Source organism: Altererythrobacter sp. CAU 1644, from assembly GCF_029623755.1.
GTDB lineage: Bacteria > Pseudomonadota > Alphaproteobacteria > Sphingomonadales > Sphingomonadaceae > Erythrobacter > Erythrobacter arenosus.
Genome location: NZ_CP121106.1, coordinates 2,450,410 through 2,504,062, shown reverse-complemented (window position 1 = coordinate 2,504,062; position 53,653 = coordinate 2,450,410). Strand labels below are relative to the sequence as shown.

General features: G+C 62.9%; 63 protein-coding genes and 1 tRNA gene (2 of these 64 running past the window's edge). 28 read left to right on the top strand and 36 right to left on the bottom strand.

Annotation, left to right across the window (positions count from 1 at the left end):
• On the top strand, window positions 1-257 hold the end of the coding sequence (locus tag P7228_RS12475; RefSeq protein ID WP_278015563.1) for an SDR family NAD(P)-dependent oxidoreductase. The gene continues 514 nt to the left of window position 1, outside the view; 257 of the gene's 771 nt are visible here — the last part of the coding sequence; its start codon lies off the left edge, out of view; its stop codon occupies window positions 255-257.
• Here the strand turns inward: P7228_RS12475 and P7228_RS12470 are convergent.
• From P7228_RS12470 to P7228_RS12435, 8 genes are all read right to left on the bottom strand, one after another.
• Window positions 205-1,023, bottom strand: a complete 819-nt coding sequence (locus tag P7228_RS12470) for an SIMPL domain-containing protein (RefSeq protein WP_278015562.1) — start codon at window positions 1,021-1,023, stop codon at window positions 205-207. The genes P7228_RS12475 and P7228_RS12470 overlap by 53 nt on opposite strands.
• Window positions 1,024-1,094: 71 nt before the next feature.
• On the bottom strand, window positions 1,095-2,000 hold the full coding sequence (rimK, locus tag P7228_RS12465) for a 30S ribosomal protein S6--L-glutamate ligase (RefSeq protein WP_278015561.1): 906 nt from the start codon (window positions 1,998-2,000) through the stop codon (window positions 1,095-1,097).
• Window positions 1,997-2,458 (bottom strand): ATP-dependent zinc protease family protein, encoded by a 462-nt coding sequence (locus P7228_RS12460; RefSeq protein WP_278015560.1) that lies wholly within the window; start codon window positions 2,456-2,458, stop codon window positions 1,997-1,999. The genes rimK and P7228_RS12460 overlap by 4 nt, the downstream gene beginning before the upstream one ends.
• Window positions 2,455-3,468 (bottom strand): YncE family protein, encoded by a 1,014-nt coding sequence (locus P7228_RS12455; RefSeq protein WP_278015559.1) that lies wholly within the window; start codon window positions 3,466-3,468, stop codon window positions 2,455-2,457. The genes P7228_RS12460 and P7228_RS12455 overlap by 4 nt, the downstream gene beginning before the upstream one ends.
• A gap of 4 nt (window positions 3,469-3,472) precedes the next feature.
• Complete coding sequence (locus P7228_RS12450) at window positions 3,473-5,347, bottom strand: M2 family metallopeptidase (RefSeq protein ID WP_278015558.1); 1,875 nt, start codon at window positions 5,345-5,347, stop codon at window positions 3,473-3,475.
• 139 nt (window positions 5,348-5,486) lie between these two features.
• The gene (locus tag P7228_RS12445; RefSeq protein ID WP_430732473.1) at window positions 5,487-6,251 is read right to left on the bottom strand and encodes an alpha/beta fold hydrolase; all 765 of its coding nucleotides are present in this window, start codon (window positions 6,249-6,251) and stop codon (window positions 5,487-5,489) included.
• Window positions 6,248-6,697 (bottom strand): GFA family protein, encoded by a 450-nt coding sequence (locus P7228_RS12440; RefSeq protein WP_278015557.1) that lies wholly within the window; start codon window positions 6,695-6,697, stop codon window positions 6,248-6,250. The genes P7228_RS12445 and P7228_RS12440 overlap by 4 nt, the downstream gene beginning before the upstream one ends.
• On the bottom strand, window positions 6,694-7,341 hold the full coding sequence (locus tag P7228_RS12435) for a 2-hydroxychromene-2-carboxylate isomerase (protein ID WP_278015556.1): 648 nt from the start codon (window positions 7,339-7,341) through the stop codon (window positions 6,694-6,696). Before P7228_RS12435 ends, P7228_RS12440 begins: the two co-directional genes overlap by 4 nt.
• 62 nt (window positions 7,342-7,403) lie before the next feature.
• Between P7228_RS12435 and P7228_RS12430 the strand changes: the two genes are divergently transcribed.
• Entirely contained in the window at window positions 7,404-7,853 is a 450-nt protein-coding gene (locus P7228_RS12430) for a GFA family protein (protein ID WP_488350063.1), read from the top strand.
• A 27-nt stretch (window positions 7,854-7,880) separates the two neighbouring features.
• Here the strand turns inward: P7228_RS12430 and P7228_RS12425 are convergent, their stop codons facing one another.
• A complete protein-coding gene (locus tag P7228_RS12425) occupies window positions 7,881-8,663 on the bottom strand; it encodes an arginine deiminase family protein (RefSeq protein ID WP_278015554.1) in 783 nt (260 codons plus the stop codon).
• Between the two features lie 2 nt (window positions 8,664-8,665).
• Complete coding sequence (locus P7228_RS12420) at window positions 8,666-9,691, bottom strand: aspartate-semialdehyde dehydrogenase (RefSeq protein ID WP_278015553.1); 1,026 nt, start codon at window positions 9,689-9,691, stop codon at window positions 8,666-8,668.
• A 91-nt stretch (window positions 9,692-9,782) separates the two neighbouring features.
• Between P7228_RS12420 and P7228_RS12415 the strand changes: the two genes are divergently transcribed.
• On the top strand, window positions 9,783-10,676 hold the full coding sequence (locus tag P7228_RS12415; protein WP_278015552.1) for an alpha/beta fold hydrolase: 894 nt from the start codon (window positions 9,783-9,785) through the stop codon (window positions 10,674-10,676).
• Window positions 10,677-10,740: 64 nt separating this feature from the next.
• Here P7228_RS12415 and rplS read toward each other — a convergent pair whose 3' ends face one another.
• The 6 genes from rplS to P7228_RS12385 are packed head-to-tail and all read right to left on the bottom strand — an operon-like array spanning window position 10,741 to window position 14,005.
• Complete coding sequence (gene rplS, locus P7228_RS12410; RefSeq protein ID WP_061924589.1) at window positions 10,741-11,112, bottom strand: 50S ribosomal protein L19; 372 nt, start codon at window positions 11,110-11,112, stop codon at window positions 10,741-10,743.
• Window positions 11,113-11,117: 5 nt separating this feature from the next.
• Window positions 11,118-11,858, bottom strand: coding sequence for a tRNA (guanosine(37)-N1)-methyltransferase TrmD (gene trmD, locus P7228_RS12405; RefSeq protein ID WP_278015551.1), 741 nt, complete (start codon window positions 11,856-11,858; stop codon window positions 11,118-11,120).
• A 39-nt stretch (window positions 11,859-11,897) separates the two neighbouring features.
• Window positions 11,898-12,188, bottom strand: coding sequence for a hypothetical protein (locus P7228_RS12400; RefSeq protein ID WP_278015550.1), 291 nt, complete (start codon window positions 12,186-12,188; stop codon window positions 11,898-11,900).
• Window positions 12,178-13,134 (bottom strand): carbon-nitrogen hydrolase family protein, encoded by a 957-nt coding sequence (locus P7228_RS12395; RefSeq protein WP_278015549.1) that lies wholly within the window; start codon window positions 13,132-13,134, stop codon window positions 12,178-12,180. The genes P7228_RS12400 and P7228_RS12395 overlap by 11 nt, the downstream gene beginning before the upstream one ends.
• A gap of 53 nt (window positions 13,135-13,187) precedes the next feature.
• The gene (locus P7228_RS12390) at window positions 13,188-13,679 is read right to left on the bottom strand and encodes an SRPBCC family protein (RefSeq protein ID WP_278015548.1); all 492 of its coding nucleotides are present in this window, start codon (window positions 13,677-13,679) and stop codon (window positions 13,188-13,190) included.
• Window positions 13,676-14,005 (bottom strand): ArsR/SmtB family transcription factor, encoded by a 330-nt coding sequence (locus P7228_RS12385; protein ID WP_278015547.1) that lies wholly within the window; start codon window positions 14,003-14,005, stop codon window positions 13,676-13,678. The genes P7228_RS12390 and P7228_RS12385 overlap by 4 nt, the downstream gene beginning before the upstream one ends.
• A 79-nt stretch (window positions 14,006-14,084) precedes the next feature.
• On the opposite strand from P7228_RS12385, the gene P7228_RS12380 reads away from it, so the two are divergent.
• Window positions 14,085-15,005 carry an NAD(P)/FAD-dependent oxidoreductase gene (locus tag P7228_RS12380; RefSeq protein ID WP_278015546.1) on the top strand — a complete coding sequence of 307 codons (921 nt, stop codon included), beginning with the start codon at window positions 14,085-14,087 and terminating at the stop codon, window positions 15,003-15,005.
• On the opposite strand, the gene P7228_RS12375 is transcribed toward P7228_RS12380, so the two are convergent.
• Window positions 15,002-15,919, bottom strand: coding sequence for a LysR substrate-binding domain-containing protein (locus P7228_RS12375; protein ID WP_278015545.1), 918 nt, complete (start codon window positions 15,917-15,919; stop codon window positions 15,002-15,004). The two genes, P7228_RS12380 and P7228_RS12375, sit on opposite strands and share 4 nt — an antisense overlap.
• A 103-nt stretch (window positions 15,920-16,022) precedes the next feature.
• Between P7228_RS12375 and P7228_RS12370 the strand changes: the two genes are divergently transcribed.
• A complete protein-coding gene (locus P7228_RS12370; RefSeq protein ID WP_278015544.1) occupies window positions 16,023-16,235 on the top strand; it encodes a hypothetical protein in 213 nt (70 codons plus the stop codon).
• Window positions 16,236-16,353: 118 nt separating this feature from the next.
• On the opposite strand, the gene P7228_RS12365 is transcribed toward P7228_RS12370, so the two are convergent.
• From P7228_RS12365 to P7228_RS12335, 7 genes are all read right to left on the bottom strand, one after another.
• Window positions 16,354-16,632: a hypothetical protein gene (locus tag P7228_RS12365; RefSeq protein ID WP_278015543.1), complete on the bottom strand. Its 279-nt coding sequence runs from the start codon at window positions 16,630-16,632 to the stop codon at window positions 16,354-16,356.
• Between the two features lie 4 nt (window positions 16,633-16,636).
• On the bottom strand, window positions 16,637-16,966 hold the full coding sequence (locus tag P7228_RS12360) for a hypothetical protein (protein WP_278015542.1): 330 nt from the start codon (window positions 16,964-16,966) through the stop codon (window positions 16,637-16,639).
• 3 nt (window positions 16,967-16,969) lie between these two features.
• Window positions 16,970-17,473 carry a ribosome maturation factor RimM gene (rimM, locus tag P7228_RS12355; protein WP_278015541.1) on the bottom strand — a complete coding sequence of 168 codons (504 nt, stop codon included), beginning with the start codon at window positions 17,471-17,473 and terminating at the stop codon, window positions 16,970-16,972.
• 8 nt (window positions 17,474-17,481) lie between these two features.
• Complete coding sequence (gene rpsP / locus P7228_RS12350) at window positions 17,482-18,042, bottom strand: 30S ribosomal protein S16 (RefSeq protein WP_278015540.1); 561 nt, start codon at window positions 18,040-18,042, stop codon at window positions 17,482-17,484.
• Window positions 18,043-18,075: 33 nt separating this feature from the next.
• Complete coding sequence (gene ffh / locus P7228_RS12345) at window positions 18,076-19,557, bottom strand: signal recognition particle protein (RefSeq protein ID WP_278015539.1); 1,482 nt, start codon at window positions 19,555-19,557, stop codon at window positions 18,076-18,078.
• Between the two features lie 119 nt (window positions 19,558-19,676).
• Window positions 19,677-19,752, bottom strand: a tRNA-Ala gene (locus tag P7228_RS12340).
• 91 nt (window positions 19,753-19,843) lie between these two features.
• Window positions 19,844-20,173: a TIGR02300 family protein gene (locus tag P7228_RS12335; RefSeq protein ID WP_278017764.1), complete on the bottom strand. Its 330-nt coding sequence runs from the start codon at window positions 20,171-20,173 to the stop codon at window positions 19,844-19,846.
• Window positions 20,174-20,371: 198 nt separating this feature from the next.
• Here P7228_RS12335 and aroA point away from each other — a divergent pair, with 198 nt between their 5' ends.
• From aroA to P7228_RS12300, 7 genes are all read left to right on the top strand, one after another.
• Window positions 20,372-21,667, top strand: coding sequence for a 3-phosphoshikimate 1-carboxyvinyltransferase (gene aroA, locus P7228_RS12330; RefSeq protein WP_278015538.1), 1,296 nt, complete (start codon window positions 20,372-20,374; stop codon window positions 21,665-21,667).
• Window positions 21,664-21,921 carry a CBU_0592 family membrane protein gene (locus P7228_RS12325; RefSeq protein ID WP_278015537.1) on the top strand — a complete coding sequence of 86 codons (258 nt, stop codon included), beginning with the start codon at window positions 21,664-21,666 and terminating at the stop codon, window positions 21,919-21,921. The genes aroA and P7228_RS12325 overlap by 4 nt, the downstream gene beginning before the upstream one ends.
• Window positions 21,918-22,547 (top strand): (d)CMP kinase, encoded by a 630-nt coding sequence (locus P7228_RS12320; protein ID WP_278015536.1) that lies wholly within the window; start codon window positions 21,918-21,920, stop codon window positions 22,545-22,547. Before P7228_RS12325 ends, P7228_RS12320 begins: the two co-directional genes overlap by 4 nt.
• Window positions 22,544-23,164 (top strand): DUF2238 domain-containing protein, encoded by a 621-nt coding sequence (locus tag P7228_RS12315; protein ID WP_278015535.1) that lies wholly within the window; start codon window positions 22,544-22,546, stop codon window positions 23,162-23,164. The genes P7228_RS12320 and P7228_RS12315 overlap by 4 nt, the downstream gene beginning before the upstream one ends.
• Before the next feature lie 344 nt (window positions 23,165-23,508).
• Window positions 23,509-25,215: a 30S ribosomal protein S1 gene (rpsA, locus tag P7228_RS12310; RefSeq protein WP_278015534.1), complete on the top strand. Its 1,707-nt coding sequence runs from the start codon at window positions 23,509-23,511 to the stop codon at window positions 25,213-25,215.
• Window positions 25,216-25,353: 138 nt separating this feature from the next.
• Window positions 25,354-26,109, top strand: a complete 756-nt coding sequence (gloB, locus tag P7228_RS12305) for a hydroxyacylglutathione hydrolase (protein WP_278015533.1) — start codon at window positions 25,354-25,356, stop codon at window positions 26,107-26,109.
• Between the two features lie 4 nt (window positions 26,110-26,113).
• The gene (locus tag P7228_RS12300; RefSeq protein WP_278015532.1) at window positions 26,114-27,088 is read left to right on the top strand and encodes an NADPH:quinone oxidoreductase family protein; all 975 of its coding nucleotides are present in this window, start codon (window positions 26,114-26,116) and stop codon (window positions 27,086-27,088) included.
• Between the two features lie 55 nt (window positions 27,089-27,143).
• Here P7228_RS12300 and P7228_RS12295 read toward each other — a convergent pair whose 3' ends face one another.
• From P7228_RS12295 to P7228_RS12260, 8 genes are all read right to left on the bottom strand, one after another.
• Window positions 27,144-27,680, bottom strand: coding sequence for a F0F1 ATP synthase subunit B family protein (locus P7228_RS12295; protein ID WP_278015531.1), 537 nt, complete (start codon window positions 27,678-27,680; stop codon window positions 27,144-27,146).
• Window positions 27,673-28,167 (bottom strand): F0F1 ATP synthase subunit B family protein, encoded by a 495-nt coding sequence (locus tag P7228_RS12290; RefSeq protein ID WP_278015530.1) that lies wholly within the window; start codon window positions 28,165-28,167, stop codon window positions 27,673-27,675. Before P7228_RS12290 ends, P7228_RS12295 begins: the two co-directional genes overlap by 8 nt.
• Before the next feature lie 82 nt (window positions 28,168-28,249).
• Entirely contained in the window at window positions 28,250-28,477 is a 228-nt protein-coding gene (locus P7228_RS12285; protein ID WP_011414432.1) for a F0F1 ATP synthase subunit C, read from the bottom strand.
• Window positions 28,478-28,520: 43 nt separating this feature from the next.
• Window positions 28,521-29,309 carry a F0F1 ATP synthase subunit A gene (locus tag P7228_RS12280; RefSeq protein WP_488350062.1) on the bottom strand — a complete coding sequence of 263 codons (789 nt, stop codon included), beginning with the start codon at window positions 29,307-29,309 and terminating at the stop codon, window positions 28,521-28,523.
• A 46-nt stretch (window positions 29,310-29,355) separates the two neighbouring features.
• On the bottom strand, window positions 29,356-29,682 hold the full coding sequence (locus tag P7228_RS12275) for an AtpZ/AtpI family protein (protein ID WP_278015529.1): 327 nt from the start codon (window positions 29,680-29,682) through the stop codon (window positions 29,356-29,358).
• 176 nt (window positions 29,683-29,858) lie between these two features.
• The gene (locus tag P7228_RS12270; protein WP_278015528.1) at window positions 29,859-30,248 is read right to left on the bottom strand and encodes a YdbL family probable chaperone protein; all 390 of its coding nucleotides are present in this window, start codon (window positions 30,246-30,248) and stop codon (window positions 29,859-29,861) included.
• Between the two features lie 17 nt (window positions 30,249-30,265).
• Window positions 30,266-30,523 (bottom strand): YnbE family lipoprotein, encoded by a 258-nt coding sequence (locus P7228_RS12265; protein WP_278015527.1) that lies wholly within the window; start codon window positions 30,521-30,523, stop codon window positions 30,266-30,268.
• The gene (locus P7228_RS12260) at window positions 30,520-33,735 is read right to left on the bottom strand and encodes an intermembrane phospholipid transport protein YdbH family protein (protein WP_278015526.1); all 3,216 of its coding nucleotides are present in this window, start codon (window positions 33,733-33,735) and stop codon (window positions 30,520-30,522) included. The genes P7228_RS12265 and P7228_RS12260 overlap by 4 nt, the downstream gene beginning before the upstream one ends.
• Window positions 33,736-33,806: 71 nt before the next feature.
• Between P7228_RS12260 and radC the strand changes: the two genes are divergently transcribed.
• Together radC and P7228_RS12250 are read left to right on the top strand one after the other, a co-directional pair.
• On the top strand, window positions 33,807-34,517 hold the full coding sequence (radC, locus tag P7228_RS12255; protein ID WP_278015525.1) for a RadC family protein: 711 nt from the start codon (window positions 33,807-33,809) through the stop codon (window positions 34,515-34,517).
• A gap of 3 nt (window positions 34,518-34,520) precedes the next feature.
• Window positions 34,521-35,282, top strand: a complete 762-nt coding sequence (locus P7228_RS12250; protein ID WP_278015524.1) for an NRDE family protein — start codon at window positions 34,521-34,523, stop codon at window positions 35,280-35,282.
• Here P7228_RS12250 and P7228_RS12245 read toward each other — a convergent pair.
• Window positions 35,260-36,249 (bottom strand): DoxX family membrane protein, encoded by a 990-nt coding sequence (locus P7228_RS12245; RefSeq protein ID WP_278015523.1) that lies wholly within the window; start codon window positions 36,247-36,249, stop codon window positions 35,260-35,262. The two genes, P7228_RS12250 and P7228_RS12245, sit on opposite strands and share 23 nt — an antisense overlap.
• Window positions 36,250-36,422: 173 nt before the next feature.
• Between P7228_RS12245 and purB the strand changes: the two genes are divergently transcribed.
• The 8 genes from purB (at window position 36,423) to P7228_RS12205 (ending at window position 44,131) form a co-directional block, all read left to right on the top strand.
• Window positions 36,423-37,733, top strand: coding sequence for an adenylosuccinate lyase (gene purB, locus P7228_RS12240; protein ID WP_278015522.1), 1,311 nt, complete (start codon window positions 36,423-36,425; stop codon window positions 37,731-37,733).
• 86 nt (window positions 37,734-37,819) lie between these two features.
• Complete coding sequence (locus P7228_RS12235) at window positions 37,820-38,203, top strand: hypothetical protein (RefSeq protein ID WP_278015521.1); 384 nt, start codon at window positions 37,820-37,822, stop codon at window positions 38,201-38,203.
• Window positions 38,200-38,874, top strand: coding sequence for an orotidine-5'-phosphate decarboxylase (gene pyrF, locus P7228_RS12230; protein ID WP_278015520.1), 675 nt, complete (start codon window positions 38,200-38,202; stop codon window positions 38,872-38,874). Before P7228_RS12235 ends, pyrF begins: the two co-directional genes overlap by 4 nt.
• Window positions 38,875-38,882: 8 nt before the next feature.
• Window positions 38,883-39,515 (top strand): phosphoribosylanthranilate isomerase, encoded by a 633-nt coding sequence (locus P7228_RS12225; RefSeq protein WP_278015519.1) that lies wholly within the window; start codon window positions 38,883-38,885, stop codon window positions 39,513-39,515.
• A gap of 7 nt (window positions 39,516-39,522) precedes the next feature.
• Window positions 39,523-40,737, top strand: coding sequence for a tryptophan synthase subunit beta (gene trpB / locus P7228_RS12220; RefSeq protein WP_278015518.1), 1,215 nt, complete (start codon window positions 39,523-39,525; stop codon window positions 40,735-40,737).
• 430 nt (window positions 40,738-41,167) lie between these two features.
• A complete protein-coding gene (trpA, locus tag P7228_RS12215; RefSeq protein ID WP_278015517.1) occupies window positions 41,168-41,983 on the top strand; it encodes a tryptophan synthase subunit alpha in 816 nt (271 codons plus the stop codon).
• Window positions 41,980-42,828 carry an acetyl-CoA carboxylase, carboxyltransferase subunit beta gene (gene accD, locus P7228_RS12210; protein WP_278015516.1) on the top strand — a complete coding sequence of 283 codons (849 nt, stop codon included), beginning with the start codon at window positions 41,980-41,982 and terminating at the stop codon, window positions 42,826-42,828. Before trpA ends, accD begins: the two co-directional genes overlap by 4 nt.
• A 7-nt stretch (window positions 42,829-42,835) precedes the next feature.
• Window positions 42,836-44,131, top strand: coding sequence for a bifunctional folylpolyglutamate synthase/dihydrofolate synthase (locus P7228_RS12205; protein WP_278015515.1), 1,296 nt, complete (start codon window positions 42,836-42,838; stop codon window positions 44,129-44,131).
• Window position 44,132: 1 nt separating this feature from the next.
• Here P7228_RS12205 and P7228_RS12200 read toward each other — a convergent pair whose 3' ends face one another.
• Complete coding sequence (locus P7228_RS12200) at window positions 44,133-45,863, bottom strand: AmpG family muropeptide MFS transporter (protein ID WP_278015514.1); 1,731 nt, start codon at window positions 45,861-45,863, stop codon at window positions 44,133-44,135.
• A 72-nt stretch (window positions 45,864-45,935) separates the two neighbouring features.
• Here P7228_RS12200 and P7228_RS12195 point away from each other — a divergent pair, with 72 nt between their 5' ends.
• The 3 genes from P7228_RS12195 to rsmD are packed head-to-tail and all read left to right on the top strand — an operon-like array spanning window position 45,936 to window position 48,436.
• On the top strand, window positions 45,936-47,096 hold the full coding sequence (locus P7228_RS12195; RefSeq protein WP_278015513.1) for an aromatic ring-hydroxylating oxygenase subunit alpha: 1,161 nt from the start codon (window positions 45,936-45,938) through the stop codon (window positions 47,094-47,096).
• Window positions 47,097-47,114: 18 nt separating this feature from the next.
• Entirely contained in the window at window positions 47,115-47,894 is a 780-nt protein-coding gene (locus P7228_RS12190) for a pseudouridine synthase (protein WP_278015512.1), read from the top strand.
• Complete coding sequence (gene rsmD, locus P7228_RS12185) at window positions 47,891-48,436, top strand: 16S rRNA (guanine(966)-N(2))-methyltransferase RsmD (RefSeq protein WP_278015511.1); 546 nt, start codon at window positions 47,891-47,893, stop codon at window positions 48,434-48,436. The genes P7228_RS12190 and rsmD overlap by 4 nt, the downstream gene beginning before the upstream one ends.
• Window positions 48,437-48,772: 336 nt before the next feature.
• Here the strand turns inward: rsmD and P7228_RS12180 are convergent, their stop codons facing one another.
• Window positions 48,773-49,075 (bottom strand): hypothetical protein, encoded by a 303-nt coding sequence (locus tag P7228_RS12180; RefSeq protein ID WP_278015510.1) that lies wholly within the window; start codon window positions 49,073-49,075, stop codon window positions 48,773-48,775.
• 137 nt (window positions 49,076-49,212) lie between these two features.
• On the opposite strand from P7228_RS12180, the gene P7228_RS12175 reads away from it, so the two are divergent.
• From P7228_RS12175 to P7228_RS12165, 3 genes are all read left to right on the top strand, one after another.
• The gene (locus P7228_RS12175; RefSeq protein WP_278015509.1) at window positions 49,213-51,519 is read left to right on the top strand and encodes an ATP-dependent helicase; all 2,307 of its coding nucleotides are present in this window, start codon (window positions 49,213-49,215) and stop codon (window positions 51,517-51,519) included.
• The gene (locus P7228_RS12170; protein WP_278015508.1) at window positions 51,516-52,436 is read left to right on the top strand and encodes an enoyl-CoA hydratase/isomerase family protein; all 921 of its coding nucleotides are present in this window, start codon (window positions 51,516-51,518) and stop codon (window positions 52,434-52,436) included. The genes P7228_RS12175 and P7228_RS12170 overlap by 4 nt, the downstream gene beginning before the upstream one ends.
• A 128-nt stretch (window positions 52,437-52,564) precedes the next feature.
• The gene (locus tag P7228_RS12165) at window positions 52,565-52,804 is read left to right on the top strand and encodes a hypothetical protein (RefSeq protein ID WP_278015507.1); all 240 of its coding nucleotides are present in this window, start codon (window positions 52,565-52,567) and stop codon (window positions 52,802-52,804) included.
• Window positions 52,805-52,846: 42 nt separating this feature from the next.
• Here P7228_RS12165 and P7228_RS12160 read toward each other — a convergent pair whose 3' ends face one another.
• Window positions 52,847-53,653 carry the 3' portion of a DEAD/DEAH box helicase gene (locus P7228_RS12160; RefSeq protein WP_278015506.1) on the bottom strand. Its footprint extends 552 nt past the window's final position, so 807 of the gene's 1,359 nt are visible here — the last part of the coding sequence; its start codon lies beyond the right edge, outside the window; it ends in the stop codon at window positions 52,847-52,849.

The following is a 53,653-nucleotide window of genomic DNA, read 5'->3' as shown; positions in this document are numbered from 1 at the left end:
GCGGGCTCGCGGTCGATCTCGGACCGGAGGGCATCACGGTGAACTGCATCTGCCCCGGCCCGATCCGCACCGCGATGACCGACAAAGTCCCCGAAGAACACAAGACAGTATTCGCCAAGCGTCGCACGGCGCTGAAGCGCTATGGCGAGCCGGAAGAGGTCGCGCACATCACTCTGTCATTGGTGCTTCCCGCCGCGAGTTACATCACCGGCGCGGTAATCCCAGTGGACGGCGGGCTGATGGCGCGGAATGCGTGAGCCGACCTCCACGTGGCTCGAGAATATAGTCCACGAATAGCGTGACGTTCTGCTGCATCTCGCCCACCTCGACTGCTGAGAGGGCAGAAACATTCATGACCGCCGCCGGCGATGGCGGAGGAGGCGGTGGGGGCGCCATACGATTGGCCCGGGTTATGATCGGCTGGTAGTAAGATCCACCTGCGCGCTCGCTGATGCGGTGGACCTTGACGATCTTCATGCCGAATGCATCCGCATAGGCCTTAGCCTGCTCGCCAGCCTTTTTGACTGCGTCCGCGCGTGCTTCGACAGTCGCGGCGTCATAATCGGCCAGCGAAAAATTCGGGCCGAAAGCATTGTTGGCGCCCGCGTCGAACATGACCGTCAGCAACTCGGCCGATTTGCGTACATCTCTGACGGTAACCGACATCGAGTTGGTAGCCTGATAACCGGTGATTTCCGGCGGCTGGCCGTCACGTCCACTGTAGTTGAATTGGGGATTGAGCGAGAGGTTCTGGGTCTGGATGTCACGCGGGTCGACCCCGGCCTTGCGTAGGGCGTCGACGACCTTGTTCATTGCTACCGCATTGGCATTCACCGCTTCACGCGAACTGGTCGCGAAAGTGATGACCCCGCCATTCAGAATCGCGCGGTCGGGCGATACAAAGGCTTCCCCGGTCGCCTGCACTTCCAGCAAAGTCTGGTTTGGGGCGAGTTCGAGCTGCTGGGCCGCGGCAAGGCCGGGCGCAGTCAAGGTGAAAAGCGAAGCAGCAAGGATTAGGCGCATAGTGAAGGTCCTGCATTGATAATGCAAAACCAATGCCGTTACAGAGCTTTAGCTCCCGTGAACGGCAAATTTTACCCCTTGCCCTTAGTCTTGGTCTTCCCGGCCTTGGCGTTGTCCTCGATGAACTTGATGATCATTCCGGCGACGTCCTTGCCGGTGGCCTTTTCGATCCCCTCAAGACCAGGTGAGGAATTGACCTCCATAATCACCGGCCCGTGGTTCGATCGCAGCATGTCGACACCGCACACGTTGAGGCCCATGCGGTTGGCCGCGCGAACGGCGGTCGAGCGTTCTTCCGGGGTGATCTTGATCACCTGAGCGCTGCCGCCGCGGTGGAGGTTCGAACGGAAGTCGTCCGCCGCACCGGTACGCTGCATGGCGGCGACCACCTTGCCGCCGACCACCAGCGCACGGATATCGGTGCCGCCCGCTTCCTTGATGAATTCCTGCACCAGGATGTTGACGTTGGCGCCGCGGAACGCCTCGATCACCGACTTGGCGGAGGACATGGTTTCGGCCAGCACCACGCCGATGCCCTGCGTCCCCTCGAGCAGCTTGATCACGACCGGCGGGCCTTTTACCGCCTTGATGATTTCTTCCGCCTGCTTCGGGTCGTTGGCATAGGCGGTGAGCGGCAGGCCCAGCCCGTGCTTGGCCAGGATCTGCATGCTGCGCAGCTTGTCGCGGCTGCGGCCGATCGCGACGCTTTCGTTGAGCGGCCACACCCCGCCCATCTCGAACTGGCGTAATACCGCGAGGCCGTAGTTGGTGATCGACGCACCGATACGCGGGATCACAGCGTCATATCCGGCCAATGTCGCACCATTGTAGGTCAGCGTCGGCCGGTGGCTGGCGATGTTCACCGTGCAGCGCAGCGTGTTGAGGATATCGAGCGTATGGCCCCGCGCCTCCGCTGCCTCGACCATGCGCCGGTGCGAATACAGATTCGGATTTCGCGCCAACATGGCGATTTTCATGTCTTGTGTCCTTTGACGGGGTCGCGGCCGGGGCTCTGCAACCAGGAATGGCCGGAATCGACAACAAATCGGCGCCTTAGCGACGATCGGCCAATTAGCATCGGAAATTTCATGTCGCTACGGTCGGCAAGGCTGATTTCCGCACGGAAACTGAGGCTGCCGATCTTGAGTGGGGTCTTGATGACGTAGCGTCTTTGCGTTTCCCCGTTAGAGCTCGTTATCCCGCGCATGTCGACATGCACCGCCTCGCACAATTGGCGAACCTTCTGCTGGGGGAAGTCGACCGCAAACCGGATGTATTTCTGTCCTTCGCGTTCGAACTCCTCGATCACCGATCCATGCAGCGAAGAAGTGCGCGCGCCGGTGTCGATCTTGGCCGGGATGTTGGCAAGGCCGAGTTGGGGCAGATGGACGATCTCGCGCCAGCCGACGATCGCGAGCGGCTTCGTTTCGCTCATTCGAGGATGGCCATGCCGTCGCCGCCCTCGCCGGTCTTGAGCCGGCGCAGGACCTTGCCACTGACGTAGTCGATCTCGGCCACCGTATCGCTTTGCGTCTCGGCAGCATAGATCCGCTCGCCATCGTCGGACCACAGGATCGTCACCTGGATGCGCGCCTCGGCCTGTTCCGGACTCGAAACCGCAATGGTGCGAATGGCTCCCGCAGTGGCGAGGTCGATCACCGTCAATGATCCGTCGGCCAGGTTTGAGGTGACAGCCACATCTCCCTGCGGGCGGATCGCCAGCCGAAGCGGAAACCGGCCGGTCGGGATTTCGCCTTGCACTTCGAGCGTTTCCGGATCGAGCTTGAACGCCTTGTCCGAACCGCGCGCCGAAACCCACAGCGTCTCCCCGTCGGGCGACAGATCGATCCCTTCCGGCTCGGTTCCGATTTCGACCGAGCGCGCGGGACCGAAGGTCTGAAGGTCAAGGCGCGTGACCGTTCCCGAACCCATATCGACCGTCCAGGCCGTCTCGTTGTCGGGCGCGACGGCGACCATGTGGCTGCCTCGCTTGCCCGTCTTGTACTCGCGCATTTGCGATGTCGCCCGCAACGGGCTCTCGATCACGAAAATCGACTGCCTACCTTCCGCCGTTGCCACCAAAGCTCCACCCCAGTGGATCCCATGCGGTCGTGCATCAGGCCCAAGGTCGAGGCGGTTGACCCGGGAGAGATCAGCGGTCGCGAAAATCTCGACGCTGGTCTCTCCGTAACAGGCAAGCGCCACGTGCTGGCCGTCGGGGGACACCGCCAACTCGTGCGGGTTGGCGCAGCTATCGACGCGCTTCACCTCTTCACCGCTGGCAAGATCGATCTTCGAGAGGCTGTTGCCGCGTTTGTTGGCGACGAACAGATATTGTCCCTCAAGCTGCGGCGCCTCCGCCGCCGGCGCATCGTCCTCCCCTATCGCAGCCGGGCTGCAGGCGAGGAGCGAAAATGCGCCAACGGGGGCAAGCAGCCTGATCATCACATCACCACCCCTGCGGCTTGCCCTGGTTCTGCTCTTCGAGCCAATCCATCAGCGGCGCGAAGTATTCGACCATCGCCTTGCCGCTCATCTGCCGCTCGCCAGTGAAGGCTTCGAGCGCGTCGGGCCAGGGCTTGCTGGCGCCCATCTCGAGCATGGCGTTGAGGTTCTTGCCGACTTCCTCATTGCCATAGAAGCTGCAGCGGTGGAGCGGCCCTTCCCAACCGGCCTGGTCGCAGGCGGCCTTGTAGAACTGGAACTGCAGGATCCGCGCGAGGAAATAGCGCGTGTAGGGGACGTTGCCCGGCACGTGGTACTTCGCACCCGGATCGAAAGCGTCGGGGCCGCGCGGCACCGGCGGGACGATGCCCTGGTACTGGTAACGCAGCGAGGTCCACTGCTCGTTGTAGTCGGTCGGCGCGACCGATCCGTCGAACAGGCTCCAGCGATAACGGTCGACCAGCAGTCCGAACGGCAGGAAGGCCACCTTGTCCATCGCCTCGCGCAGCAGCAGGCCGATGTCCTTGTCGGCGCTCGGCACGTCCTTGCGATCGAGCATGTCGATCTGGACCAGGTACTCAGGCGTGATCGAGAGCGAGATCATGTCGCCGATCGCCTCGTGGAAACCGTCGTTGGCGCCGTTGAGGTGTAGATAGTCTTGCTGGTTGTAGGCGCGCTGGTAGTAGTTGTGGCCGAGCTCGTGGTGGATCACCTTGAAGTCGTCGGCATTGCGCTTGATGCACATCTTGATCCGCAGGTCGTCGACATTGTCGAGATCCCAGGCGCTGGCGTGGCAGACGACCTCGCGATCCTGCGGCTTGGTGAACTGGCTACGCTCCCAGAACGTTTCGGGCAGCGGCGCAAACCCCATCGACGAGAAGAACTGTTCGCCGACCTTCACCATCTCGCGCTCGTCATAGCCCTTTTCGACGATCAGCTCCGTCAGATCGTAGCCGATGTCGCCTGCTCCCTTGGGCGCCACGAGCGGATAGATATTGCCCCACTCCTGCGCCCACATGTTGCCGAGCAGGTCAGCGCGGATCGGGCCCGTGGCAGGTTGCACGGCATCGCCATACTTCTCGTTGAGCTTCGAGCGAACATAGGTGTGAAGCGCGACGTACAGCGGCTTCACTTCCTGCCACATGCGTTCGGTCTCGGCGGCGAACTGGTCGGGGTCCATATCGTAGTTCGAACGCCACATTGCGCCGAGATCGGCGAAGCCCAGCTCCTTGGCGCCGTCATTGGCGATGGCGATCATGCGCGCATAATCGTCCTTCATCGGCGCGCCGACATTGTCGTGCCAGCTGACCCACATTTCCGACAATTCCTGGGGCGTACGTTCGAGATTGCCCATCTCCGCCTCGGCATCGACGCCGGGGATCGACTGGCCGTTGAGCGTCGCCTGACCTTTGCCGTAGGCGGAGCCGAGCTTGGTCGACAGTTCGGCCAGTTCGGCGGCAGCCCCGTCGCGGACAGGAGCGGGCATGACGATCCCGTTGCGCAGGATGTCGAGCTTGCGCGCCACCTCGGGATCGAGCCCTGCGACGCGGGCATACCTGGCTGCCTCATTGGCGTAGGCGACCGACTTTTCCGTCGAGATGGCACCGTATTTCGACGCCAGCCAATCGCTGTCGTAGTTGATGTAGGTTGAATTGATCCACTGCACCCGGGCGTATTCTTCCGAGAAACCGAGCAGGTCCTTCTCGACCATCGCCACCCAGTCGGCTGCGCCCTGCGGCGTCAGCGGATAGGGATCGACCTCCCCCGCCTCGATGGCGGCAGTGCTCTCGACATCGGGAGCGGGCGTTGTGGCGCAAGCGGCGAGCGAAGTGGCAAGCGCAGAGGTGCCCAGAACGCGGGCAAAACTAGCGAATTTCATCAGTGCGATCCTCTCAAGATGGCAATTGGTTTCGTTGGCAACCGGTTTGAACGTGCCGCGCGCGGGAATCAAGCCGGGTGGGCAGTCATTCGACGAACGGCGGGACGAAAACGTAACGCCCGAGAAGCCGTCTGGAGTCCTACTGCGTGGATGTGAGCCACGCGGCGATCTCGTCACCCATTTCGGGCTTTGTGGCGCTCATCAGATGGTTGCCTGGGGTCTCGACATAGATTGCGTCGGGCAGCAGGGCAGTGAGTTCCTGCGCCGAGCCATTGTCACGGTCCTCCTCCCCGCACACGACCAGCACCGGCATGGTGACATTCTCGAGCATGGCGAGGTCGAGATCGGGCATGGTATCGAGCAGCAGCCGCGCTGCAACCCGGTCCACCCCCTGCGACTTGAGGAACTGGCGCGAGTAATAGGCCGGATCGTCGCTGGTGATGGTGTCGAATTCGTCGATCACGCGTTTGAAATGCGCCGAGCGCTTGTTCCACTCCCCGAGCCCGGCAGTCCCCATCCCGCCGACGATCAAGCGTTCGGGGGTGAGCACGCCATGCGCGACCGCATGGAGCGATGTGCGCGCACCAAGCGAAAATCCGCCCAGCGTGTACTCCGCCAGCCCGAGGTGCTCGATCAGCGCGACCACATCGCGGACCAGCACGTTTTGCGGATAGGCCGCCGGATCCCGCGGGCTTTCGCTTTGGCCATGCACGCGGAAGTCGAGCATGATTGCCTCGAACCCGGCATCGGCGATCTTTGCGGCATGGCCCCACTTGATCCAGTTCATGTCGGAGCTGGAGAACAGGCCGTGCAGCAGTACCACTGGGGGACCGGAGCCGATTCGAAGAATTGCGAGCTGCGTACCGTCAAACGATCGGAAACGCTCGGACGTGATCTCGCTCACTCGGGCACGCTCCCGGTGGCGTCGATCCACATCTGGTTGAGCTTCTCGTAATCGGTGATCTTCTTGCGCGGCAGGTTGGACGTGTCGACCCAGGCTTCGTGGATCTTTTCGGAAGCGAAGTGCCAGTGCGGCTCGATGCCGTACGGCTCATCGAGGCTGCCGACGGTGATATCCATCCCCTCGCTGTCGTTGAACGCAAAACCCAGCGGCGTGCCGCAATTCGAACAGAACGGTCGCCTGGCAATCGGCGAGCTTGCATACCAGTCGGGGCCGGATTCCCAGGCGATGTCCGCCTTCTGCAGACCGATGAAAGCGATCGACACCCCTCCGGTCGCGCGCTGGCACATGCGGCAGTGGCACAGATAGGCCTGCGCGGGATCGATGGTCGCGCGATAGCGCACCTTGCCGCACTGGCAGCCGCCGGTCTTTTCGATCGCCTCGGTCATCGCGCAGTCAGCCCCTTCTGCTCCATCCGCCACTTGGCCATCTCGATCCGGTCCTGCCCGAAGAAAGGTTCGCCCTCGAACACCAGTGTCGGCACACCCCAGTGGCCGGCGGCGGCGAGCGCATCCTGGTTGGTGGATATTTCGGCGTCGAGCTCTTCAGCCTCGGCCTCGATCGCTGCATCGAGTTCGGCCAGATCGAGACCTGCGCGCGCCACCGCGCCTGCCAGATGATCGCCCTCGTGCCAGTCATCGACCTCGCCCGACCAGATGATCTTCGAGACCTCGTCAGCAAGAGCGATCCCTTTGCCCTGCCGCTGCGCCGCCTGGCCCATGCGGGTGAGGCGATAGATGTACGGCTGGTCCTCGGACACCTTGCGCGTCATCATGTCCTGCACGACCGGGTCGGGGCGCGGCCAGCGATAGGGAATGCCAAGCATCTGGGCCGAGCGCGCCGCATCGATGAAGATGTACCGGCCTTGCAGCGCATTGGTGAACAGGATGTCCGGATCGCGAATGGCGATCGGATAGACCGGCCGCAAGGCGATATCGACGTCATTGGTTTCGGTCAGCCGACGATAACGCCCGATGGCGAGATAGCTGTAAGGCGAACGGAAGCTGAAATAGAGGTCTGCGGTCAGGGTCATGCGCTGCATATTCCATAAGCCCGTCGACAAGCGCAAGCTGCAGTCCGATAACGGACGCTCGGATGCCAATCATTTTGCAGGAGGACAGGTTGTCGACAAGCAAGCGAACCGGACAATGCCTTTGCGGAGCAGTGAAGCTCGAAGCGCTGGAGGCGAGCAATGAAGTGGGCGCGTGCCATTGCTCGATGTGCCGGGGCTGGAGCGGCGGCCCGTTCATCGAGGTGGATTGCGGGACGTTCGTCGAATTCACGGGCCAGGATTCGATCAGCGTATACGATTCATCGCCATGGGCTGAGCGCGGCTTCTGCAGCAATTGCGGCACGCATCTGTTCTATCGGATCAAGCAGACCGGCCAGACGATCGTTCCGGTAGGGATCTTCCCGGCCGATGATGCGCTGACATTCAAGCGGCAGGTCTTCATCGACGAGAAGCCGCACTATTATTCGTTCGCCGAAGAAACGCAGGACCTCACTGGCGAGCAAGTCTTTGCCATGTTTGGCGGAGGCGACTAGCGCGGCCGCCCCGCCGTGTAATGCTCGTCAGGCAGCCTGCCAGCGAAGCGACATGCAGGAGAGGCCGGCGTCGATCTTGCCGATTTCGGAGACCGGCAGCGCCTGGGTTTTAACACCCAGCGCCTCGACCAGTTCGCGCGCTTTGGGGAAGCCCTCGCCGATCAAGACCGTGCCGCGGACCCGGAGAAGGTTCGCGGCCGCCGCTTCATTGGCGGGAATCACCACGCGGCGCAGCGATCCGAACATCTCTTGATCGTCGAGTTCGGCGATCACTGCGACGGTTTCCTCGTCGATCAGCCCGCAGCCGGTCTTGAAATGGAGCACGCCGGGCGGCGTGGTCACCACCCTGCCGCTAAGGCCCAGCACGGCGAGCGCAGCGATGAGCGCCTTCGCTCCGTCCGCGTCGGTGCGCGCGGAGAGGCCAATCAGCACTTCGTCGGGCGTGGTGAGGATATCTCCACCGTCGACATGCCCTTCGGCAAGCGTCAGTACGCGCTCGAAGCGCCGCTCGAGCTCGGGCGCGATCTCCGCCACCTCGCCCGCCCGCGTCGGCGCGCCGGGATTGAGCAGGATAGCGCCCTCGCCAAACACCAGCGCCGGGTCCTCGACAAAGATCGAATCGGGAAAGGATTCGAGCGGCGGCAGCACCTCGACCTCGAGCCCAAGTTCACGCAGCGCCCCGGCATAGGCCGCATGCTCGCGCGCTACGTCATCATAGGCCGGCCCGTCGTGATCACCGTCGCGCAGGCCATCGGTCACCGATGTTGCCGGTTTCCGCAGCAGCGCGTTGGTGAAATCGAAAAAGCCCAAGCTCAACCCTTTTTGAGGTGCTTGCGGCCCAGCAGTTCGGCGATCTGCACCGCGTTGAGCGCCGCGCCCTTGCGCAGATTGTCGCTCACGCACCACAGGGTCAGTCCGTTTTCGACCGTCGGATCCTCGCGCACGCGGCTGACGTAGGTCGCGCTGTCGCCCGCGCATTCGACCGGGGTGACGTATCCGCCATCCTCGCGCTTGTCGACGAGCATCACGCCCGGAGCCTCGCGCAAGATCTCCATCGCCTTATCAGCGCCGAGCTCGTTCTCGAACTCGATATTGACCGCTTCGGAGTGGCCCACGAACACCGGCACGCGCACGCAGGTGGCGTTGAGCTTGATCTTGGGATCGAGGATCTTCTTCGTCTCAACCACCATCTTCCACTCTTCCTTGGTCGAGCCGTCATCCATGAACACATCGATATGCGGGATGACGTTGAAGGCGATCTGCTTGGTAAACTTGGCAGGTTCGACCTGGTCGCCGACGAAGATCGCCCGGCTCTGTTCGAACAGTTCGTCCATGCCCGCCTTGCCGGCGCCCGAGACCGACTGGTAGGTCGAGACGACGACGCGCTTGATCGTTGCCGCATCGTGGAGCGGCTTGAGCGCGACCACCAGCTGCGCGGTCGAGCAGTTGGGATTGGCGATGATGTTGCGCTTCTTGTAATCGTCGATCGCGTCCGGGTTCACCTCGGGCACGATCAGCGGCACATCCGGATCCATGCGGAAGAGCGAGCTGTTGTCGATCACCACACAGCCGGCGGCCGCCGCCTTGGGGGCATATTCCTTGGCCGGTCCGGAACCAGCCGCAAATAGCGCGATATCCCAGCCTGCCCAATCGAAATGCTCGATGTTCTTGCACTTGAGCATCTTGCCGGTGTCGCCGAATTCGACCTCGGTCCCGGTCGAACCCGAAGACGCCACCGCCGCGACCTCGTCGCACGGAAACTCACGCTCGGCGAGGATCGCCATCATTTCGCGACCGACGTTACCGGTCGCACCAACCACGGCTACACGATAGCCCAATTCAACTTCTCCGAATGCCTGAGCTTGCCTGCCCGAACTTGCTTGAACGCCCCGCTGCCTCGGCTAGCCTGCCTTGGCAAGGGGAAAAGCTATGCACGCCGATATCGCGAAGTGGCGCAAGGACGCGAACTATTTCGACTTCAAGGGCCAGCAGATTGCCTATTGGACCGGCGGATCCGGCAAGCCTTTGCTGCTGGTGCATGGATTCCCGACAAGCGCATGGGACTGGGTGCCGGTGTGGGAAGCTCTTGGCGAATTCCACCGCCTGATCGCTTGCGACATGCTCGGCTTCGGCCTCTCAGACAAACCAAGGAACGGGCTGGATGGCAAAGGCTATTCGCTGCTGCACCAAACGGATCTGCACGAGGCGCTCCTCGCGCATCTTGGCATCAGCGATTGGGATGCGCTGGTGCACGACTACGGGGTATCTGTCGGGCAGGAATTGCTCGCACGGCAAACGGAGGGTTCTGGCGCAAGCGGCCTAGGGCAGATGGTGTTTCTCAACGGCGGGATATTCCCCGACTTCCACCGTCCGCGCCCGATCCAGAAACTCGGCATCTCGCCGATTGGCTTCGTGCTTGGCTGGATTATGAACCGCAACAGCTTCGGAAAGGCCTTCTCCGAGGTGTTCGGACCGGATACCCAGCCAAGCAATCGCGAGCTGGATGAATTCTGGGAACTCATCCGGCACAATGGCGGGCATCGTATCCAGCACAAGCTGCTGCGCTATATGATCGACCGGCAGACCCACAAGCAGCGTTGGCAACATGCGGTGGAGGCTAACCAGGACAGGATCGGGCTGATCGACGGGGCGCTCGATCCGGTGTCGGGCGAGCATCTCTACCGCCGTTGGCGCGAAGTGGTGCCCGAGGCACGCCACCACCTGTTGCCGCATGTCGGCCACTACCCGCAGGTAGAAGCTGCGGATCAAGTCGCCACCAAGGCGCTTGAATGGCTGCGGGCGGAAACCGCCACTGCGGCCTAGAACGAGAAAGGGCGGCTCCCGCAGGAACCGCCCTCGCTTGTCTCGTATGAGAAAACCGGGTCGCTTATGCGTCGGTCTTCACATTGACCTTGCGTTCCGCGATGCGCGCACGCTTACCGGTGCGGCCACGCAGGTAGTAGAGCTTGGCACGACGCACGACACCACGGCGAACCACGGTGATGCTGTCGACGATCGGCGAGTACAGCGGGAACACGCGTTCCACGCCTTCACCGAAGCTCATCTTGCGCACGGTGAAGTTGCTGCCCATGCCGCGGTTCGAGCGGGCAATGACAACGCCTTCGAAATTCTGGACGCGCTCACGGGTGCCTTCGACAACCTTCACGCCGACGCGCACGGTGTCACCGGCGCGGAATTCGGGAATGTCCTTCCCGAGGTTCTCGATCGCTTCCGCTTCGAGCTGCTGAATGAGGTTCATCGAACCTATCCTTCTTCTTCTCGCTGCGCGCCAGAGGCAGGCTGGACCGGATCGCCACCATGGCGTTCCCATAAATCCGGCCTGCGTAACCGAGTGTCTTCTTCGCTCCTTGCCTTGCGCCAAGCAGCGATCTTCGCATGATCCCCCGATCGCAGCACTTCAGGGATCGTGCGCCCTTCCCATTCCTGAGGTCGGGTATATTGCGGATATTCGAGCAGTCCTTCTTCGAAGGATTCTTCGGCTCCGCTGTCGGGCGCGCCCATTACGCCGGGAAGCAGGCGAATGCAAGCGTCAAGTATGGCCAGCGCGGCAGGCTCTCCGCCCGAGAGGACCACGTCGGCGAGGCTGACCTGCTCGATCTCCGGACGCGCCTCGAACAGCCGCTCGTCGAAACCCTCGAACCGGCCGCACAGGATGGTCACCCCCGGCCCCGCGGCAAGCTCCCGAATGCGCTGTTGCGTGATCGGTTTCCCGCGCGGGGTCATGGCCAGGATCGGGGTCTTGGGTTGCAGCATCCGGGCATGATCGACCGCCGCCGCGAGCACATCGGCCTTGAGCACCATGCCAGCCCCGCCGCCGGCCGGCGTGTCATCGACCGTGCGGTGTTTGTCCTGCGAGAAATCGCGGATCTGGATGGTGTCGAGCGACCAGCGCTGCTCCTCCAGCGCACGCCCGGCAAGCGACAGCCGCAAGGGCCCGGGAAACATCTCCGGGTAGAGTGTGAGGATGGTGGCGGCGAAGGTCATGGCAGCGCCCTAGTGCGCTTTGCCAACAATCGCCAGCGTTCAGCGGTGGCGAAGCCTTTGCTGGGGCGTAACGAACTTCGTTGCTCCAATGGCCGCCGCAAGTCCTCCGACCAGCGAAGCACCCAAGGTCATCAAGTCCGAGCCATTCGCCACTACACTGTCGTTGGTCCCGATCATGGCGGCGAGCGAAGCGGCTGTTGGCGCAGCGCCGGCCAGCAAGTGCCGGTAGCCCGCTTTGATCTCGCGAGAGACTTTCATCATTGCCAGATTCAGCACGGCCCCGCCTGTCGTACAGACAGCGATCAGTGCCAGCGGGCTTTCAATCAGCATTCCATTTCACTCCGTCTTTCGGGCGCACGTCAACCGACAGGTCGAAAACATCCGGTCTCGAGTAGTGACCATCGGTATCGAGTGAGGCCAAACCTTCATCGACCTCAGGCAGATCGAGCTCTGCGAACAACATCTCCTCGCCCTCGCCCGCCTGCGCGACCACCCGCGCATCGGGGGCGATAATCATCGAGCCGCCGCGGTTGAGTTGCTCGCTTTCGATGGCTTCGATGAGCGCTTTCGCCTCCGCATTCCCGCCCACGCGTACCAACCCGTCAAACAGGTCCTCCTTCGCCTGCACCAGCCCTGCGGCCAGCACGAAGCAGCGCCCCTCCATCGCATAATGGCGGCTGGCGATGGCGTACTGCTCGCGCACCGTGGGCCACGCACACACATGCACCGCCTCGCCCAGATTGTGCATCGCTGCGCGCGCCAGCGGCATCCAGTGCTCCCAGCAGATCAGATGGCCGAGATTGCCCCATTCGGCCTCGTGCACGTTGAGCGTCGAGCCATCGCCGCGCATCCAAATCAGCCGCTCGCCATGCGTCGGGACCAGCTTGCGGTGCGGCAGCGGCTGGGCATTGGGCCGAAACACGAATTGCGTATTGTAGAGGCTGCGGCGGATACGCTCATGCGTGCCGATACTCACCAGCGCGCCGGTCTGGTCGCACAGCTCCTGCAGCGGGTCGAAGCGCTCGTCGCCTTCGATCACTGCCTGTTCGAGCAGAATGGCATGGAGCGCGCGCGTACCGGGATGGTCCCACAAGGCGGCACCCGGAGCCTCGTCGAGCCACAACGGATAGCCGCCGAGAAAGGTTTCGCCGAACGCCACGACCTGCGCCCCACCCTCGACCGCCTCGCGGGCCAGCCGCACGGCCTTGTCGATTCCGTCGCCGATCGCGAGCGGGATTGGTGCAGCCTGGCAGATGGCGACTTGAAGCGTGGACATGATCGGCGGTTAGCGCGGCTGGCGGCGCAATGCCATCCCGGCCTGCGAAACTCTCAATCGCGAAGGAATTTCTCCAGCTCATCGAAGCTGCCGCCCCAGCCCTGATTCATCGAGGACATCATCCGAGCGAATTCGGCAAAGTCCTCCTCCGAACCCTCGATCGGGGTCCAGCGCAGGGTGACCCGCGTGTTCATGCCGGCATCCTCAAAATCGACCTCGGTCAACAAGGTCAAGGGCCACGCCTTGAAGAAGGAAGGAAGCACCTTGCCACCTGTTTCGTCTGCAAAGCTCTGTTCCCAAACGATCCGCGAATGCGGGCGAACTTCGCGCCACAGGGCGAGGGTATAGGTGGTCCCCATCTGCGGGTGGTCCGAGCGGGTGTGCATAGCCGAGCCCTCGGTAATGCTGCCCGACAGGGTCGTGAGCTTTGCCCCCGGAGGGCCAGACCATTGCACCATTTTCTCCGGATCCGCCCACGCGTCGAACACGACCGCGCGCGGCGCTTCGAATACTCGCGTAATGGTAAACACCGGAATGTCGCTCATTGGCCATTCTCCTTAGCTTGGGCGAGAAATTGCGCGAGCCGATCGAAGCGGTCCGGCCAGTATGAGGCGAGCTGCTCGATGCAGCGTTGCGGCGCCTCGAGCCCGGCAGGGCGCAATCGTCGCGGCCGGGACTGCCCCACCCGCGAGGTTTCGATAAATCCTGCATTCTCCAACACCTTGAGATGCTTGGAGATCGCCGGCTGGCTGAGGTCGAAAGGCTCGGCCAGTTCCGCCACGCTTGCTTCGCCCTCGCCTAGCCTGGCGAGGATCGCACGACGCGTGGGATCGGCGAGCGCAGCAAAGGCTAGGTCGAGCGAGTCGTTCATTACCGATAAGTTATATTCCTAGATGGTTATGTAAAGCGATTTCTCGGAGCCAATACGCGATTGCTGCATTGAGCCTGCAATGGATGGGAAGATCGACGACTGTATCATCGTGGGCGCGGGGCCGGCCGGGCTGACCGCAGCCATCTATCTCGCGCGATACTACCTCAGCATTCGCCTGTTCGATTGCGGCACCAGCCGCGCCAGCTGGATCCCGACCAGCCACAATCACGCCGGTTTTCCCGACGGGATCAATGGCAATGAATTGCTCGAACGGATGCGCGATCAGGCCGCCAAATACGGCGCCATGCGCGAGCCCAAGCGGGTGACGGATCTCACGAAAGAAGGCGAGACATTCGTCGTAACATGCGATGACGAGACCTTTCGCGCCCGCACCGTCCTGCTCGCTACTGGCGTCGTCAACAACCGCCCCGAAGGTATCGGAGAGCAACTCCACGACGAGGCCATGTCGCGCGGGCTGATCCGCTATTGCCCGGTGTGCGATGGCTACGAGGTGACCGACAAGAAGGTTGCGGTGATCGGCACCGCTGATCACGGCACGGCGGAAGCGCAGTTCATCCGCACCTACACCGCCGATCTGACGCTGGTCTCGCCGGACGGTGACCACGATCTGTCGGATACATGCTCGGCCGAGCTCGATGCCGCCGGTATCGCGCGGGTCGCGGGCCCCTGCGGCGGCTTTGCCATCGAGAACGGCCAGATTGCCTTCGACACGGCGGAAGGCCGCATGGCGTTCGACAGCATCTATCCCGCGCTTGGATCGGTGGTGCGTTCTGGCCTGGCCGTCTCTTGCGGCGCCAAGGTCAGCGAGGGCGACTGCATCGTGGTCGATGACCACTACGAAACCAGCGTGCCCGGGCTGTTCGCGGCTGGCGACGTCGTGGTCGGGCTCGACCAGATCAGCGCGGCGATGGGCCAGGCGGGCATTGCTGCCACCACGATCCGCAACCACCTCGCGGCGCAGACCCCGCTCAGGCGCTAGTTGACCGGACGCTCAAAGGCTGCCGGCGGAATGCCAAGCTCAGCGCGCGCAATCTCGGCCGAGATCCATTCGCGAAAGCGTTCGATCTTGCGGATGCCAACCCGTCGTTCGGGATAGACGACGAAGTGACAGATATCGGAATAATGGATGTGATCGATCGGGCAGACCAGACTGCCATTGTCGATTTCCTCCCGCCAAAGCAGCGGGGTGAGCAGCGCCACGCCAAAGCCCGATTTGGCGGCGCTCGCCTCCTGTGACTGGTTCTCAAGCGCGATGCCGCGCATCTCGCTCGGCTTCTCACCAATGCCTGCGCTCGCGAAGTAGTCGCTCCACATGAAATCGTGCGGACTGATGCGTTCCACCTTGAGCAGGTCCTGCGACGTCTCGAGGCGGTGGCTCTCGGCGAACTCGGGCGAGCACATCGGGGTAACGTAGAGCCGGAAGAGGAAATGCTCGCGCAGTCCCTCCCAATTGCCCTTCCCCATGCGGATAGCGAGGTCGAAGTCCCCTCCCGAAAGGTCAACCACATCGTTGGTAAGCGAGAGCCGCAGCGCAAGATCGGGATAGAGCAGTTGAAACCTGCCGATCGAACCCGACAGCCAGGTCGCGCCGAATGACACCGGTCCGCTCAGCGACAGGATCGCGCTTCGTTCCTGCTCCAGATCGGCAAAGGCGCTGCGCATGGCACCAAAAGCTTCGCTAATGGGTCGATGCAGCCGCTGCCCCGTCGCACTCAGCCGTACCCTGCCTCGCTCGCGCTCGAACAACTTCTCGCCCAGGAAGTCCTCGAGCTGGCGGATCTGATAGCTCACAGCGGCCTGCGTCATCGCAAGTTCTTCCGCCGCGCGCGAGAAATGCTCAAGCCGTCCGGCGGCCTCGAATGCGCGCAGCGCGGGGAGAGGTGGAAGCTTCACGGGTAGATGATAAGGCCACCTTATAGCTTCAGGCAATCCTTTTGTTGGCGTCGACTCGGCCTTTTCGCGATCCTCCTCGCATCAGGAGCGAAAGGAATTCGAGATGAGAGAACGAGATCTTTGCTGCGCAGGCGGCCAGTCTAATGAAGACCTGTTCCGCGGATCGGAAGACCAGCGTGCCGAGGAACGCCGCGGGCTTGCCAGGCGAATTGTATCGGCGGTTGTGGCGGTAACGCTGTCGGTGGTGGTGATGGCGGGATATTTCGCCGTTCCAGCAGTCGAGGCGCAGAGCGCGGGCCACGTGGTTCTGCTCTAGGCTGACGATCTGGCGAAGCCGGCCGGAACGCTCAGCCAATCAATGTCCTTTCCCAGGCGGCTGAACCGACCTCCGGCACCACGAAGGACCTCGCGCAACCCCTCTTGCGCGGGGTCCTTTAGTTCCTGGGTGGCGAATCAAAGAACCGCACCGCGGGATAGCCCGCCAAGAGGGCCAGCACTCCGGACAGGAGAAGAACGGATAACACCGGTCCCGCGCCTTCCTTCGCGGCGCTGACGAAGGCCGGACTCATCGCCATTACGGCGCCAACGATCGGCGCGATCCACCGCCTGCGTTTCAGCGAAACATTGGGCCAGACCCTGCGAATGAACAGCGCCACGGAGGTCGCAAAGCCTGCAGTGAGGCCGGCAATGATCAAGGCTCCGATGAAGTACATCGGTCTATTCGAAGACGGAATATGCGTGATCGCTAATACGATCGTATCGCCTGAAAACGAGGAAGGTGATCGGCCACGCGACTAGAAGCGCACCAAGCGCCGTGATCAGAGCGATCCCAAGAATCAATTCGGCCTCAATCGTCTCACCCGTCCCAACGGTAATCGCGATGAGCGAAGCTGCGGTGAATAAGGCCGAGAGTACCGTAGCATTGGTAATCCGGGATGACTTGGCTGCTTTCGAGCCAAACAGGATGGTCAACATGGCAGCTGCGAGCGAAGCAGTTGCGAACCAAATGACTGAAAACCCAATTCCGACGGCAATGTCCCCGACCATCCACTAATCATCCTTGAAATCTGCGGAGATGACCATCCGCACGCCATCCCATTCAAGCACTGCCGCCTCGATCATCGGGACCATGAACGTCTTCGGGCCTTTGGCGGGTAGCGGGTCGAGTTCGATCTCGACGATGTCCGTCGCGCCGAAATTCTGCACTGCAATGACGCTGCCAACGGTGTCGCCTGCGTCCGTGACGACGGCGAGCCCGACCAGGTCGGCATGGTAGTATTCGCCATCTTCAAGGGCCGGGAGAGCATCGCGCGAAACAGAAAGGGCGGTGCCGCGCAGCTGCTCGGCCGAAGTGCGATCCTTTACCTCGGCAAAGCGCGCGATGGCACCGCCCTTGTTGTCGCTGCGGATTTTAGTGAGGGTCAGCGCGCCCTCATTGAAGCTCTTGTGCTGCGACAGGGTATCGATCCCCTCGCCCAGGAGCTTGAGCCGGACCTCGCCCGTCACACCATGCGCACCGGTGACGGCGGCCAGCGTAACGGGCTTGTCCGACATGGCCGGGATTACTCGGCCTTTTCTTCGGCTGCTTCTTCAGCCGGTGCTTCTTCAGCAGCAGCTTCTTCGGCCGGTGCTTCCTCGGCGGCAGCTTCTTCAGCGGGAACCTCTTCGGCAGCAGCTTCTTCAGCCGGCGCTTCTTCAGCGGCAACTTCTTCAGTCGCCGCTTCTTCTACTACAGCTTCTTCCTCGGCCGGAGCTTCAGCAGCTTCCTTGGCAGCTTCCTCGGCTTCGGCAGCCTTGGCGGCCTTCTCTTCGGCGCGTTCCTTGGCAGCTTCGCCCGGTTCACCCTTCTTCGGGTTGTTGCGCGCAGCGCGTTCGAGGATGCCGGCTGCGTCGAGGAAGCGGTGAACGCGGTCCGACGGCTTGGCGCCGACCGACAGCCAGTGACGCGCACGATCTTCGTCGAGCTTGACGCGACCGGCGTCGTCCTTGGGCAGCATCGGGTTGTAGATACCGATCTGCTCGAGATACTTGCCGTCGCGCGGGCTGCGCACGTCGGCTACGACGATGCGGTAGTAGGGACGCTTTTTCGCGCCACCGCGCGAGAGACGAATTGCAACTGCCATTTCAACTTACCTTTCGAATGTAAACTTCTGAAATCACTTCTTGTTCAATAAATCGCGCAGATCGGGCGTGAGCGTATCCGGATCGACCGAGGGGCCTTGCCCCCCGCCCAGTCCCGGCATGCCGCCAGGCATTCCGCCCGGGCCACCAAGACCAGGCATGGCGGCACCCATGCCACCCTTGCCGAACAGTGCGCCGAGCCCCTTGAGCCCGCCCATCTTCTTGATCTGTTTCATGGCGCGGGACATCTCCTGGTGCATCTTCAGCACCTTGTTGACTTCCTGCACCTCGGTTCCCGATCCGGCCGCTACGCGCTTCTTGCGCTTGGCGTTCATCAGGGCGGGATTGGCGCGTTCCTTGGGCGTCATCGAGCCGATGATCGCATCCATGTGGACCAGAACCTTGTCATCCATGCCACTGGCCTGCATCGCCTGCTTGGCCTTCTTCATTCCCGGCAGCATGCCCGCGAGCATGCCGATGCCGCCCATGCTCTGCATCTGCTGCAGCTGGGTGCGCAGGTCGTTGAGATCGAATTGACCCTTGGCCATGCGCTTGGCGAGCGCCTCGGCGTCTTCGTGCTTGATCGTCTCGGCGGCCTTTTCGACCAGCGAGACGACATCGCCCATGCCGAGGATCCGGCCCGCGACGCGCTTGGGATCGAACACCTCGATCGCGTCGAGCTTTTCGCCCGTACCGGCAAACTTGATCGGCTTGCCTGTGACATGGCGCATCGACAGCGCCGCACCACCGCGCGCATCACCGTCCATACGGGTTAGGATCACGCCGGTGAGCGGCACTTCGCCGCTGAAGCTCTGCGCGACGTTGACAGCGTCCTGGCCGGTCAGGCTGTCGACCACCAGCAGGACCTCGGTCGGCGCGGAAACGCCAGCCACGGCCTTCATCTCGGCCATCAGCGCTTCATCGACATGCAGGCGGCCTGCGGTGTCGAGGAGCAGGACGTCAACGTTCTGCAGCTTGGCCGATTCCATCGCGCGCCGCGCGATATCGACCGGCTGCTGGCCCTGCACGATCGGCAGGGTCGCCACTTCGACCTGCGTACCGAGGATGGCGAGCTGTTCCTGCGCCGCGGGGCGATTGACGTCGAGCGACGCCATCAGCGCCTTCTTGCCGTGCTTTTCCTTGAGCAGCTTGCCGAGCTTGGCCGTCGTGGTCGTCTTACCCGAGCCCTGCAGGCCGACCATCATGATCACGACTGGCGGGCGGGCCTCGAGATTAAGGCTGGGCGTTTCAACCCCGCCAAGCATGTCGACCAGTTCGTCGTTGACGATCTTGACCACCTGCTGGCCCGGCGTAACCGAACGCAGCACGTCCTGGCCGATCGCCTTCTCGGTGACGGCATCGATGAACCGGCGGGCAACCGGCAATGCGACGTCAGCTTCGAGGAGCGCCACACGCACCTCGCGCATCGCGTCGCGCACATCCTGTTCGGACAGTGCGCCGCGTCCGCGCAGGCGATCGAACACGCTGCCGAGGCGATCTGACAGGCTGTCAAACATGCGTGTTCAAACTCCTTTTCGGGCTACGAGAACCCGTGAAATGCGAAAAACGCCGGCGGACGAGAACTCGTCGGCCAGCGTGCGAATCCCTCGAGGAAATCCGACTTGTCAGTTTCGAGTGGTGGAGCCTAGCGGGATCGAACCGCTGACCTCTACAATGCCATTGTAGCGCTCTCCCAGCTGAGCTAAGGCCCCGAGCACTCGATATGTTGCAGCGCAGCAATAGCGCCGCACCCTTGCGGGAAGCGCCCTTTATAAAGCACGCCTCCCCTTTGCAACAGCTAAATTAGCTGTCGTCGTCGTCGTCGCCCTTGCCGGTATCGACGCCCAGATCGTCGTCGCCGCCAAGATCGACTTCATTGTCGGGCGAATCGTCATCTTCGTCGATGTCGATGTCCAGATCATCATCGTCGCCGCTGAGATCTGCGTCCGCTTCCTTGTCTTTCTTCTTCTCTTCTTCCTCGAACGGAATCGGCTGCTTGGTTTTCAGCACCGGCTCGGGGTGCCACTCCTCGCCGCACTCGATGCAAGTGACGGGATCTTCCTTACCGAGGTCGTAGAAGCGCTCGCCGCATTTCGGACAGCTGCGCTTGGTTCCCCATTCTGGCTTGGCCATGTTTTCAATAATCCTTTGATCGGGCCCGTGGATGCCGTGACGGGCCGCGCGAAAAATTCTTCTATCTTGATGGGTAGCAAAAGGCCCCGAATCAAGAGCGCGGCGCGCCTTGCCATAGGGGCATGCCCCTGTCAAAAGCCGCGCGCCTTTCTCATCGATATTCAGCCCCACGGATCACCCTTGCCAGCCCATCGTTTCATGCCCCGCGGCCCTCTGACCGGCAGGCTGCGCGTTCCCGGCGACAAGTCGATCAGCCACCGTTCGATCATGTTCGGCGCGCTGGCGGTGGGCGAGACGCGCGTTACCGGCCTGCTCGAAGGCGAAGACGTGATGGCGACCGCCGAAGCGATGCGCAAGATGGGTGCGCAGATCGAGAAGATCGGCGGAGAATGGCGCATCCACGGTGTCGGTGTGGGCGGATTGCTCCAGCCGGAAAGCCCGCTCGAGATGGGCAATAGCGGCACTTCCACGCGCCTGCTGATGGGCCTGATTGCGGGCCACGATATCACCGCGACCTTCACCGGCGATGCCAGCCTCTCCAAGCGCCCGATGGGCCGCGTGATCGAACCGCTGTCGCAGATGGGCGCAAGTTTCGAAGCGAGCGAGGGCGGAACGCTGCCGCTGACCATGCGGGGCGCATCGCCGGGCGTGCCGATCACCTATCGCCTCCCCGTGGCGAGCGCACAGGTCAAGAGCGCAGTGCTGCTCGCCGGGCTCAACACCGCAGGCATCACCACGGTGATCGAGCCGGTGCCGACCCGCGACCACTCCGAGCGCATGCTGCGTGGTTTCGGCGCGGAGCTCGAGGTCGAGGAGGTGGATGGTGAACGCATCATCCGCATCTACGGCGAGGCTGACCTCTCGCCGCAGCAGGTGGAGGTTCCAGGCGATCCCTCGTCAGCCGCCTTCTTTATCGTCGCGGCGCTCATCACAGAAGGCAGCGACCTCATGGTCGAGAATGTCGGCCTCAATCCGACCCGCGCGGGACTTATCGGCGTGCTGCGCGACATGGGCGGAAGTATCGAGGAACTCGACCGGCGCGAGATCGGGGGTGAACCGGTCGCGGACCTGCGTGTGCGCTACTCAAAGCTGACCGGGATCGATGTCGACCCGGCCGTCGCACCGAGCATGATCGACGAATTTCCGGTGTTGTTTGTCGCGGCATCGCAGGCGTCTGGCACCACCACCACCAGCGGCCTCGACGAATTGCGGGTCAAGGAAAGCGACCGACTGTCGGCAATGGCGACCGCCCTGGCGCTCGCGGGTGCGCGCGTTGAGGAGCACGAGGACGGGCTTACCATTTACGGGTCGGGTGGCGAGCCGCTTGCCGGCACTGGCGACCAACCTATTGCCACCCATCTCGATCACCGGATCGCCATGAGCATGGCAGTCGCGGGCCTCGCCGCGCGCGACGGGGTGGAGATCGACGACACGTCGCCTATCGCAACCAGCTTCCCCAATTTCATGGCGCTGCTCGACGAGGCGGCGGCGTGATCGACCTCGACATCTACACGCTGATCGGCTTCATCGGCATGGCCTGCATCATCGGTGCCTATTTCTATCTCACGTGGAAGGATGATCCGAACCCGTTCATCCTCCACGGCACCAATCTCGCTGGGGCGGCGCTGCTCACCGTGTCATTGGTGGTCCATACCAACTGGCCGAGCCTGGTGCTCGAAGGCTTCTGGGCGGCAATCGCCATCTGGGGCTTGTGGAAGGCGCTGCGCTCGCGCAAAGCCGCGCGATGATCATCGCCGTCGACGGACCGACCGCCTCTGGGAAAGGCACCATCGCCAAGGCCATTGCCGCGCATTTCGGCCTGCCCCATCTCGATACCGGCCTGCTCTACCGGGCGGTCGGGCGGCAGGTGCAATTGAACGAAGGCGACCCCGACAATCCGTCGGACGCCCTCGCTGCCACCGATTTTCCCGATGAACTGCTGCACGATCCGATCCTGCGCAGTGAGGAAACCGGCGGCCTCGCCAGCCGCGTCTCCGTCCACCCCGAGGTTCGCCGCGCGCTGTTCGAGCGGCAACGCGCCTTTGCCGAACAACCCGGTGGCGCGGTGCTCGACGGACGCGATATCGGCACGGTGATTGCGCCCGAAGCCGAGGTGAAGCTGTTCGTCACCGCCAGCGTCGAGGCGCGCGCCATGCGTCGCTGGCTCGAGATGACCGGGCGCGAGATCGATATCCCACTGATGGAGATCGAGGAAGACGTCATTCGCCGCGACGAGCGCGATATCAATCGCAAGGATGCACCGCTCAAGGCCGCCCCCGACGCCTATATTCTCGACACGACCAGTCTCGACAAGGATCGGTCCATCGCCGCCGCAATCGAGGCGGTCGAAAAGGCTCTGGCACGGCAACCATGAGCTTGGCGGATCATCGCGGCAGGCTGGCTGTTCTCACTGCTGTGTGGCTCGTCGCGCTGGTCTGGTCAGGCTGGGCGCCATACGATCGCGCCACCTGGTGGATGGAGGTCGCCCCGGTGCTGATCGCCCTCCCGATCCTGTGGTGGAGCGCCCAGCGCTTCCCGCTGACCACGCTGGCCCTCGCCCTGATCGGTTTCCACGGCCTCGTCCTGATTTTAGGCGGAGCATATACCTACGCCCGCGTGCCGATCGGTTTCGCCGTGCAGGACTGGCTCGAGCTCGCGCGCAACCCCTATGACCGCTTCGGCCATTTCATCCAGGGCTTCGTCCCTGCGATCGTCCTGCGCGAACTGCTGATCAGGCTTGGCGGAATGAAGCGGGGCTGGCTGCTGACGGTCATCCTGCTCGCCTGCTGCCTCGCGGTCAGCGCGACGTACGAACTGATCGAGTTCGGCGCGGCGATGGCGCTCGGCCAGGGTGCCGAGGAGTTTCTCGGGACGCAGGGCGACCAGTGGGATACCCAATGGGACATGCTGATGTGCCTGATCGGCGCGGCCAGCGCTCTCCTGGCGCTGACAGGGCTGCACAACCGCCAGCTCGACGCCCTACCCGCCTGACCGCCCTGTCCTACAGCGATCCGCGCTGGCATTCTCCAGATGAGCGAAAGATGCCTCCATCGCTTGCCGGGATTCGAGGTACAGGACAGTGTTCCATGTGTTCCATCGCGTAGGATTTCGGGCAGCGGCGCAGGGTGCAATTTGCTTGCATTTCACCGGCTATTCCCCTAGGCGCGCGGCCGTTCTCGCAATCTTCCGATTGAAAGGACCTTCGCGGCGGCATTCGGCCCCACGGAGATGTCGGCCTCTTGCCCCGTTTGACCGAGCAATGGTGCTCGGAGACGGAGAAAGACCCCGGAAAAACCGGTGGCCGGTAGCAAAACGAAGACAGGAAACTGAATCCTATGGCAACTTCTGCCAATCCTACGCGCGACGATTTCGAAGCGCTTCTCAATGAACAACTCGGTGGTGCTGGCGACGAAGGCTTCGAAGGCCGCGTTGTAAAGGGTACCGTTACCGCAATCGAGAACGGCATGGCCGTGATCGACGTCGGCCTCAAGAGCGAAGGCCGCATCTCCCTCAAGGAATTCTCCCGCGGCGAAGACGAGCACGGCCTGAGCGTCGGCAGCGAAGTCGAGGTCTATGTCGACCGCGTCGAAAACGCTGACGGCGAAGCCATGCTGTCCCGCGACCGCGCCCGCCGCGAAGCCGCGTGGGACAAGCTGGAAAGCGAATTCGGCGAAGGCAAGCGCGTCGAAGGCCGCATCTTCGGCCGCGTCAAGGGCGGCTTCACCGTCGACCTCGACGGCGCCGTGGCCTTCCTGCCCGGCTCGCAGGTCGATATCCGCCCCGTGCGCGACGTCACTCCGCTGATGGACGTGCCGCAGCCGTTCCAGATCCTCAAGATGGATCGCCGCCGCGGCAACATCGTCGTTTCGCGCCGCGCCGTGCTTGAAGAAACCCGCGCCGAACAGCGCAGCGAACTGATCGACAAGCTGGCCGAAGGCCAGGTCACCGATGGTGTGGTCAAGAACATCACCGACTACGGTGCCTTCGTCGACCTCGGCGGTATCGACGGCCTGCTCCACGTCACCGACATGAGCTACAAGCGCGTCAACCACCCGAGCGAAGTGATCGAGATCGGCCAGACCGTGACCGTCCAGATCATTCGCATCAACGAAGACACGCAGCGCATCAGCCTCGGCATGAAGCAGCTCGAATCGGATCCGTGGGATGGCGTTGCTGCCAAGTACCCGATCGGCGCCAAGCTGAGTGGTACGGTGACCAACATCACCGAATACGGCGCGTTCGTCGAGCTTGAGGCGGGCATCGAAGGCCTGGTCCACGTTTCGGAAATGAGCTGGACCAAGAAGAACGTCCACCCGGGCAAGATCGTTTCGACCTCGCAGGAAGTCGAAGTGATGGTGCTCGAAGTCGACAGCGAAAAGCGCCGCATTTCGCTCGGCCTCAAGCAGGCCCAGCGCAATCCGTGGGAAGAGTTCGCCGAGAAGCATCCGGTGGGCAGCGAAGTCGAAGGCGAAGTCAAGAACGCCACCGAATTCGGCCTGTTCATCGGCCTCGATGGCGACGTCGACGGCATGGTTCACATGTCGGACATCGCCTGGGGCATCTCGGGTGAAGACGCCCTCGCCCTCCACCGCAAGGGTGAGCAGGTCAAGGCCGTCGTTCTCGATGTTGACGTCGACAAGGAACGCATCAGCCTCGGCATGAAGCAGCTCGAAAAGGGCGCGCCGACCGCAGAAGGCGCGGACACCAGCGCACTGCGCAAGGGCTCGACCGTCACCGTCACCGTTCTCGAAGTCCGCGATGGCGGCCTCGAGGTACAGGTTGGCGACGACGGCGCGACCGGCTTCATCAAGCGTTCGGACCTCGGCCGCGACCGCGACGAACAGCGTCCCGACCGCTTCCAGGCCGGCAGCAAGGTCGATGCGATGGTCACTGGCTTCGATCGTTCGAAGAAGCCGACCTTCTCGATCAAGGCACGCCAGATCGCCGAAGAAAAGGAAGCCGTGGCACAGTTCGGTTCGTCCGACTCGGGTGCATCGCTCGGCGACATCCTCGGCGAAGCGCTCAAGAAGAAGGACGACTAAGTCGTTCAAACAGTTTCCCGTACGTACGGGACTGGGGAAGGCCCGTCGCTCACCACGAGTGGCGGGCCTTTCCTACATTCGGGCACGTGCTAGGATGGGTCGTCAAGCAGCCAAGCGATAGGACAGCAAGGAAACACCATGCTCGAAGTTCACCAGTTCCCGTGCCTGTCCGACAACTACGGATACCTGCTGCATGATCCTGACAGCGGTGAAACTGCGGCAATCGACACCCCCGACGGCAAGGAATACCTGCGCCAGGCAGAAGCCAAGGGGTGGACGATCACCCAGATCTGGAACACCCATTGGCATCCCGACCACGCTGGCGGAAACAAGGACATCGTCGCTGCGAGCGGTGCAATCGTCGTGGCCCCGCGCGAAGTGGAGCGGCTGACCCCGATCGATCGCGTGATCGAACACGGAGACACGGTTGCACTGGGTGCGTTCTCGGCCACCGTCATCGACGTGGGCGGGCACACCCACGGCCACATCGCCTACCACTTGCCCGAAGCCGGCATCGCCTTCGTCGGCGATAGCGTTTTCGCCTTGGGCTGCGGCAGGATGTTCGAAGGCGATCCCGACCAGTTCTGGGCCAGCCTCGAGCGCATCAGGGCCCTTCCCCCCGAGACGACGCTGTACTGCGCGCACGAATACACCCAGTCGAACGCCGCCTTCGCACTGCATGCCGATCCCGAGAACGAGGCACTGCATCACTATGCCGAGGAGATCGCCAACAAGCGGTCACGCGGCGAGCCGACCGTGCCGATGGGACTTGCGCGAGAACTGGAAACCAATCCCTTCCTGCGCGCCGACAGCCCCGAATTGCGCGAACGCTGGGGTGGAAGCAGCCCGGCAGAGACCTTTGCTGCCCTGCGCGCGGGCAAGGATAACTTCTAGTTCGATGAAGGCCCTGCGGGTCGAGAGACTGAGCGGCGACCTGTCGGGCGTCGCACTGACCGATCTGGACGCACCCACGCGTGGAAAGGGCGAAGTTCTGGTGCGGATTCGCGCCGCTTCGCTCAATTTCCCGGACCTGCTGATGACGCAGGGCAAGTACCAGTTCAAACCGGGGCTACCCTTCACGCTCGGCATGGAGATGGCCGGGGAAGTGGTCGAGGCGGGTCCCGAGACAGGGTTCGAAGCGGGCGACCGCGTCATGGGCGGCGCGAAGACCGGCGGATTTGCCGAATATGCCAGCGTTCCGGCGCAGACGCTGCGCAAGATCCCGGAGGGAATTGGCTTTGCCGAAGCTGCAGCGATGGGCGCCGCCTACTCGACCGCCTACACCGCGCTGGTCGAACTGGGCGGGCTCGAAGCGGGACAGACGGTGCTGGTTCATGGCGCCAGCGGCGGCGTCGGGCTTGCAGCCTGCGATCTCGCCAAGGCGCTTGGAGCAACCGTGATCGCGGCCACCCACCGTGAAGACAAGATCGGCGCCATCGCCGCTGCTGCCCGCACCGATCACGTGATCCTCAACCACGGTCGGTTCCGCGAAGAAGTGATCGCGCTCACCGATGGCAGGTTATGCGACCTCGTGTTCGATCCCGTCGGTGGTGACGTCTTCGACGAAAGCACGCGCTGCGTGACGTTTGGCGGCAAGTTGCTGGTGATCGGCTTCGTAGCCGGACGCATCCCCGAGATCGCGGTGAACATCCCGCTGATCAAGGGGTTCTCGGTCGTTGGCGTCCGTGCCGGAGAATATGCCCGCCGCTTCCCCGAGCGTGGTCGGCGTATTGCCGAGGAAGTTACCCGACTGGCGGTGAGCGGCGCCATCACGCCTCACATCGACCGCACCCTGCCGCTCGAGCGCTGGCGAGAGGCGTTCGATGCGATGGCGGAGGGCGAATTGATCGGAAAGGTAATTCTGGAACCCTAGAATCGAAAAGGGCGACCAATTGGCCGCCCTCTTGATGCTATTTGAAATCGTCCGATCAGATCGAAGAGATGACTTCGTCGGCCAGCTTGCGGTCGGAATCCTCGTCGTGCCGTTCGGCAATCAGCTTGCGTGCTGCAGCAGTGGCCGCCTTGGCCGCCTTGCTGCGGACGTCGTCAACCGCTTCGCGTTCGGCAGCGGCGATCTTGTCTTCGGCCATCTTCTTGCGCCGTTCGACCATCGCCTTGCTGTCGGCTTCAGCCTTGTCGAGGATCGCGTCGGCTTCGCGCTGGGCGCCTTCGACCATCGCCTCGGCGTCTTTCTCGGCATTGGCGATCTTGGCCGCATATTCGTCGCGCAGCTTCTCGGCCTCGGCGCGCAATTCCTTGGCCTCGTCAAGCTGCTGCTTGATCGCCGCGATCTTGTTGTCGAGACCACCGGTGATGAGGCCGGGCACCTTCTTCCACACGAAGACGGCAATCAGCACCACCATCGACACCGAAACCCACTGATAGGGTTCGAGGCCGAATGCGGTCGGATCGCTGTGGCCTGCCGCTTCGGCAGCGCCAGCGAGGAGCGAGAGAACGTCAGCCATGGGCCATTGCCTCCTTCACGGCAGCCTGGGCGGCCGCGGCATCGACATCCGCACCGGCGAGCCGGGCTACGATGTCCTGCGTCGCTTCAGCAGCGACTGCCTCGACTTCACCCATCGCCGCGCTGCGCGCTTCGGCAATGCGCTCTTCCGCCTCGGCCAGCTTGGCATCGAGGCGCTTCTGCGCGGCAGCGATCTTCTTTTCGGACTTGGCCGCCGCTTCCGCCTTGGCTTCAGCGATCACGGCCTGGGCCTGGGCGCGATTTTCGTTCTCGCGTTTGCGCCACGCCTCTTCCTGTTCGTCGGCATGATCGCGAGCGGCCTGCGCTGCGGCAAGGTCATCGGCGATCTGCTTGTCGCGCAGGGCGACGGTGTCCATCACCTTGGGCACCATTCCGCGCCCGATGATGAAGAAGGTAACGCCGAAGAACACCAGCAGCCAGAAAACCTGGCTCGACCATGTGTCCAATAGCTGGGCAATCTGAGGCATGCGTCCGGTCCGAAATCAGGATCGTCAGGATAGATCATGCGGCCGGCCGCAGTGCGACCGACCCCACAAAATCACGAAATCGTCAGGCGACGAAGATCAGGATCATCGCGACGACGAAGGCCAGCAGGCCGAGAAGTTCGGCTGCGGCGAAGCCGATGAACAGGCGGCCCTGCTGGCCGTCTGCTGCACCCGGGTTACGGAGAGCCGACTCGAGGAACGAGCCGAAAACGTTACCCACGCCGATGGCGGCCATGCCGGCACCGATTGCTGCGAGGCCAGCACCAACGAGCTTGGCTGCTTCTGCGTCCATTTGAAAAACTCCTTTAGGTAGAAACTGTAGTGAAGGACGAAACTTAGTGAAGGTTCTCTGCGTCGTTGATGTAGAGCGACGTCAGGAGAGCGAAAACATATGCCTGGATGCCGGCGACCAGGATTTCCAGCGCGCTGATGCCGATCATGAGGGCAAAGCTGGGAATGCTAACCAGGGCGGCAAAACCGGCGCCCGCGTTGATACCGCCGATCACGAAGCTCGACAGCACCTTGAGCAGGACGTGCCCGGCCATCATCGCGACGAACAGTCGCAGCGCGAGGCTGAAGGGCCGGACCAGGAAGGAGATCAGCTCGATCGGAAAGATAATCGGGATCATCGGCAGCGGCGTGCCGTGCGGCACGAACAGGCTGAAGAAATGGAAGCCGTGCTTCCAGAAGCCGACGATCAGGACGATCGAGAAGCTGATGATGGCCAGGACACCGGTGACGGTGAAGTGGCTCGTGAAGGTGAACGGGTGCAGCCCGACCACGCCCAACGGCAACAGGCCGAGCAGGTTGGCGAACAGGATGAACATGAAAAGGCTGAAGATATAAGGCACGTATTTTCGCCCTTCCTTGCCGATGTTCGCTTCCAGCATATCGTCGATGAAGCCGGTGAAGGTCTCCACCATCATCTGCCAGCGGCCTGGCACGAGCTCACGCTTCATGCCGCCCGCGACGAAGATCCACAGGATCACGGTGGTGATCAACATCCACAGCGCGGAGTTGGTGAATGCGATGTTGAGTCCGGCAACTTCCCACCCCTGCGAGCCGAACAACGGCTCGATGGTGAATTGATGCATCGGATCGACTTTGCCCTCTTCGGCTGCCACGATCGCTAGGTCCCTAAAACTCTATATGAACACGCCCCGGACGACCCTATTCGGAATCGTCGGGGCGAGTGTTCGCCGCACGAATAATGTTCCTGAAGGCGACGACGATTCCGAAGAACAGCATCACCAACAGACCCCAGGGCGACGTTCCGGCGAAATAGTCGATCGACCAGCCGATAACAGCGCCACCGAGAATCCCACCGAGGAGATCCGCCAGTACCCGGTTGCCGCTGCGATAGTTCGCATCGGCGCCCGAAACCTGCGGTCGGTTGCGCTGCTCTTCACGCTCGCGTGCGGCCTTTAGCCGCTCTTCGAGCGCGTCGATCCGCGCATCCTCAGCGATGGGTTCCCGTGCGGGTTTCTCGTCGCTCATGCCAGCCTCCTAAGATTGGGAATGCACGGCACGGGCAAGAGGTGCCCGCCGAGGGCGCCGCCCCCTTAGAAGGGGGGCCTAGCCAAGTCAACCGCCCGAGGGGCTCAAACTGGCGAAATCATACTAATGATGGAGTTCGTCCGGGGCGCGCCGTGCGATGGTGTAACGAGGCCCGCCTACGGACAACGCGAATCGCGCTGCGGTGCAGCGCTGGTCCGGGTCTGCCAGCTGCCATCGGGTGCCTGGTACTTCTCGCCCGGAACCGTGCGCGCAATCGCGAGACAGCCGGCGGTGAGCGCGTACTCCTCGAGCGTGGCGTTATTCGCCCTCGCCTTCTCGGCATAAACGGCGCGGCGCTTGATATTGATGTCATCCACCAGGCGCTGCAGGTCTGTGGTAGCGGTGCCGACAACCCCGAGGTAGCCGTCCATCTTCTCACCGACCTTTCCCGAGCTGCGGGCGGCATCATAAGCGGGGTCGCGCTGGGCGAGCGCGGGAGTGGCGATACCGGCGATGGCAGTCACGGCAAGTGCGCCACCAAGGGCCAATTTGCGAAGCGAAGTCATTGTCTTAGCGCCTTCCATCAGAAAATATCTGCGTTCTCTTCAATCGTGTTGCCCGCGTCCTCCGCGAGCCGGTAGATCACTTCCTGCCGGATGTTGATGTTGAGTTCGATCACGATTGGCTTGTCCGGTGCCTCGACAGAGACGCATCCGGACAACGCAACCGCGCCGAGCAACAACAGCCCAACCGGCCGACACATGCTTCGCAATGAACTATTCCCCTGCATCGAGGGGTGTGTCGCAGCACTGCGAGCCTGGGTCAATTCGGCATGTGTCATGGCATGCTCTCGCTTTCCTGGTTCTGAACGGGTGATTCATCGGGAATGAGGTCTTCGGGCTTGATTGCCTCGGGCGGAGGAGAAACCTGGCGCTGCAGCCGCCGGCCATCGTCGGTCAGGAGGCCAAGTTCGCGTGGATCCTTTACGAAGGCGGGATCGTAGAGCGAGCGCAGGTTTGTCAGCAATTGCGCAAAGGCGGCGCGGATATTCACGCGGAACTCCAGCGGCAACCCGGCAATCTGCCTGGTGAAGAAGTTCTTCTTGGTGCCCTCGCCCTGGCTGACGCCCTCGAACCGGACTTCGGTGATGATTTCGCCGGCGAGATTGCCGTTCATGTTCACGGTCATGACCTGGTAATCGAGCGAGCGGAGCGACTGGAAGGCGAAATTCGCCATCGTCCCCATGTCCTCGTAGGTCAGTTCGCCGACGTAAGAGAGATTTCCTCCAGGAGGACGTGAGACCAGCTGTCCGCCATCGATCTTGCCATTGCCGTCGATGTCGAAGGTGATCGGCACTTCACCATCGAAAGTGCCGGAAGCACTGATGTTGCCGAGTTCCATCTTGGCGACGAAAACACCTGCATCGAGCCCTTCGATCACGAAGACATAGCTGCGCTGCTCACTGATGCCGAGGTTGAGATCGACCGGGCGGAGGGTCAGCGTTCCGCCCATGAAGGGCCAGGTGCCCTGGCGCACCGACAGGAACTGCCCGTCGCGATAATCGAACGAAATCTCTCCGTCGAAGACCTCGATCCCGGGGTTGACCGAGGCGATCTTGAGCGTCTGCCCCGGCGCGGTCGTGAGGTTGAGCAGATCGTCGAATACAATCGTCCCGCTCGCGCCCTTCACCGGCCCGAAGGCAGCCGCAAAGTCGATGCCATCGCTGGAAAAGGCTCCCGAGCTTGTTATTTCGCGCTCGTTCCAGTCGATCCGGCCGGTACCCGTCACCGTACCGTCGGCCAGAGCGATCACGCCCTTGGCCAGTTCGGTCAGATCCTCTGGCTGGAGAGCCTCGTCGAACTTCAGCCCCGCGACATCGAGATCGGCAAAGCCTGAGCTCGTGCCGAGGTTGTGACGAATCGTCACTGCGGTAACGATCCTGTCGCTGCCGGGATGGCGCAACTCCGCCTGCGCGTCGATGATGTTGTCCTGCAGGGTCAGCGAGCCGTCGCGTGCCTCGAGCGGCTTGAACCGTGCCTCGGCCTCGCGGTCGATGAGACGGAAGTTGGCATCGTTGATCGCCAGCACCCCGCCGGCATAGCGCCAGTTGCCCTGGACGTTCCGCAGGTCGAGCGGAACTGCGTCGAGCGAGACGTCGGCGTCGTTGAAGCGACCACCGATCTCGTCGCCGAAGGTTGCATCAAGCTCGCTGATCGTGAACCGGCTGGCCGTCGGCGCCGGACCCAGGGCGATATCCACGTTCTTGGCCGACATGGCCCCGGGCCAGGCGAAGCCAATCGCCCCGCTCCGCAGCCTGAGGGGGGTGTCCGCCAGCAACCCACTGAGGTCGAGCGCCGGAATACCTGCGGCCACCTTCAGCCCGCCCCGATCGTATTTGACGATGGGGTTTCCGCTCGAGGGACAGAGCCTGAGTCCGTGCCTCGCAAGCGAAAGATCGGCCAGCCTCAGCTGGTCGAAGCGAATGTCAGTACACTTGCGCCACATAGACAGCCCACCGGCGGCCGACCAGTTGCCGCTTACCGGCAGGGTCAGCGAGCGCACGGCCCCGCCCGGAATAGGGCCAGTGGCCCGCACCTCTCCGGCAAATCCAAGCGCACCATTGGGGGACTGGGAGATGACCAGTTCGGGGATCGCAAGCGCGCTATCCCTGGCGCCGAACTCTTCCATCCTCAAACGCATAGCCAGCGCGCCGTTCGAGCCGCGCTCCATCCGGCCCCTGATATTCGGAATATTGGCCCCGCCGGTAAAGATGTTCCCGGTAAGCCGCGGCGCGCCCTCGCCCTGCGTGCTGAACTGCGCCTGCGACAGCGCGAACAGGGTGACGCCACTAGCGCCTTCGATGCGGAAATTGGGCACCGCACCGCTGTACCTCTTGCCGGACTTGCGCAGGGACAGCTCGCCGAAGATCTCGCCTCCGGGCAGCTCGTTAGCCAATCCTGTCTGCATGCGGCCCAGCAGGGGCGCGAGCAGGGTGTCCTTCCCGCTTTCTCTCAACCCAGCCAGGGTTTCGTTGAACGCCGGGCCCAATGCCAGGCTCTCACCGGCAAGCTTGGCCTCCAGTTCGGCGCGGTCGAAGTCGTTGCGGGCGCGCAAGTTCCCTTCGAGCGCGAGCCGATCGAGCCCCACTTGCGGGCTATCGAATGACCGCGCGGCAAGATCGTACTTGGCGTTGAGCAACCCCTTGCGCCAGTCGATCACCACCGACCCGCCCAGCGCGCGGGCGGTGTAGTCAGCATATCCCAGCCGCTTGCCATCGACGCCGACAGTCGCGGTTAGTCCCGCCAGATCCTTGTCGATCACCGCCTCGACCTGGGTATCGAGCCCGGCAACCCGCGGCCCCTGCTCGCAGATGAGCGAGCGGAGCCGCAATGGGCCCTCCAGCTTCGGCTTGCCTCCGCCCACGACCACCCGAGAATAAAGGCTTGCGCGTTCCGCGCGGCACCCACCCCCTGCAGGATTGGGCGCAACCGCCGCAATAATGCCGCGGAAACCATCGTCGAGTTCGCCTTCGCCCTCAGCCTTGATGCCGATCGGGCCATAATCTGTTTCGATCAGAGCGCGTCCGTCGACCAGCAGCAGATCGAGGTCGGGCAGTCCCGGCGGCTCATCGCTCTCCGCGAAGATCACCGGGTCGAGCGATCCGAAGCTCAGCTTGCCCTTGCGATAGCTGCCGAACAGGCGCGGCCGCACCAGTTCGACCCTGCCGATGGCCGGGGTGCCGAACCGATAGCGCAGATGCACCTTGACGCGCTCGATGGTGAGGTCCGGCTGGTCGGGATCGCCGATCACGACATTTTCGAGCACCTGGTGGTCCGGCCTGATCTCGCCGACATCATAGGTCGCCGGCAGCCCCATCTGCTGCAATTGATCTTCGATGATGTTGGTCGCGATGCGCTCGCGCGACAGCCAGCCGAGCAGGATACCGCCGAAAATAAGGGCGCAAAATACGATCAGCGTGCGCCAACGTTTGCGCCTCGGCCAGAGGCGACGCGAAGACTCGGGTTCTAAAATTGGCTCTTCGGCGTCCGCCATTACGTCCCACTCTTGCGCGTCTAGCCAGCGAAAGGCAATGCAAGCAATGCAACAACGTGACGGGGGAAAGGTTGCCGCAAGCTGAAGAAAAATTTGGCAAATCCGCAGCGGACCATGGCGGGACCGGGCACCGTGCGCGTTTGCGCGAGCGTCTGTTGCGTGGCGGGGCGGAGGCGCTCGCGGACTACGAAGTCCTCGAATATCTGTTGTTTGCAGGGATACGCCAGGGTGACACGAAGCCGGTGGCCAAGGCACTGCTGGCACGGTTCGGCTCGCTGGCGGGCGTGCTCAATGCCGATCCCGGCGCGCTGCAACAGGTCAAGGGCGTGGGCGAGACATCCGCAGCCGCGCTCAAGAGCGTGGCGCTGGCCGCCCGCCGCATGGCCCGCGCCGAAGTGCGGGAGCAGCCGGTGTTGGGAAGCTGGCAGGCACTGCTCGACTACCTCAGCATCGACATGGCCCACCTGACCGTCGAGCGCGTCCGCGTGCTCTACCTCGATACGCGCAACCGGCTGATCGACGATCATCACGTCGGCGACGGTTCAATCGATGAAGCCGCGATCCACCCGCGCGAGGTGATTCGCCGCGCGATGGATGTCGGCGCGAGCGCTTTGATCCTGGTTCACAACCATCCCAGCGGCAATCCCGAGCCCAGCCGTGCCGACATCCAGATTACCCAACGCATCGCGGAGGCCGGGCGCCTGCTCGGCGTGACGGTCCACGACCACGTGATCATCGGACGCGGGGGTCATGTCAGCTTGCGTTCGAAGGGTCTGATCTAGGCCGTGTGCGTCGCCGCCGTCGCCTGGAATGCCCATCCGGATTGGCAACTGGTCGCGATCGGCAATCGCGACGAATTCCATCAGCGCCCCGCCGCCCCGCTCGCCCGCTGGGACGACCCAGAAGGCGTCATCGCCGGGCGCGACCTGCAATCGGGCGGGACCTGGCTCGGGGTGACAGAGGCAGGACGGTTCGTGCTGGTGACCAACTTGCGCGGCTATGGCGCGCCCGATCCGTCGCGGCGATCGCGCGGGGAACTGGTGACGGGATTGCTCGCCGGAAAGCACGACGGGGACGACCTGCAGCAGTACAACCCGTTCAACATCATCGAGATCTCGGGGTCACAGGCGCGATTCCTCACCAACCGGCCAGAGGACACCGCCGCTAATCTGCCGCACGGAATCTACGGGCTCTCGAACGGGCGGCTGGACGAACCATGGGCGAAGACGTTGCAGTCGAAGGGCGCTATGCTCGATTGGCTCGGCGAAGAAGATTCCGGCTTCGCGCCGCTGTTCGACGTACTCGCGGATGACAGCCTCGACGCTTTCGGAACCCAACCAATCACGCCATCGGACGTCGCCATCGAACCCAGCGAAACGCCGCCCTTTATCCGTCACTCGCTCTACGGCACGCGCTGCTCAACTGTCGTCACCGTCGATCGCGAAGGCATCGGGCGGATCGTAGAGCGCCGATTTGACGCTTCGGGGCGGCCAACCGGTGAAACCGAGATCGGTTTTGGCTGGCCTAGAATTGGCGCTTGGCCCTGAAGTCCAGATAGCGCTGCCAAGAAGCCACCTTCCATTGCTTGAGCACACCAAGCCAGTCGTCAGGATCGATTGTGCTGCTTGCCGTGGCGGGGAACTTCCGCTCGATCCACCTCTCGACTGCATTGTCGAGCGAAAACGGCCCGGCTCCTCGCGCATCGTAGAGGCCAAGCAGCAATACTGGATAGAAAGTCACATCAGGATGGACGTCGGCGAACATGAAGGCGGCAATCAAGAATGTGAGAATATAGGAAACTGGGCTGGCCGCCGTTCCAGTGAACAGCAATGCCGCGAACAAGATCGCGATCCAGTTGGGCAGGCCTGTGAAGCTGGTAATGGGGAGCCACGTCGCGAACCCGATAGATGGCTCAAACACGTCAGCGAGCGCCAACAGCGAAATGCCTAGCCACCATCGCATCGCGAGAAGCAAATAGGGCGCGATATGCTTGCGACTCCATGCTCCCAGCCGCAGCGCATTTCTCACAAACCAGTCGCTCTCGAAGCGATCATTCCGCGCCCACCAGTGGTCGACCGAGATGGCAGCTGGTCCGAAAAACACATACCAGATCAGGATGGCGATGAGCATTAGGTTTGTGGTCGTAGGGATATAGACGGCTTGTGAGACGATGGTAAGCGTTGCCAGGGCAAAGGCCGCCGGACGGGTCAGGAAACCCAAGAGCAATAACAGCGGCGCCAGCAACTCGATTCCAAGACCAGTTGCAGCCGCAACCTGCGGTGCCATCCAGCTGACCGGATATTCCTCTGTCGCGAGAAAGACCGCCTTGTCCCAGTCGTTCGCCTTGATCAGGCCCGACCGAAGATAGGGTAGCGCGACGAAGAAACGCATGGCGAGATCAGTGAACGGCCAGAATACAACGGCACTGCCGGTGTAGATTCTCACCAGCCTGCGCAGGAGCGTTCGTTCGGCAGGTGGGACCTGCTGGTCTTGCGTTGTCTCCGCGTCACTCATCCTGTTTGACCTTCGCCCATCCCATGGTTGCGTCACATCGGTGCCCGGAACTCTACGGCCACGTCTACAGTTTGCAGGGGCGTATCGGACTTCCAGCGACCATCGCCCCTTGCCATTCGCCCGCCCAGAGCATAGCGGCGCGTCACGGTTTTCCTATCTCATCGGAGTTCTTGATGGTCCCCCGCTATGCCCGCCCCGCCATGACAGCGATATGGGAGCCGGAATCGCGCTATCGCATCTGGTTCGAGATCGAAGCGCATGCGACTCAGAAGCTCGCCGATCTGGGCGTGGTGCCCGAGAGCGGGGCCAAGGCTCTGTGGGACTGGTGGGCTACCAATCCCGAAATCGACGTCGCTGCTATCGATGCCAAGGAAGCCGTGCTCAAGCACGACGTGATCGCATTCCTCGACTGGGTGGCAGACGAAGTCGGCCCGGAAGCACGCTTCATGCACCAGGGCATGACCTCGAGCGACGTGCTCGACACGACGCTGGCGGTGCAGCTCAGCCGCGCGGCCGATATCCTGCTCGCCGATCTTGACGACCTGCTGGCAGCGATCAGGCGCCGGGCCGAGGAGCACAAATATACGCCCACCATCGGGCGCAGCCACGGCATTCATGCCGAACCGGTCACCTTCGGGCTCAAGCTGGCGCAGGCCTATGCCGAGTTCGATCGCTGCAAGACGCGTCTTGTCGCCGCGCGCGAGGAAATCGCCACCTGCGCCATCTCGGGCGCGGTCGGAACCTTCGCCAATATCGATCCCTCGGTCGAAGCCTATGTCGCCGAACAGCTCGGCCTGAGCATTGAGCCGGTTTCGACCCAGGTGATCCCGCGCGACCGGCATGCGATGTTCTTTGCCACTCTGGCGGTAATTGCGGGCTCGATCGAGCGACTGGCGGTTGAAGTGCGCCACCTGCAGCGGACCGAAGTGCTCGAGGCGGAGGAGTACTTCTCGCCCGGGCAGAAGGGTTCGTCGGCCATGCCGCACAAGCGCAACCCGATTCTGACCGAAAACCTCACCGGCCAGGCGCGCATGATCCGCAGCTATGCCATCCCGGCGCTCGAGAACGTGGCCTTGTGGCATGAGCGCGACATCTCGCACTCCTCGGTCGAGCGCTTCATCGGCCCCGATGCCACCATTACCCTCGATTTCGCCCTCGCCCGCCTCACCGGCGTTGTCGACAAACTGCTGGTCTATCCCGAACGGATGCAGGCGAATCTCGACCGGATGGGCGGCCTCGTCCATTCGCAGCGCGTCCTGCTGGCGCTGACCCAAGCGGGGATCACGCGCGACAACGCCTATCGCCTGGTCCAGCGCAACGCGATGAAGGTGTGGGAATCGGATGGCAGGCTATCGCTGCTCGACCTGCTCAAGCAGGATGAAGAAGTCACCGCAGCGCTTTCGAACGAGGAACTCGAAGAGAAATTCGACCTCGCCTATCACTTCAAACATGTCGACACGATCTTCGATCGGGTCTTCGGGTAGGACCGGGTTCCGGCCAAGTGCCTAGACTCGCGCGCCAAATGCCTTAGTTTCGCGATCAGTCGCAGCAGAGCGCGGGGGAAGAAAGCATGAAGGTCGTTCGCACAATCGTCTGGATCCTGATCCTGGTCGTCCTGCTGGCGTTTTCGGCGCTGAACTGGAAACCGGTCGAAGTGACGTTGTGGAGCGATCTCGTACTCGAAACCAAGGTGCCGGCGCTGGTGATCGTGGCTTTCCTGCTCGGCCTCATCCCGATGTGGCTAGTCCATCGCGGGGTCAAGTGGCAGCAGGGCCGGCGGATCCAGTCGCTTGAGAATGCAGTGAAATCCTCGGCTCTCGCGCGTCACGCACCCACGCCCACCGCGACTGCGGAGACCACCCCTGACCCTGCCCCCGCACCGGCCCCTGCCGCTACGGAGGCGAACGAAACCCCTACCAGCGATGAACCGCTGACACCTTCGAAGGACGCATGAGCAACCCAATCTTTCTGGCGCTGGACGTCCCGCAGATCGACGCGGGCAAGGCGCTGCTCCAAAAGGTCAAATCGCATATCGGCGGGGTCAAGCTGGGCCTCGAATTCTTCTGCGCGCATGGCCACCACGGCGTCCACGAAATCGCGCATGTCGGCCTGCCGATCTTCCTCGATCTGAAGCTGCACGACATTCCCAACACCGTAGCCGGTGCTATGCAGGCGATCCACGTCCTCGAACCGGCGATCGTGACGATCCACGCAGCCGGCGGTCGCGCGATGATGGAAGATGCCAAGGCTGCGGCTGCGGAAAATACCAAGGTCGTGGCAGTAACCATGCTCACCAGCCTCGACGAGCGCGACCTTGCTCGCACCGGCGTCAACGGCAGTGCGCACGACCAGGTCATGCGGCTCGCCGAACTGGCGCATGATGCCGGGCTCGACGGCATCGTCTGCTCGGGCCAGGAGGTGAAGGCGGTTCACAAGCAGTGGAAGGACGGGTTCTTCGTCGTTCCCGGCCTGCGCCCCGGCGGCAAGGCAACAGGGGACCAGAAGCGCGTCGTTACCCCGCGGCAGGCGCGCGATGACGGCGCCAGCGTGCTCGTCATCGGCCGACCGATCAGCCGCGCCGAAGATCCCGAAGCCGCCGCGCGCGCGATCGAGGCGACGCTGTAGGTCCGACAATGACGGTTCAAATCAAGATCTGCGGGCTTTCAACCCCCGAAGCGCTCGAAGCCGCCATCGAAGCGGGTGCGACGCATGTCGGCTTTGTCCATTTCGAGAAGAGCCCGCGCCATGTCAGCCTCGAGCAGGCCGCCGAACTGCGGTACATTGCCGGCGCGCGCGTCAAGACCGTGCTGCTGACCGCCAATGCCGACGTGCCGACGGTAAGCAAGGGCATTGAGCAAGTCAGGCCCGACATCCTCCAGTTTCATGGCAGCGAGACGCCGGAATGGATCGGGCTGATCCGCGAGAAGATCGGAATCGAGTGCTGGAAGGCGCTCGGCCTCAAGGATGCCGGCACGCTCGAACGCTGCGCGAAGTTCCACGGCAAGGTCGACCGCCTCCTGTTCGATGCCCCGGCGAAGGAGCTTCCCGGCGGCAATGGCGAGACCTTTCGCTGGGAACTGCTCGAAGGGCACGACCACCAGGTCGACTGGGGCCTCGCCGGGGGGCTCACTCCAGCGAACGTCGCCGACGCGATCCGCGCAACGGGCGCCCCGCTGGTCGATACGTCGTCAGGCGTGGAGAGCGCGCCGGGCGTCAAGGATGTGGACTTGATCCGCGCCTTCTGCAAAGCGGCTCTCTCAGCTTGAGAGACAAATGACCGACCAACCCAACTCATTCCGCAACATGCCCGATGAACGCGGGCATTTCGGCGATTACGGCGGCCGCTTCGTGGCCGAAACGCTGATGCCGCTCGTGCTCGATCTCGAGAAGGAATATCGCGCGGCGCAGGCCGATCCTTCGTTTCAGGCGCAGTTCGACGAATTGCTCGAACATTACGTCGGGCGCCCTTCCCCGCTCTATTTCGCCGAGCGGCTGACCGAGGCGCTGGACGGCGCGCAGGTCTGGTTCAAGCGCGACGAGCTCAACCACACCGGCGCGCACAAGATCAACAATTGCATCGGGCAGATCCTGCTCGCCATGCGCATGGGCAAGACCAAGATCATCGCCGAAACCGGCGCGGGCCAGCATGGGGTTGCCACGGCCACCGTTTGCGCCCGCTTCGGCCTGCCCTGCATCATCTTCATGGGCGCAACCGATGTCGAGCGGCAGGCACCCAATGTCTTCCGCATGAAGCTGCTCGGCGCCGAGGTCGTGCCGGTCAAGGCGGGCGCGGCGACGCTGAAGGACGCCATGAACGAAGCGCTGCGGCACTGGGTCGCCAACGTCCACGACACCTTCTACATCATCGGCACAGCGGCAGGCCCGCACCCCTATCCCGAGCTGGTGCGCGACTTCCAGAGCGTGATCGGCAAGGAAGCGCGGGCGCAGATGCTCAGCCGCACCGGCCGCCTGCCCGACCTGCTGGTGGCGGCGATCGGCGGCGGATCGAACGCGCTCGGCCTGTTCCACCCCTTCCTCGACGATCCCGACGTGAAGATGCTCGGAGTCGAGGCAGCCGGGTACGGCCTCGACGGAGACCAGCACGCGGCGTCGCTGCTCGGCGGCTTCCCCGGCATCCTCCACGGCAACAAGACCTATCTGCTGCAGGACGAGGACGGCCAGATCACCGAAGGCCACTCGATCAGCGCGGGGCTGGATTATCCCGGCATCGGGCCAGAGCACGCGTGGCTCAAGGACATGGGCCGCGTCGAATACACCGCCGTCACCGACGAGGAAGCGCTCGACGCGTTCCAGCTGCTCTGCCGGACCGAAGGCATCATCCCCGCGCTCGAGCCCAGCCACGCCATTGCAGCGGTGGCGAAGCGCGCCAAGGAAATGCCCGATGACAGCATCATCCTCGCGAACCTGTGCGGACGCGGTGACAAGGACATTTTCACCGTGGCTGAGAAGCTGGGAGTGGAGATTTGACCCGCAGGCGCAATCGCTCGCGGAAAAAGCGCAGGCCGGAGAAGGTCAGCGAGTCTCAGACGGTTACATTTCTTCGCTTGCAACTGCCATACCAGCCGCGACGTGGACTTTTTTGGCTAGTCTTCGGATTTCCAATCTTTTTAGGCGTTCGATTGGGTTTGTCTCTTGCGTCAGAAACGCAAACTGAGCTTAGTCATATCTTGATATGGGCTGGATTGATGACCGTCGCCTTCGCGATACTGGCAACCTTCACAAGACTATTGAAGTGACCCAGCTGTCCTACACTCCTACAACGATGCCATACGACACGCATGAAAACCGCCTCAAGCCATTGGAACTATGACGCAATCCCCGCCCAGATCGGCGAAGAGTTTTGGGCCCATAGGACTGTGTTCCATGTGTTCCATCCTGTAGGAATTCTTGCCTCGAAATGACCGAATCCAGCCGCCTCTCCAACGCCTTCGCCAAGCCGCACCCCGCACTCGTCTGCTTCATCACCGCGGGCGATGGCGACACTGCGGCCAATCTCGACGCGCTGGTCGCGGGCGGCGCCGATGTGATCGAACTGGGCATGCCTTTCACCGATCCGATGGCCGATGGCCCCGCAATCCAGGCAGCGAACCTGCGCTCGCTCGGCAAGGGCACGACGACGCGCGACGTCCTGATGATCGCCAACGAGTTTCGCGCCCGTCACGCCGACGTTCCGCTGGTGCTGATGGGTTATGCCAATCCGATGGTGCGTCGGGGTGCCGAATGGTTCGCCGGCGAATGCAAGGGTTGCGGAGTGGACGGCGTGATCTGCGTCGATATCCCGCCCGAAGAGGACGACGCGCTCGGCCCCGCGCTACGCGAAGCCGGGATCGACATGATCCGGCTTGCCACGCCCACCACCGACGCCGGGCGACTGCCGCAGGTGCTCGAAGGCTCCTCGGGCTTTGTCTACTACGTTTCGGTGGCCGGGATCACCGGGAAGCAGCAGGCCGCGATCGAATCAATCGATGCCAATGTCAGCCGCATCAAGCAATCGACCGCGCTTCCGGTCGCGGTGGGGTTCGGCGTCCGCACTCCGGAACAGGCTGCCGAAATCGCCAAGGTGGCCGACGGCGTCGTGGTCGGCTCTGCCTTGGTCGAGTTGGTTGGCGAGCATGGCATTGAGGCGCCCGCGAAGCTGCGCGAACTCACCTCCGCGCTTGCCGAAGCGGTGCATTCTGCGGCAAAGGCCCCCGCGAAAGGTATTGGCGCATGAACTGGTTTACCCGCGTCCGCAATTCGATCGGCTGGCTGCCCAAGCGCAGCACCGAGAAGGACCTCTGGATCAAGTGCCCCTCGTGTCACGAGATGCTGTTTCAGAAGGAATATGCGGACAATCTTTCGGTCTGCCCGCGCTGCGAACACCACGGGCGCATCGGCGCCGACGAACGGCTGGCGTTGCTGCTCGACGAAGGTTTCGACGTCCTTGAACAGCCCGAGGTCACTGAAGACCCGCTCAAGTTCAAGGACACCAAGAAATACACCGACCGCCTTAAGCAGGCGCGCGCCAAGAATCCGCATGCCGATGCCTTCAGTGTCGGATCGGGCACCATCGACGGGCATCCGGCGGTCGTGGGCGTACAGGACTTCGGCTTCATGGGCGGATCGATGGGCATGGCGGTCGGGACGGCCTTCTGCGCCGGCGCAGAGCGCGCCCTGACCCGCAAGTGCGCCTATATCGTCTGCACGGCAGCCGGCGGTGCGCGGATGCAGGAAGGCATTCTCAGCCTGATGCAGATGCCCAAAGCGACGGTGATGACCCGGCGGCTGAAGGAAGCAGGCCTGCCCTATATCGTCGTCCTGACCGATCCGACCACGGGCGGCGTCACCGCCAGCTATGCCATGCTGGGCGACGTCCATATCGCCGAACCGGGCTGCCTGATCGGCTTTGCCGGTCAGCGCGTGATCCAGGACACGATCCGCGAGAAACTGCCCGAGGGGTTCCAGCGCGCCGAATATCTGCACAAGCACGGCATGGTAGACATGGTGGTGCACCGCAAGGACCTGAAGGCGCAGCTCGCCACGCTGCTCGGCTACCTCCAGCCCGCCAAGGCTGCCTGACCCGCGCATGAAAGACTTCGGACGCTCGGACGATCCGCGCGTCCAGGCGCAGCTCGACCGGCTGGCCGCGCTGAGCCTGCCGCAGGGGCGGCTCGGGCTGGAAACGATGCGCGCGCTGATGGAGCGGCTCGGCAATCCGCACCGCTCGCTGCCGCCGGTGTTCCATGTTGCGGGGACCAACGGCAAGGGATCGACCTGCGCTTTCCTGCGCGCCATGCTCGAGGCGGAGGGGTATCGGGTCCACGTCACCACCAGCCCGCATCTCGTGCGCTACAACGAACGGATCCGGATCGCGGGCGAGCTGATTTCTGACGAAGCGCTGGCGGAATTGCTCGAGGAGGTACTCGACGCCGGAAGCGACCTCGCGCCGAGCTTCTTCGAAGTCACGGTCGCCGCAGCATTCCTCGCATTCTCGCGCACACCTGCCGACGCCTGCGTGGTCGAGGTCGGGCTCGGCGGCCGCTTCGATGCGACCAATGTGCTCGAAGCGGAGGCGCTTGCCGCTTGCGGCATCGCCTCGCTCGGCATCGATCATGAGCGCTTCCTGCTGGTGCCGGAGGACGGCGTGCCGCAAGAACCGATCGCCCGCATCGCCTTCGAGAAGGCGGGGATCGCGAAACCGGGTGTGCCGCTGGTGACGCTCGACTATGCGACGGCACCGTCCAAGGCGGTGATCGATCAGGCGATGACCGCGGGCGCGCGCCCTGCGCTGCGCGGCCTCGACTGGCATTCAGCCGCCGACGAGGGCGGACTGCACTATTCGGATCGTCACGGATCCCTCAACCTGCCTCAGCCGGGGATGCCAGGGCCGCACCAGCCGATAAACGCCGCGCTGGCGGTTGCCATGCTCCGCCACCAGCAGCTGGTAAGCGTATCGCCAGAATCGATGGCGAGCGGTCTTGGCTCGGCCAGCTGGCCTGCACGGCTGCACCGCCTCGAACAGGGACCATTGACGGGGGCGCGCGAGGTCTGGCTCGATGGCGGTCATAATCCCAACGCGGCAGCGATGCTCGCCGCCCATTTCCAAGGCCAGAAGTTGCACCTCGTCATCGGCATGATCGAAGGCAAGGACCCGCAAGGTTTCGTCGAGACACTGGGCGCGATCCCGCTCAGCACAACTGTCGTGCCGGTGCCGACCCATGAGTGGTTCGGGGCCGACGCGTTTTGTCCGGTAGCGACATTTGCTGATGACGTTCCCGCCGCCCTCGATGCATTGCCCGACGACGGCGTACCCGTACTGATCGCCGGTTCGCTCTACCTCGCAGGCGAGGTACTGCGGCTCAATGACGAGCTGCCAGACTGAGCTATTCGGCCGGGACGGTTCCGGCTTCGGGTGCCACGATCCCAGCCCGCTTGCCGAGGCGCGCCTGCCGCATCCATTCTATAATGCAGAGCACCACGGCGAACATGCCGATCAGCGTCGTGAGGATGAAGACGTCGAAATAGCCTTGCTCCTCGATCATCTGGCCAAGCGCGCCACGACCGAGGGTCCCGACCAGCAGCGTGAGCGACGACAGCAGGGCGTATTGAACCGCGCTATAGCCCTTGGACACGATGCTCGAGAGATAGGCCACGAACGCTGCGCCCGCCACGCCAACGGCAATGTTCTCGCCCGCGATCGCCATCATCAGCTTCGACAGGCGCTCGTCTCCGCCAAGTTGCACCACCAGCCAGGTGAAGCCGGTGTTGTCGGCGACCGTCTGCATCACCGCTCCGCCCCGCGCCAGATCGGCATAAAGCAGGTTGGTCACGGCAGCGAAGAAAGCGCCCAGCGTTAGCGTCAGCATCCGGCCGATGGCTGTGAGCAGATAGCCGCCCAATGCCAGGCCGATCAGCAGCGCGCCGACCCCAAAGAACTTGGAAGCGACCGCGACCTCGTCCTTGGTGTACTGCAACTCGCCGAGGTAGAAGGGATAGGCAAAGCTGCCCCAGATGGCGTCGGTAATGCGATAGGTGAGCACCAGCGCGATTACGATCACCATCGCCCAGCCGAGCCGCCCGATGAGGTCGGTCAGCGGCAGGACAAGCGCGCGATAGAGGTGATCCATCGCCCTGTCGGCGCTGCTTTGCGCTGGCACCGGCTCGGCCAGCAGATTGGTGCCCTTGCTTTCCTGCCGCACCAGCCACGCTGCAATCAGCGACGGAACGACCACCGTTGCGATCACCACAAGCGGGCCCATGGTCGAGATGAATTCGACCGAATCCGGCCGTGCTTCCGGGTTGCTGGAGAGCGAGCGAACCATGAAAATTCCGACGGTGAGCAAGGCCCAGCCCCACAAGAGGCCAACCGCGCCCAGCGCATAGGCTCGCAGGCGCGGTTCGATCTGGCCTGCCTTGCGCAGACCGTAGGGGTCAGCCCTGTCCTCGTCCGACAGCGCGGCTTGCGCGCTGGCATCCGCATCGGGGGCCCACAGTCCGAGGAAGCCAACCACCAGCATCAACGCGCCCATCGAGAGATAGACCGTTGGCCAGTCGGTCCGCTCCGCCAGGAACAGTGCGAGGGCGCCGCCCACCAGCGCCGCTATGCGATAGCCCATCTGGTAGACGGTCGAGAGCAGGTCGATCGTCGCGACCTCGTCCGCGACGTCGACACGCCAGGCGTCGATCACCACGTCCTGCGTTGCGCTGGCGAAGGCCGCAAGCCCCGCCAACAGGCTGAAAATGCCGATAGTCTCGTTGCTTGGGGCGATGAAGCTGAGCGAGGTCAACGCAGCGCCGATCAGCAATTGCGCGGTGACGATCCACTGTTTGCGCTTGCCGAGCCTGCGCAATCCCGGGATGTCGATGCGGTCGAGCGCCGGAGACCAGAGAAACTTGAAGGCATAGGCCAGGCCGATGAGCGAGAACACGCCCATCGTTTCGAGATCGATCTCGCCGCTGTCGGACAACCAGGCATAGAGCGTCCCCAGGACCAGCGCGTAGGGCAGACCCGCGGCAAATCCGAACAGGAGCATGTAGCCGGTCTTGCGGTTGGTCAGCGCCAACCCGAGCGCCCGCCAGGTGGATTTCCTCTTCTCAGCAGCGACCTCGGCCATTCCCTAGCGTCCTTCCCGAATTCCCGAATTTCTGCGACACTACGCAGCCTGTGAGGAAATAGGAACGCTGCAATGAACGGCGCCGATACGAAATCACCAAGTTTGCGGCCGACACCCGGCCAACTGGCTCTGGCCGAGAATATCGCGCGGGGCGAATCGCGCAGCAGCAGCGAAATCGCCTATGTGCCGACCTCGGTTTATACCGATCCGGAGCATTTCCAGCGCGAGAAAGCCGCGCTGTTCGACCGCATGCCACAGGTCCTGTGCGCCTCGGCATTGCTCCCGGAACCCGGCATGGCAGTACCGCACGACGCAACCGGCCGTCCGCTCCTGATTACGCGCGATGCCGAGGGCCAGGTCCATGTCTTCCTCAACGTGTGCCAGCACCGCGGGACACGGCTGGTCGAAGGAGACGAGGTGCAATGCACCAAGCGTCTCGTCTGCCCCTATCACGCCTGGACCTATCGGCTCGATGGGGAGCTGCTCGCCCTGCCCCGGCCCGACACTTTCCCCGGCATGGACAAGGCGGATTACGGCCTCGTCGAATTGCCAAGCCGTGAAGCGGGCGGGCTGATCTGGTTCTCGCCGGTTGCCGACGCCGATTTCGCCCACGCCGATACACTGGGCGAGGATTTCACCGCCTTCGGCATGGCCGAGAGTTACATGTTCCGGCGCAAGCTTCACACGGTGAAGGGCAATTGGAAGCTGATCATGGATGCTTTCCTCGAAAGCTATCACGTGCTCCGCTTGCATGCGAAGACCATTGCCCCGTACTTCAAGGACGGAATCACCAGCGGCGACCAGATCGGGCCGCACCAACGCGCTGCGGTGGGTCGGCTCGAAGAAATGGAGGGCGTCAACCTGCAGGACATGGCGCAACTGCGCCGGGTGGTGACATTCGCCTATCAGCTGCTGCCTGCGACGATAATCGTGCCCAGTCCGGACTACGTAAACGTGATGGTGCTGATGCCGCAGGCGCACGATCTGACCTTGGTCGAGGATTTCATGCTGATCCCCGAGAAGCCAGCAACCGACAAGGCGCGCGACCACTGGGAGCGTAGCTGGGCGCTACTCGACGGCGGTGTGTTTGCCAGCGAGGATTTCCGCGCCGCCGAACTGGGCCAACAGGGACTCGAGACCGGCGCAATCGATCGGCTGACGATCGGAACGCTGGAAGGCGGCATCTCGCGCTTCAACGAAATCGTCGAAGAGGCGTTGCGCAGTGTGAATTGAGGGCCTACTCGCTAGGCAATGCCGAATACCCCCCAACCAAATGACGAGCGCCCCGAAGGCGAACGCATTGCCAAGCTTCTGGCACGTGCGGGGGTCGCGAGCCGCCGCGAAGTTGAACGAATGATCGGCGACGGCCGCGTCGCAATCGACGGGATGATTCTCGAAACGCCTGCGACGATTCTCAAGGACCTGAAAGGGGTTACGGTTGACGGCAAGCCGGTCGCCAAGCCCGAGCCGACCCGCCTGTTCGCATTCAACAAGCCGACCGGATTGATCACGGCCGAGAGCGATCCGAAGGGGCGCGCGACGATCTACACCGCCCTTCGCAATGCCCTGCCGCGAAACGCGCCAAGGTTGATGCCGGTCGGCAGGCTCGACCTCAATACCGAAGGCCTGCTGCTCCTCACCAACGATGGCGAGCTTAAGCGCCAGATGGAGCTGCCATCATCCGGGATCCCGCGCACCTATCGCGCCCGCACCTTTGGCGACATTACCCAGGAAGCTCTTGAGGAGCTGATCGACGGGATCACCATTGACGGTGTTCATTACGGCTCGATCGATGCCAATCTCGAGCGGCGCACCGGGCGCAACCAGTGGATCGAGATGACGATCACCGAAGGCAAGAATCGCGAGATCCGCCGCGTGCTGGAACATCTCGGCCTCCAGGTCAGCCGCCTGATCCGCACGGCCTATGGCCCGTTCGAACTGGGCGAACTGCCGCGCGGTCGGGTCGAGGAAATCCGGAAACACGATATCGGTCGGTTCCGCAGCCAGCTGAAGAAGCACAGCTTTCCGTGAGGATCATCGCCGGCGAATGGCGCGGCCGCAAGCTTGTCGCGCCCAAGGGTGAGGCGACGCGCCCGACCGCGGACCGGACCCGCGAGACGCTGTTCTCCATGCTCACCAGCCGCCTCGGTACATTCGAGGGGCTCAGCGTCGCGGACCTGTTCGCGGGATCGGGGGCGCTGGGGCTCGAAGCACTGTCGCGAGGGGCCGACAACTGCCTGTTCGTCGAGCAGGAGCGCGATGCTCTGGAGGCAATCCGCGCCAATGTCGCGACGCTAAACGCGCGGTCACGCAGCACCGTCAACGCGGGCTCGGTCATGGCGCTCGGCCCGGCCAAGGCGCCGCACGATTTGGTGCTGCTGGATCCTCCCTATGGCACCGGCGCGGGATCGGTGGCGCTGGACCGACTACTCAGGCTGGGCTGGATCGGCCCGGCCACTTGGATGGCGCTGGAGACCGCCGCTGACGAGACGGTCGATGTCAAAGGGCTGGATGTCGTCGCTGACCGTCGTGTCGGAAAGGCCAAGCTGACTCTCCTGCGGCTGGCGGCCTAGGCCAGACTCGGCGCCACCAGGACCATTACCACTCCGACGAAAAGCGCGACCGTATATCTGTGCATGAGGTTCCTCCCTCGATGTGCAGCCCGGTGCGCGACGAACGCTCGGCGGCCCCTTCCCCAAGGAACGACCCGAAAGTTGGACGGATTTTTCCTTTTAGTGAAGGGAGTTAGTCGAGCAGAGTCGCGCACCAGCCACTGCCGAACGAGACATGTGTAGAAAACGCGATGAAGTGCTCACACCCGCGGACTCGGAAAAAGGCGGCCGCGCCATGGCACGACCGCCCCTTCCCACCGTTCGCCCGAGCGGCTCGAGCGCGACGAAACTCGTCGATCAGTTCCTCGGCTGCTCGGCCGGAAGCGGTTCGTCAATCTGGCTCGCAGGCTTGCCCGGCCAGTAGCTCAGCGGGCGATTGCCCCATTTCAGGCCGGCTTCACGCGGATTGATGCAGCTGTCTTGGTTGTCACCCATACACACAGCATAGGTCTGGCCATCCTTGCTCACCTTGGTGGCTTGGCCCTTGGCGTTCGTTTCGACCACCTCAAAGCCTTCCTTGGTCATGTGATGCTCGGCGAGCGCCGGGCTAGCGGAGGCGAAAGCGACGGACACGGCGCCTACTGCAATCAAATTCTTCATGGGTTTGAAACTCCTGAGTGTTTCCCGTTATCGCACCCAACGGGCCAGCCCACTGCTAGGTTCCGAAATCGGATTTTCTCCGAGGAAGGAGCTTGCGGGAACAGGCCGCGTTCTCTACCTGTTCGCAAACATCCGAAATGACCCGAGAAACCCTCCCCCAACGGCGAGACGACGCCCAGATCCCGGCCTATGCTGCGCGCCTGAATCCGCCGCAGCGTGAGGCCGTGCTGACGACCGAGGGACCCGTGCTGATGCTTGCCGGGGCAGGAACGGGCAAGACTGCGGCGCTGACATCGCGGCTTGCCCATCTCGTCGCAACCGGCCGCGCCTGGCCGAGCCAGATCCTGTGCGTGACCTTCACCAACAGGGCTGCGCGCGAAATGCGCGAACGCGTTGCCGGACATCTCGGCGAGGCAGTCGAAGGGATGCCCTGGCTCGGCACCTTTCACTCGATCTGCGCGAAGATGCTGCGACGCCATGCCGAACTGGTCGGCCTCGAAAGCAATTACACGATTATCGACACGGACGATCAGTTGCGGCTGCTCAAACAGTTGATCAATGACAACGACCTCGATGAGAAGCGCTGGCCCGCGCGCCAGCTCGCCGCGCTGATCGATCGCTGGAAGAACCGCGGGCTCAATCCCGAAGATCTCGATGCGGTCGAGAACGAGAGCTATGCCAATGGTCGCGGGCAGCAGTTCTACAAGCTTTATCAGGAGCGGCTGAAGGCGCTCAATGCCTGTGATTTCGGCGATCTGCTGCTCCACATGCTCAACATCTTCCGCCGCGAACGCGATGTGCTCGAGAAATACCAGCGCCAGTTCCGCTACATTCTCGTTGACGAATACCAGGACACCAATGCGGTCCAGTATCTGTGGCTCCGGCTGCTCGCGCAGGATCACAAGAACATCTGTGTCGTCGGGGACGACGATCAGTCGATCTATTCATGGCGCGGGGCGGAGGTCGCCAACATCCTGCGTTTCGAGAAGGATTTTCCCGGCGCCAAGGTGGTCAAGCTGGAGCAAAATTATCGCTCGACGCTGCATATATTGGGCGCCGCGTCCGGCCTTATCCGCGCAAATAGCGAACGCCACGACAAGACGCTGTGGACCGAGCATGACCACGGCGAAAAGGTACGTGTCGTTGGCGTGTGGGACGCGCCGGAGGAAGCGCGCCGCGTCGGGGAGGAGATCGAACGGCTTGAGCGCGAAGGCGCAAGTCTCGACCAGGTAGCGATCCTCGTGCGTGCACAATACCAGACGCGTGAGTTCGAAGACCGCTTCATCCAGATCGGCATCAATTACCGCATCATCGGGGGTTTTCGTTTCTACGAACGCGCCGAAATTCGCGATGCGTTGGCCTATCTGCGGGTGATCGCCCAACCTCAGGACGATCTCGCCTTTGAGCGCATCTACAACCAGCCCAAGCGCGGGCTCGGCGCCAAGACGCTCGAGAAGATGCACCAGCATGCCCGCCGCACCGGCATGCCGCTCGCCGCCGCTTCACTGCAACTGGCCGACAGCGACGAACTGCCGGCTCGCGCCGCCAACACCATCGGCGGGCTGCTTCGCCAGTTCCTGCACTGGCGCGAACAGTCTGATCAGGTCACTCCCGCCGACCTGCTTCGCATCGTACTCGAGGAATCGGGCTACAGCACGATGCTCGAGAATGAGAAAACCGCCGAAGCCAAAGGGCGCCTCGAGAACCTGTCCGAACTTGCCCGCGCGATGGAGGAATACGAGACTCTCGGCGATTTCCTCGAGCATGTCAGCCTGGTCATGGACAATGATGCAGCCGACGACGGCGAGAAGGTCACCATCATGACGATGCATGCCGCAAAAGGGCTGGAATTCGATCATGTCTTTCTCCCCGGTTGGGAGGAAGGCGTGTTTCCTTCGCAGCGGGCTATCGATGAAGGGGGATTGGCCAGCCTCGAAGAGGAACGAAGACTCGCCTATGTCGCGATCACCCGCGCTCGCCGTCGCTGTTCTATATTCCATGCTGCCAACCGTCGCATCTACGGCCAATGGACCAGCAGCATTCCGTCGCGCTTTATCGAAGAACTCCCTGACGAACATATCGATCAGGAAACGACCCTCACCGGCGGCGCATCGCTCTGGCGCGCGAACTGGACCGAGCAGGAAGACCCTTTCGCCCATGTCTCGCAAGCGCGGCCCGAACGCAGCACTGCTCGCGGGCCAGGCTGGCAGCGCGCGCTCGCGACGGGCTATGAGACAAGGCCGGCGCGGGTGCAGGAGAACAAGCGCTCTGCTGCAAGTTTCGCGGCCAAGCCCCGCACCGACATCGCCATCGGTGCACGCGTGTTCCATGAGAAGTTCGGCTACGGCACTGTGACAAACCAGGAAGGGAACAAGCTCGAGATCGATTTCGAGCATTCCGGCACCAAGCGGGTGATCGACAGCTTCGTGAAACTGGCGGATTGATTCCGCGCCAGGACGTTCTCGACACGGCCATTGCACCAGCCGACTGGCTGCCGCATGGTTTCAGCGATCGCCTGCCGATCGAACGGGTGGAGAGCACAATGGCGGACCTCGAAACATCGTCGCAAGCGATTGGCGATTTCGTGACTATAGTGCGCAGGGGACGCATCGCCGAGGTTACCTTCGACCGCGGCGACCAGCTAAACGCGCTGTCCATGCAACTCATGAGAGAGTTGAAAGCCGCCGCCGAGGAACTGTCGGGTGACACACACTGCTCAGCGGTTGTCCTGGCTGGTGCGGCGGTCTTTACCGCTGGGGCCGATTTGCGGGATAGCGAGTTAAGCGAGCGAGACTCCATGACCCTGCTTGAACAGCGGGCGGCAGTTCGGCTTGGCCCGGATCTGTGCGACGCTTGGGCGAAGCTGGAGCAGATTTCGATCGCCGCTGTAGAGGGGTTTTGCATCGGGGGCGGTCTCGCTCTCGCAGCGGCCTGCGATCACCGAATTGCAGCTTCCGACGCACATTTCAGGCTGCCTGAGATACCTCTGGGTATGAACATGAGTTGGCGTTCGATCCCCCGCCTCGTGGCCTTGATTGGCCCATCGCGGGCAAAGGAACTGGTCATCCTTGGCCAGAAGGTCGACTCTGACAAGGCATTGAACTGGGGCCTGATCGATCAAATCGCCGAACCATCCCATGCCCTCGAAGCGGCCCGCCAAATGGCCGAGACCTATGCTGAGCTTCCCCCGCTGGTAGCGCGTATGGCCAAGGAAGCAATCGACGTCGCGGCCCACCCGCTGGGGCACGCTACAAGCTTCATGGATCGCGACCAATTTCTGCTCGCCCGCCAGTCGAATGACCACGAAGAGGCTGTCAGATCGTTCCTTGAAAAACGCGACGCCCAGTACCGCGGCGACTAGCCGGTACGGCCAGGCTCAAACGCCGACCTTCAGCCCAGCGGGCTTCGGCTAAGGGGCGGACTGTGGCATGTTCTTGGCTGGACCAGGATGCGGACTATGGTAGCAAGGATACAGACACGAGGTGATGGATGATCAGCGGCAAGCTCATCGTGGTACGCGGTACCGCCAACCAGTCCGAAGACTGGGGTGAGTACGAATTTCTCGCGCTCCCCTCTCCGGCTGACCGGGTGATGGTCCAACGAGAGGGCGCCGAGAACTACGCCACGGTATTGGCCGTCCACCATTACCCGCGACAAGCAGGCAGCAGCGATGACAGCACGATCGAGATAGTCGCGAAGTGGACCGGTTCGGGGCCGCGGATCAGATAGGACAGCTACCGCTGTCGGGCGCTATCCGACACTACGCGCCGATTATCCGACGCCGACATCCAGGAATCCGGGACGCGGACCGTTCCATTCGCCTGCGGGCACTGGTGCGTCTTCTTCATCCCGATTCGCGCGTCGCGGCTGCTTGGGTTCCTCGCGGACTTCCTTCTCGCGGCGTGGCTTTTTGGGGCGCTCCTTGCGCACGCGATCTTCCTGATTTTCGTCGCGGGTTTCCTCCCGCGCAGGCCGTTCTTCACGCGTCGGCTTTTCGACGAGGTCGACCCGCACATCCGCCTTCCCGAAGACCGGGATCTGCGACTTGGTCAGCTTCTCGACATTGGCGATGGCCTCTGCGTCCTCTTCGGCAACGAAGGTGAACGCACGACCCTTGGCCCCAGCGCGGCCGGTGCGGCCAATACGGTGTACGTAATCATCGGGGTGCCACGGCGTATCGAAATTGAAGACGTGGCTTACGCCCTTGATGTCCAGACCGCGGGCGGCGACATCCGAAGCGACGAGAATATTGATCTCGCCCGCCTTGAACCGCTCCAACTCGCGAATGCGGCTGGTCTGGTCCATGTCGCCATGAATTTCGCCGCTCGAGAAACCGTGGCGCTGGAGGCTCTTGTTGAGCTCGCGTACGGTCGTCTTGCGGTTGGCAAAAATGATCGCGGTCTCTACGTGATCATGCTGCAGCAACCAGCGTAGCGTTTCGCGCTTGGCGCGCGATTTCACATTGATCTTGAACGCGGTGATATCGGCGTTGGTCGAAGCAGCCCGGCTGACTTCGATGCGCTTGGGATTGTTCAGGAATTTCTTGGCGAGTTTCTCGATCGGCGGCGGCATGGTCGC

What these genes read in the sequence shown, in the direction of transcription:
- P7228_RS12470 (WP_278015562.1), bottom strand. Translation starts at nt 1,023, where the DNA reads ATGCGCCTAATCCTTGCTGCTTCGCTTTTCACCTTGACTGCGCCCGGC.
- rimK (WP_278015561.1), bottom strand. Translation starts at nt 2,000, where the DNA reads ATGAAAATCGCCATGTTGGCGCGAAATCCGAATCTGTATTCGCACCGG.
- P7228_RS12460 (WP_278015560.1), bottom strand. Translation starts at nt 2,458, where the DNA reads ATGAGCGAAACGAAGCCGCTCGCGATCGTCGGCTGGCGCGAGATCGTC.
- P7228_RS12455 (WP_278015559.1), bottom strand. Translation starts at nt 3,468, where the DNA reads ATGATCAGGCTGCTTGCCCCCGTTGGCGCATTTTCGCTCCTCGCCTGC.
- P7228_RS12450 (WP_278015558.1), bottom strand. Translation starts at nt 5,347, where the DNA reads ATGAAATTCGCTAGTTTTGCCCGCGTTCTGGGCACCTCTGCGCTTGCC.
- P7228_RS12440 (WP_278015557.1), bottom strand. Translation starts at nt 6,697, where the DNA reads ATGACCGAGGCGATCGAAAAGACCGGCGGCTGCCAGTGCGGCAAGGTG.
- P7228_RS12435 (WP_278015556.1), bottom strand. Translation starts at nt 7,341, where the DNA reads ATGACCCTGACCGCAGACCTCTATTTCAGCTTCCGTTCGCCTTACAGC.
- P7228_RS12430 (WP_488350063.1), top strand. Translation starts at nt 7,404, where the DNA reads ATGCCAATCATTTTGCAGGAGGACAGGTTGTCGACAAGCAAGCGAACC.
- P7228_RS12415 (WP_278015552.1), top strand. Translation starts at nt 9,783, where the DNA reads ATGCACGCCGATATCGCGAAGTGGCGCAAGGACGCGAACTATTTCGAC.
- rplS (WP_061924589.1), bottom strand. Translation starts at nt 11,112, where the DNA reads ATGAACCTCATTCAGCAGCTCGAAGCGGAAGCGATCGAGAACCTCGGG.
- trmD (WP_278015551.1), bottom strand. Translation starts at nt 11,858, where the DNA reads ATGACCTTCGCCGCCACCATCCTCACACTCTACCCGGAGATGTTTCCC.
- P7228_RS12400 (WP_278015550.1), bottom strand. Translation starts at nt 12,188, where the DNA reads ATGCTGATTGAAAGCCCGCTGGCACTGATCGCTGTCTGTACGACAGGC.
- P7228_RS12395 (WP_278015549.1), bottom strand. Translation starts at nt 13,134, where the DNA reads ATGTCCACGCTTCAAGTCGCCATCTGCCAGGCTGCACCAATCCCGCTC.
- P7228_RS12390 (WP_278015548.1), bottom strand. Translation starts at nt 13,679, where the DNA reads ATGAGCGACATTCCGGTGTTTACCATTACGCGAGTATTCGAAGCGCCG.
- P7228_RS12385 (WP_278015547.1), bottom strand. Translation starts at nt 14,005, where the DNA reads ATGAACGACTCGCTCGACCTAGCCTTTGCTGCGCTCGCCGATCCCACG.
- P7228_RS12380 (WP_278015546.1), top strand. Translation starts at nt 14,085, where the DNA reads ATGGATGGGAAGATCGACGACTGTATCATCGTGGGCGCGGGGCCGGCC.
- P7228_RS12370 (WP_278015544.1), top strand. Translation starts at nt 16,023, where the DNA reads ATGAGAGAACGAGATCTTTGCTGCGCAGGCGGCCAGTCTAATGAAGAC.
- P7228_RS12365 (WP_278015543.1), bottom strand. Translation starts at nt 16,632, where the DNA reads ATGTACTTCATCGGAGCCTTGATCATTGCCGGCCTCACTGCAGGCTTT.
- P7228_RS12360 (WP_278015542.1), bottom strand. Translation starts at nt 16,966, where the DNA reads ATGGTCGGGGACATTGCCGTCGGAATTGGGTTTTCAGTCATTTGGTTC.
- rimM (WP_278015541.1), bottom strand. Translation starts at nt 17,473, where the DNA reads ATGTCGGACAAGCCCGTTACGCTGGCCGCCGTCACCGGTGCGCATGGT.
- rpsP (WP_278015540.1), bottom strand. Translation starts at nt 18,042, where the DNA reads ATGGCAGTTGCAATTCGTCTCTCGCGCGGTGGCGCGAAAAAGCGTCCC.
- ffh (WP_278015539.1), bottom strand. Translation starts at nt 19,557, where the DNA reads ATGTTTGACAGCCTGTCAGATCGCCTCGGCAGCGTGTTCGATCGCCTG.
- P7228_RS12335 (WP_278017764.1), bottom strand. Translation starts at nt 20,173, where the DNA reads ATGGCCAAGCCAGAATGGGGAACCAAGCGCAGCTGTCCGAAATGCGGC.
- aroA (WP_278015538.1), top strand. Translation starts at nt 20,372, where the DNA reads ATGCCCCGCGGCCCTCTGACCGGCAGGCTGCGCGTTCCCGGCGACAAG.
- P7228_RS12320 (WP_278015536.1), top strand. Translation starts at nt 21,918, where the DNA reads ATGATCATCGCCGTCGACGGACCGACCGCCTCTGGGAAAGGCACCATC.
- P7228_RS12315 (WP_278015535.1), top strand. Translation starts at nt 22,544, where the DNA reads ATGAGCTTGGCGGATCATCGCGGCAGGCTGGCTGTTCTCACTGCTGTG.
- rpsA (WP_278015534.1), top strand. Translation starts at nt 23,509, where the DNA reads ATGGCAACTTCTGCCAATCCTACGCGCGACGATTTCGAAGCGCTTCTC.
- gloB (WP_278015533.1), top strand. Translation starts at nt 25,354, where the DNA reads ATGCTCGAAGTTCACCAGTTCCCGTGCCTGTCCGACAACTACGGATAC.
- P7228_RS12300 (WP_278015532.1), top strand. Translation starts at nt 26,114, where the DNA reads ATGAAGGCCCTGCGGGTCGAGAGACTGAGCGGCGACCTGTCGGGCGTC.
- P7228_RS12295 (WP_278015531.1), bottom strand. Translation starts at nt 27,680, where the DNA reads ATGGCTGACGTTCTCTCGCTCCTCGCTGGCGCTGCCGAAGCGGCAGGC.
- P7228_RS12290 (WP_278015530.1), bottom strand. Translation starts at nt 28,167, where the DNA reads ATGCCTCAGATTGCCCAGCTATTGGACACATGGTCGAGCCAGGTTTTC.
- P7228_RS12285 (WP_011414432.1), bottom strand. Translation starts at nt 28,477, where the DNA reads ATGGACGCAGAAGCAGCCAAGCTCGTTGGTGCTGGCCTCGCAGCAATC.
- P7228_RS12275 (WP_278015529.1), bottom strand. Translation starts at nt 29,682, where the DNA reads ATGAGCGACGAGAAACCCGCACGGGAACCCATCGCTGAGGATGCGCGG.
- P7228_RS12270 (WP_278015528.1), bottom strand. Translation starts at nt 30,248, where the DNA reads ATGACTTCGCTTCGCAAATTGGCCCTTGGTGGCGCACTTGCCGTGACT.
- P7228_RS12265 (WP_278015527.1), bottom strand. Translation starts at nt 30,523, where the DNA reads ATGACACATGCCGAATTGACCCAGGCTCGCAGTGCTGCGACACACCCC.
- P7228_RS12260 (WP_278015526.1), bottom strand. Translation starts at nt 33,735, where the DNA reads ATGGCGGACGCCGAAGAGCCAATTTTAGAACCCGAGTCTTCGCGTCGC.
- P7228_RS12245 (WP_278015523.1), bottom strand. Translation starts at nt 36,249, where the DNA reads ATGAGTGACGCGGAGACAACGCAAGACCAGCAGGTCCCACCTGCCGAA.
- purB (WP_278015522.1), top strand. Translation starts at nt 36,423, where the DNA reads ATGGTCCCCCGCTATGCCCGCCCCGCCATGACAGCGATATGGGAGCCG.
- P7228_RS12235 (WP_278015521.1), top strand. Translation starts at nt 37,820, where the DNA reads ATGAAGGTCGTTCGCACAATCGTCTGGATCCTGATCCTGGTCGTCCTG.
- pyrF (WP_278015520.1), top strand. Translation starts at nt 38,200, where the DNA reads ATGAGCAACCCAATCTTTCTGGCGCTGGACGTCCCGCAGATCGACGCG.
- P7228_RS12225 (WP_278015519.1), top strand. Translation starts at nt 38,883, where the DNA reads ATGACGGTTCAAATCAAGATCTGCGGGCTTTCAACCCCCGAAGCGCTC.
- trpB (WP_278015518.1), top strand. Translation starts at nt 39,523, where the DNA reads ATGACCGACCAACCCAACTCATTCCGCAACATGCCCGATGAACGCGGG.
- trpA (WP_278015517.1), top strand. Translation starts at nt 41,168, where the DNA reads ATGACCGAATCCAGCCGCCTCTCCAACGCCTTCGCCAAGCCGCACCCC.
- accD (WP_278015516.1), top strand. Translation starts at nt 41,980, where the DNA reads ATGAACTGGTTTACCCGCGTCCGCAATTCGATCGGCTGGCTGCCCAAG.
- P7228_RS12205 (WP_278015515.1), top strand. Translation starts at nt 42,836, where the DNA reads ATGAAAGACTTCGGACGCTCGGACGATCCGCGCGTCCAGGCGCAGCTC.
- P7228_RS12200 (WP_278015514.1), bottom strand. Translation starts at nt 45,863, where the DNA reads ATGGCCGAGGTCGCTGCTGAGAAGAGGAAATCCACCTGGCGGGCGCTC.
- P7228_RS12195 (WP_278015513.1), top strand. Translation starts at nt 45,936, where the DNA reads ATGAACGGCGCCGATACGAAATCACCAAGTTTGCGGCCGACACCCGGC.
- P7228_RS12190 (WP_278015512.1), top strand. Translation starts at nt 47,115, where the DNA reads ATGCCGAATACCCCCCAACCAAATGACGAGCGCCCCGAAGGCGAACGC.
- P7228_RS12180 (WP_278015510.1), bottom strand. Translation starts at nt 49,075, where the DNA reads ATGAAGAATTTGATTGCAGTAGGCGCCGTGTCCGTCGCTTTCGCCTCC.
- P7228_RS12175 (WP_278015509.1), top strand. Translation starts at nt 49,213, where the DNA reads ATGACCCGAGAAACCCTCCCCCAACGGCGAGACGACGCCCAGATCCCG.
- P7228_RS12165 (WP_278015507.1), top strand. Translation starts at nt 52,565, where the DNA reads ATGATCAGCGGCAAGCTCATCGTGGTACGCGGTACCGCCAACCAGTCC.